The 53,053-nt window shown below is 42.3% G+C and carries 45 protein-coding genes, 1 pseudogene and 1 riboswitch; of the genes and pseudogenes, 27 read left to right on the top strand and 19 right to left on the bottom strand.

The window, feature by feature from the left end:
• Window positions 1–480 (bottom strand): annotated as a pseudogene (locus tag V7K27_RS15955) (hypothetical protein); the annotation flags it as partial.
• A 64-nt stretch (window positions 481–544) separates the two neighbouring features.
• Here V7K27_RS15955 and V7K27_RS15950 point away from each other — a divergent pair.
• The 4 genes from V7K27_RS15950 to V7K27_RS15935 all read left to right on the top strand — a co-directional run bounded on the left by V7K27_RS15950 (window position 545) and on the right by V7K27_RS15935 (window position 3,614).
• Window positions 545–1,117 carry a cell envelope integrity protein TolA gene (locus V7K27_RS15950; protein WP_334948805.1) on the top strand — a complete coding sequence of 191 codons (573 nt, stop codon included), beginning with the start codon at window positions 545–547 and terminating at the stop codon, window positions 1,115–1,117.
• 380 nt (window positions 1,118–1,497) lie between these two features.
• Window positions 1,498–1,779, top strand: a complete 282-nt coding sequence (locus tag V7K27_RS15945) for a hypothetical protein (protein WP_334948803.1) — start codon at window positions 1,498–1,500, stop codon at window positions 1,777–1,779.
• Window positions 1,763–2,524 (top strand): class II aldolase/adducin family protein, encoded by a 762-nt coding sequence (locus tag V7K27_RS15940; protein ID WP_334948802.1) that lies wholly within the window; start codon window positions 1,763–1,765, stop codon window positions 2,522–2,524. The genes V7K27_RS15945 and V7K27_RS15940 overlap by 17 nt, the downstream gene beginning before the upstream one ends.
• A 610-nt stretch (window positions 2,525–3,134) precedes the next feature.
• On the top strand, window positions 3,135–3,614 hold the full coding sequence (locus V7K27_RS15935; RefSeq protein ID WP_334948800.1) for a protein tyrosine phosphatase family protein: 480 nt from the start codon (window positions 3,135–3,137) through the stop codon (window positions 3,612–3,614).
• 119 nt (window positions 3,615–3,733) lie between these two features.
• Here V7K27_RS15935 and V7K27_RS15930 read toward each other — a convergent pair whose 3' ends face one another.
• Window positions 3,734–3,868 carry a hypothetical protein gene (locus V7K27_RS15930; protein ID WP_334948798.1) on the bottom strand — a complete coding sequence of 45 codons (135 nt, stop codon included), beginning with the start codon at window positions 3,866–3,868 and terminating at the stop codon, window positions 3,734–3,736.
• Between the two features lie 126 nt (window positions 3,869–3,994).
• Between V7K27_RS15930 and V7K27_RS15925 the strand changes: the two genes are divergently transcribed.
• From V7K27_RS15925 to V7K27_RS15900, 6 genes are all read left to right on the top strand, one after another.
• A complete protein-coding gene (locus V7K27_RS15925; protein WP_334948796.1) occupies window positions 3,995–4,717 on the top strand; it encodes a hypothetical protein in 723 nt (240 codons plus the stop codon).
• Entirely contained in the window at window positions 4,707–5,180 is a 474-nt protein-coding gene (locus tag V7K27_RS15920; protein ID WP_334948794.1) for a DUF2726 domain-containing protein, read from the top strand. Before V7K27_RS15925 ends, V7K27_RS15920 begins: the two co-directional genes overlap by 11 nt.
• A 106-nt stretch (window positions 5,181–5,286) precedes the next feature.
• Window positions 5,287–5,469 carry a DUF6888 family protein gene (locus tag V7K27_RS15915; RefSeq protein ID WP_334948793.1) on the top strand — a complete coding sequence of 61 codons (183 nt, stop codon included), beginning with the start codon at window positions 5,287–5,289 and terminating at the stop codon, window positions 5,467–5,469.
• Complete coding sequence (locus V7K27_RS15910; protein ID WP_334948791.1) at window positions 5,466–5,681, top strand: DUF6887 family protein; 216 nt, start codon at window positions 5,466–5,468, stop codon at window positions 5,679–5,681. Before V7K27_RS15915 ends, V7K27_RS15910 begins: the two co-directional genes overlap by 4 nt.
• A 75-nt stretch (window positions 5,682–5,756) precedes the next feature.
• Window positions 5,757–5,853, top strand: a riboswitch (TPP riboswitch).
• A 7-nt stretch (window positions 5,854–5,860) separates the two neighbouring features.
• On the top strand, window positions 5,861–7,234 hold the full coding sequence (gene thiC, locus V7K27_RS15905; protein WP_334948789.1) for a phosphomethylpyrimidine synthase: 1,374 nt from the start codon (window positions 5,861–5,863) through the stop codon (window positions 7,232–7,234).
• A gap of 288 nt (window positions 7,235–7,522) precedes the next feature.
• Window positions 7,523–8,305: an ATP-grasp domain-containing protein gene (locus V7K27_RS15900; RefSeq protein WP_334948787.1), complete on the top strand. Its 783-nt coding sequence runs from the start codon at window positions 7,523–7,525 to the stop codon at window positions 8,303–8,305.
• 384 nt (window positions 8,306–8,689) lie between these two features.
• Here the strand turns inward: V7K27_RS15900 and V7K27_RS15895 are convergent, their stop codons facing one another.
• The 3 genes from V7K27_RS15895 to V7K27_RS15885 form a co-directional block, all read right to left on the bottom strand.
• Window positions 8,690–10,678 carry a S8 family serine peptidase gene (locus V7K27_RS15895; protein ID WP_334948785.1) on the bottom strand — a complete coding sequence of 663 codons (1,989 nt, stop codon included), beginning with the start codon at window positions 10,676–10,678 and terminating at the stop codon, window positions 8,690–8,692.
• Between the two features lie 62 nt (window positions 10,679–10,740).
• Window positions 10,741–11,928 (bottom strand): RNA-guided endonuclease InsQ/TnpB family protein, encoded by a 1,188-nt coding sequence (locus V7K27_RS15890; protein ID WP_334948783.1) that lies wholly within the window; start codon window positions 11,926–11,928, stop codon window positions 10,741–10,743.
• 130 nt (window positions 11,929–12,058) lie between these two features.
• Window positions 12,059–12,469 carry a hypothetical protein gene (locus V7K27_RS15885; RefSeq protein WP_334948781.1) on the bottom strand — a complete coding sequence of 137 codons (411 nt, stop codon included), beginning with the start codon at window positions 12,467–12,469 and terminating at the stop codon, window positions 12,059–12,061.
• Window positions 12,470–12,583: 114 nt separating this feature from the next.
• Between V7K27_RS15885 and V7K27_RS15880 the strand changes: the two genes are divergently transcribed.
• On the top strand, window positions 12,584–12,832 hold the full coding sequence (locus tag V7K27_RS15880) for a type II toxin-antitoxin system Phd/YefM family antitoxin (RefSeq protein WP_334948779.1): 249 nt from the start codon (window positions 12,584–12,586) through the stop codon (window positions 12,830–12,832).
• 2 nt (window positions 12,833–12,834) lie between these two features.
• The gene (locus V7K27_RS15875; protein WP_334948777.1) at window positions 12,835–13,032 is read left to right on the top strand and encodes a hypothetical protein; all 198 of its coding nucleotides are present in this window, start codon (window positions 12,835–12,837) and stop codon (window positions 13,030–13,032) included.
• Here V7K27_RS15875 and V7K27_RS15870 read toward each other — a convergent pair.
• A complete protein-coding gene (locus tag V7K27_RS15870; RefSeq protein WP_334948775.1) occupies window positions 13,010–13,339 on the bottom strand; it encodes a tetratricopeptide repeat protein in 330 nt (109 codons plus the stop codon). The genes V7K27_RS15875 and V7K27_RS15870 overlap by 23 nt on opposite strands.
• Complete coding sequence (locus tag V7K27_RS15865; protein WP_334948773.1) at window positions 13,282–13,449, bottom strand: hypothetical protein; 168 nt, start codon at window positions 13,447–13,449, stop codon at window positions 13,282–13,284. The genes V7K27_RS15870 and V7K27_RS15865 overlap by 58 nt, the downstream gene beginning before the upstream one ends.
• Before the next feature lie 701 nt (window positions 13,450–14,150).
• Here V7K27_RS15865 and V7K27_RS15860 point away from each other — a divergent pair.
• Entirely contained in the window at window positions 14,151–14,516 is a 366-nt protein-coding gene (locus V7K27_RS15860) for a hypothetical protein (protein WP_334948771.1), read from the top strand.
• 169 nt (window positions 14,517–14,685) lie between these two features.
• On the opposite strand, the gene V7K27_RS15855 is transcribed toward V7K27_RS15860, so the two are convergent.
• Both V7K27_RS15855 and V7K27_RS15850 read right to left on the bottom strand, forming a co-directional pair.
• The gene (locus V7K27_RS15855; RefSeq protein ID WP_334948769.1) at window positions 14,686–15,831 is read right to left on the bottom strand and encodes an NYN domain-containing protein; all 1,146 of its coding nucleotides are present in this window, start codon (window positions 15,829–15,831) and stop codon (window positions 14,686–14,688) included.
• Between the two features lie 63 nt (window positions 15,832–15,894).
• Complete coding sequence (locus tag V7K27_RS15850) at window positions 15,895–16,767, bottom strand: D-alanyl-D-alanine carboxypeptidase family protein (protein ID WP_334948767.1); 873 nt, start codon at window positions 16,765–16,767, stop codon at window positions 15,895–15,897.
• A gap of 581 nt (window positions 16,768–17,348) precedes the next feature.
• Here V7K27_RS15850 and mnmG point away from each other — a divergent pair.
• Both mnmG and V7K27_RS15840 read left to right on the top strand, forming a co-directional pair.
• Window positions 17,349–19,292, top strand: a complete 1,944-nt coding sequence (mnmG, locus tag V7K27_RS15845; protein WP_334948765.1) for a tRNA uridine-5-carboxymethylaminomethyl(34) synthesis enzyme MnmG — start codon at window positions 17,349–17,351, stop codon at window positions 19,290–19,292.
• Between the two features lie 453 nt (window positions 19,293–19,745).
• On the top strand, window positions 19,746–21,038 hold the full coding sequence (locus V7K27_RS15840) for a hypothetical protein (protein ID WP_334948763.1): 1,293 nt from the start codon (window positions 19,746–19,748) through the stop codon (window positions 21,036–21,038).
• Window positions 21,039–21,099: 61 nt separating this feature from the next.
• Here V7K27_RS15840 and V7K27_RS15835 read toward each other — a convergent pair whose 3' ends face one another.
• The 4 genes from V7K27_RS15835 to V7K27_RS15820 form a co-directional block, all read right to left on the bottom strand.
• Window positions 21,100–21,528, bottom strand: coding sequence for a type II toxin-antitoxin system VapC family toxin (locus tag V7K27_RS15835; protein WP_334948761.1), 429 nt, complete (start codon window positions 21,526–21,528; stop codon window positions 21,100–21,102).
• Window positions 21,525–21,755, bottom strand: coding sequence for a hypothetical protein (locus tag V7K27_RS15830; protein ID WP_334948759.1), 231 nt, complete (start codon window positions 21,753–21,755; stop codon window positions 21,525–21,527). The genes V7K27_RS15835 and V7K27_RS15830 overlap by 4 nt, the downstream gene beginning before the upstream one ends.
• Before the next feature lie 9 nt (window positions 21,756–21,764).
• Window positions 21,765–22,133 carry a hypothetical protein gene (locus V7K27_RS15825; RefSeq protein WP_334948757.1) on the bottom strand — a complete coding sequence of 123 codons (369 nt, stop codon included), beginning with the start codon at window positions 22,131–22,133 and terminating at the stop codon, window positions 21,765–21,767.
• Window positions 22,134–22,329: 196 nt separating this feature from the next.
• On the bottom strand, window positions 22,330–22,557 hold the full coding sequence (locus tag V7K27_RS15820) for a hypothetical protein (RefSeq protein ID WP_334948755.1): 228 nt from the start codon (window positions 22,555–22,557) through the stop codon (window positions 22,330–22,332).
• Between the two features lie 925 nt (window positions 22,558–23,482).
• On the opposite strand from V7K27_RS15820, the gene V7K27_RS15815 reads away from it, so the two are divergent.
• From V7K27_RS15815 to V7K27_RS15800, 4 genes are all read left to right on the top strand, one after another.
• On the top strand, window positions 23,483–26,290 hold the full coding sequence (locus tag V7K27_RS15815; protein ID WP_334948753.1) for a DUF3131 domain-containing protein: 2,808 nt from the start codon (window positions 23,483–23,485) through the stop codon (window positions 26,288–26,290).
• 418 nt (window positions 26,291–26,708) lie between these two features.
• Entirely contained in the window at window positions 26,709–28,679 is a 1,971-nt protein-coding gene (locus V7K27_RS15810; protein WP_334948751.1) for a glycosyltransferase, read from the top strand.
• A gap of 229 nt (window positions 28,680–28,908) precedes the next feature.
• Window positions 28,909–29,682, top strand: a complete 774-nt coding sequence (locus V7K27_RS15805; protein WP_334948749.1) for a hypothetical protein — start codon at window positions 28,909–28,911, stop codon at window positions 29,680–29,682.
• Between the two features lie 143 nt (window positions 29,683–29,825).
• Window positions 29,826–30,152, top strand: coding sequence for an STAS domain-containing protein (locus V7K27_RS15800; protein ID WP_334948747.1), 327 nt, complete (start codon window positions 29,826–29,828; stop codon window positions 30,150–30,152).
• Window positions 30,153–30,194: 42 nt separating this feature from the next.
• Here V7K27_RS15800 and V7K27_RS15795 read toward each other — a convergent pair whose 3' ends face one another.
• Window positions 30,195–31,385: a PP2C family protein-serine/threonine phosphatase gene (locus V7K27_RS15795; RefSeq protein WP_334948745.1), complete on the bottom strand. Its 1,191-nt coding sequence runs from the start codon at window positions 31,383–31,385 to the stop codon at window positions 30,195–30,197.
• Between the two features lie 248 nt (window positions 31,386–31,633).
• Between V7K27_RS15795 and V7K27_RS15790 the strand changes: the two genes are divergently transcribed.
• Window positions 31,634–32,083 (top strand): ATP-binding protein, encoded by a 450-nt coding sequence (locus tag V7K27_RS15790; RefSeq protein WP_334948743.1) that lies wholly within the window; start codon window positions 31,634–31,636, stop codon window positions 32,081–32,083.
• Here the strand turns inward: V7K27_RS15790 and V7K27_RS15785 are convergent.
• Together V7K27_RS15785 and V7K27_RS15780 are read right to left on the bottom strand one after the other, a co-directional pair.
• Window positions 32,080–36,918 (bottom strand): response regulator, encoded by a 4,839-nt coding sequence (locus tag V7K27_RS15785; RefSeq protein ID WP_334948741.1) that lies wholly within the window; start codon window positions 36,916–36,918, stop codon window positions 32,080–32,082. The genes V7K27_RS15790 and V7K27_RS15785 overlap by 4 nt on opposite strands.
• Before the next feature lie 13 nt (window positions 36,919–36,931).
• Complete coding sequence (locus tag V7K27_RS15780; RefSeq protein WP_334948739.1) at window positions 36,932–38,275, bottom strand: cellulose synthase subunit BcsC-related outer membrane protein; 1,344 nt, start codon at window positions 38,273–38,275, stop codon at window positions 36,932–36,934.
• A 514-nt stretch (window positions 38,276–38,789) separates the two neighbouring features.
• Here V7K27_RS15780 and V7K27_RS15775 point away from each other — a divergent pair.
• A complete protein-coding gene (locus V7K27_RS15775) occupies window positions 38,790–39,521 on the top strand; it encodes a hypothetical protein (RefSeq protein WP_334948737.1) in 732 nt (243 codons plus the stop codon).
• A gap of 86 nt (window positions 39,522–39,607) precedes the next feature.
• Here V7K27_RS15775 and purD read toward each other — a convergent pair whose 3' ends face one another.
• Window positions 39,608–40,891, bottom strand: a complete 1,284-nt coding sequence (purD, locus tag V7K27_RS15770) for a phosphoribosylamine--glycine ligase (protein WP_334948735.1) — start codon at window positions 40,889–40,891, stop codon at window positions 39,608–39,610.
• Between the two features lie 590 nt (window positions 40,892–41,481).
• Here purD and V7K27_RS15765 point away from each other — a divergent pair.
• Complete coding sequence (locus tag V7K27_RS15765) at window positions 41,482–42,441, top strand: NAD-dependent epimerase/dehydratase family protein (protein ID WP_334948733.1); 960 nt, start codon at window positions 41,482–41,484, stop codon at window positions 42,439–42,441.
• Window positions 42,442–42,529: 88 nt separating this feature from the next.
• Here the strand turns inward: V7K27_RS15765 and V7K27_RS15760 are convergent, their stop codons facing one another.
• Window positions 42,530–43,042, bottom strand: coding sequence for a hypothetical protein (locus V7K27_RS15760; RefSeq protein WP_334948731.1), 513 nt, complete (start codon window positions 43,040–43,042; stop codon window positions 42,530–42,532).
• A 554-nt stretch (window positions 43,043–43,596) separates the two neighbouring features.
• Here V7K27_RS15760 and smc point away from each other — a divergent pair.
• The 3 genes from smc (at window position 43,597) to V7K27_RS15745 (ending at window position 49,226) form a co-directional block, all read left to right on the top strand.
• Window positions 43,597–47,241 (top strand): chromosome segregation protein SMC, encoded by a 3,645-nt coding sequence (gene smc / locus V7K27_RS15755; protein WP_334948729.1) that lies wholly within the window; start codon window positions 43,597–43,599, stop codon window positions 47,239–47,241.
• A gap of 199 nt (window positions 47,242–47,440) precedes the next feature.
• Window positions 47,441–48,439, top strand: a complete 999-nt coding sequence (locus V7K27_RS15750; RefSeq protein WP_334948727.1) for a PRC-barrel domain-containing protein — start codon at window positions 47,441–47,443, stop codon at window positions 48,437–48,439.
• Window positions 48,440–48,713: 274 nt separating this feature from the next.
• Window positions 48,714–49,226: a hypothetical protein gene (locus tag V7K27_RS15745; RefSeq protein ID WP_334948725.1), complete on the top strand. Its 513-nt coding sequence runs from the start codon at window positions 48,714–48,716 to the stop codon at window positions 49,224–49,226.
• A 716-nt stretch (window positions 49,227–49,942) separates the two neighbouring features.
• On the opposite strand, the gene V7K27_RS15740 is transcribed toward V7K27_RS15745, so the two are convergent.
• A complete protein-coding gene (locus V7K27_RS15740; RefSeq protein WP_334948723.1) occupies window positions 49,943–50,410 on the bottom strand; it encodes a Crp/Fnr family transcriptional regulator in 468 nt (155 codons plus the stop codon).
• A gap of 661 nt (window positions 50,411–51,071) precedes the next feature.
• Here V7K27_RS15740 and V7K27_RS15735 point away from each other — a divergent pair.
• Window positions 51,072–51,746: a cadmium resistance transporter gene (locus V7K27_RS15735; RefSeq protein WP_334948721.1), complete on the top strand. Its 675-nt coding sequence runs from the start codon at window positions 51,072–51,074 to the stop codon at window positions 51,744–51,746.
• 230 nt (window positions 51,747–51,976) lie between these two features.
• The gene (locus V7K27_RS15730; protein WP_334948719.1) at window positions 51,977–52,615 is read left to right on the top strand and encodes a pentapeptide repeat-containing protein; all 639 of its coding nucleotides are present in this window, start codon (window positions 51,977–51,979) and stop codon (window positions 52,613–52,615) included.
• The last annotated feature ends 438 nt before the right edge of the window (window positions 52,616–53,053 follow it).

Genomic DNA, 53,053 nt, shown 5'->3' with positions numbered 1-53,053 from the left:
AACTATACCACCAGCACTTAAACCACAGCCAACAGCGATCGCGCCTGCAATTATACCACCAGCCCTACCGCGAAAAACAGCGATCGCGCCTGCAATTATACCACCAGCCCTACCGCGAAAAACAGCGATCGCGCCTGCAACTATACCACCAGCACTTAAACCACAGCCAACAGCGATCGCGCCTGCAATTATACCACCAGCACTTAAACCAGAACCAACAGCGATCGCGCCTGCAATTATACCACCAGCCCTACCGCGAAAAACAGCGATCGCGCCTGCAACTATACCACCAGCCCTACCGCGAAAAACAGCGATCGCGCCTGCAACTATACCACCAGCCCTACCGCGAAAAACAGCGATCGCGCCTGCAATTATACCACCAGCGCTACCGCGAAAAACAGCGATCGCGCCTGCAATTATACCACCAGCCCTACCGCGAAAAACAGCGATCGCACCTGCAACTATACCACAGGCACCCAAGCCTAAGAAAATTGCAGTAGCGCCTAATACCAGACTACTACCAACTCTACCGCGAAAAACAGCGATGTCTACGACGAGCCCAGCTGCGGCACCTGCAACTATATCACCAGCGCCCAAACCTAAGAAGTTAGGCGGCCAGTCGGGAACTAGATTAAGTGGGCGAACACCGTATATAGCTCAGTCATCTCGGAAAACAGGTGCAGCAAGCTTGCTGGGTGGTACTGTGGGTGTATCTAGTCAAAATTTTAGCGGTGATTATCTGGCAAGCTTACCTAATTCCAACCGCGATCGCCAAGCTACCTCTGGTATTGATGCCAGCAGTCAAAATATAGATATCACCTCTTACTTAAAGCAACTACAGCAACAAGTCAAGCAGCAGTGGCTACCAGAAGTGAGCCAGTCTTCCCGGCGAACGGTGCTTAACTTCACTATTAACCGTTCCGGGCAACTAAGCAATCTCCAGCTCGCCCAAACCTCTGGATTCAGCCTCACTGATCAAGCGGCGCTCAAGGCTATACAGCGAGCTGCACCTTTTGCACCTTTGCCCCCAGGATATATCAGCAACCATATCGATATTCAATTTACATTTAATATCAATGTCTATGGACAGCTAAATTTATCGGGGGATGGTGGCTAACAACAGGTAATATCATGTCCGCATAATTAGTTATGTTAACCACAGTCAATACACCCCACCCCCAGCCACTCCCCGCTCTTCGGGAGGGGAGACAAAGCATAGCTTTGGCGGGGGTGGGGTTCTTCGGGTTTAATAAGCAATTACGAATTACGAATTACGCGTTCGCATAGCGTCTCGTAGAGAAGCGGTACTAGTACTATTGTCAGCAAAGATCAAAAAATTACTATTAGCAAAGTTTGGGGGTTTAAGTCCCCTGCTATCAATTGCCAGCGCGAATTGAAGCCTAATTGAAATCCTCGTCACAAAACTTAATTACGAATTACGAATTACGAATTACGAATTATTTTAATATTAGTCGCCTCCCAAACCGAGGAATATAGATGACGAACTATACTATCTTGGAACCATTGCCAGAAGGCCAATGGTTTATTGAAAGCCAGGAATTACGATCCTTTGTAGCAACAGTGCGTGAAATTAGCGTCCACGCCGTCAAAACCACGTCCCAGAGCGCATCTGTATCCATCTATCTTCTAGGTAATGATACTGGCTGCGTGTTACATCACCAGTTCATAAGAGAATCTCAGAGCGTCAAATGCTTTCGTTCTGGATATTCCAACGCTCCTTGTAAAGAAGAAGAAAAAGAACATGCCCAAGTACGATAGACCACAACCCCCCGTATTCGAGCGAGTTGAAGACGAACGCCTGCACCGTAAGCAACGCCTAGCTGCTGCTTTTCGCCTGTTTGGTAAGTTTGGGTTCAGCGAGGGAATTGCAGGCCACATTACGGCTCGTGATCCGGAGTTTACAGACCATTTCTGGGTCAATCCATTCGGGACATACTTCGGTCATATCCGAGTTTCTGACCTGCTCTTGGTTAACAGAGAAGGTGAGGTGCTTAAAGGCGATGCTCAGGTAAATCGAGCTGCTTTCGCCATCCATTCTCAGATTCATCAAGCTCGACCTGATGTGATCGCGGCGGCTCACGCCCATTCACTTTATGGTAAAGCCTGGTCTAGTTTAGGTCGTCTCCTTGACCCCTTAACTCAAGATTCTTGTGCTTTTTACGAAGACCATGCCCTATTTGACGATTTCACCGGTGTTGTTTTAGAAACTTCTGAAGGTGAGCGACTGGCGCAAGCCTTGGGGTCAAAAAAAGCCATAATATTACGTAATCATAGCATTTTAACTGTGGGACATACAGTAGATGAAGCTGCCTTTTGGTACATTAGTTTAGAGCGATCGTGTCAAGCCCAACTGCTGGCAGAAGCTGCGGGTAGACCTACTACTATCAAACACGAAACAGCCCGTTTAACACAAACTCAAGTGGGGTCACATACAAGTGGGTGGTTCAGCTTTCAGCCACTTTACGACCGGATTGTGCGCGAAGAACCTGATTTGCTGAATTAGTGATTGCTAAGTTGACACTGTTAGGGTCGAGGTGTGCATTACTGCATCACTAATCCCTAGTCTGCATGGTAGCAATTAGGACTTTTTCGCTTGGTCATAAAAACAACGCCAAACTTTTTATTACTAGGACTTACGCACTTTACAAATTAAGTATTATGTGCATATCAAGCTTATTCAGATAAAAGTCTTGCCCTGCCTCGTTCCCAGTCGGAGACTGGGAATGTGATCACTCGGAGGGCTGCTGCCTCCCAGTTTGACAGGATGCAGCAGCCCTCCCACAAGAGCATTACAAGGCAGAGCCTTGTAACGAGAGGTAATTCACATTTGGTTATGTCTGTCAATGCGTAAGTCCTAATTACTTAGCTTGACATCTTTATTCAAATAAAAAATAATTTATTTATTTCTAAACTACGGTAAGTCTATCGGAAATATGTTTATTATGGATAAAGCAACAAAATAACTAACTTCAAAAGGCAAATTTTGAAGTAATCAAGCAATATCGTTTGATATTTAGCTAATTTTGCCGTGTTTATTTGAATATCTTCTCAAAGCTTGCTATCTTAGAGTATTTACCCAGCTGGAAGACACTAGAAAGTCAAAAGGAGTGAATGTGATCAACGCCATACAGATTAACGAAAATTTGACAACCACAGGACAAGTTATACCAAAACAGCTTGAGCAAGCTATCCAAGAAGGTTTTAAGTCGGTTCTGAATCTGCGATCGCCTGATGAATTAGGATTTTCCCAGGATGAGCAAAAAGTAGCGGAAGCTTTGGGGCTGTATTATAAGAATGTTCCACTCAAGGTGGATTTAAAAAATTTGAATGAAGAATTAATTACCAAAATCCTGACGATACTAGAACAAATCCCGAAACCAGCAGTTGTGCATTGTGCAGCCGGGATGCGATCAACTGGAATTGCCCTCTTAAGTATCGCTATCCAGGAAGGATTAACACTAGAGGAAACCTTAGCAAAAGCGAGGAATCTGGGTTTTGGATTCTTTGAACACGCTGGCGTTAGTCCCCGGCTGAAGCAATTATTTGTGGACTACGTTAACAAACACGCGAAAGTAGCTGTACCTACTTGCTGAAATATCTGTACTCAATATCCTGAATTTGAGAAAGCTTTATACGCCAGTTTAGGAGCGCACATTAATAATAGTCGCTATTTCCTGCAAACCGATCGCTATGATGCAGGAAATAGCGACTGTTAATTTTTTGGGTAATTTTCGGATGAGCCAACGTCCAAAGTCAAGGCGATCGCTCCATAGTAACTGGTGGTTAAAAGCTTTTGGCTGAACGGTGTCAGGGGTGCGAGGGGTGCGATCGCCTTTAGTATAACCATCCAGCTATAGGGAGAATAAGCACTTCCCAGAAAATCTAAAAATCTTATCTAAGACTATTGGATTATTGAAGAATAAGCGTTAGACTATTTCCATGAACCTTAGCCAAGGTTTTTGGGAATTAATTCATGTCAAAAATTATATACGATGTCATCCAGCGATTTGAGGTAGAAAACGGCGTTCCCCGTTTGGTTTCAACAAATATCCAGGTGATTGAAGGCGGGGAAGATTTGCTGTCTTTAGCTATTAGTATGCTAGAGAAACTTGGTTTTTATGACAAGTTTGAAGAGAAGCGAACTTCTCAATATATAGGATATCGACTTAAGAATCCTGGAAAAGGAGCTAAACGTTATCAACTTGTTTTAGCTCAAAGACAGGATAATTTATGTATTTCTATTCCTAAGACAATACTAAAACAGCATATTATAAATATAAATATTGCTGATGCAAGGAATGAGGCAATTGATGTAGTTGAAGACCAAACTTGGAAATATTTAAATGGACTTGGTATTAACTCAAAATTTGTCTGGGTTAGACCTGGGATGACTTTTGCTTTTAGACAATTAGTTCAGCACTACAAAATTTCTATAGACAGATTACCTCAGCAATATACTGAAGATGATAATGAAGAATTTAGCTTTTCTTTAATGGATAATATTGATGGGACCCATCAAGGAAATAATTTGTATGAATTTGAAAGCTTCTTGAGAAAATATAAAATGGCCTTGTATCTTTATGAAGATAGACTATTTCCATATACAGGTCAATTCTCTGTAGTTTCTAATGAACTTTTAGAAGAAGTGGTTACATATTTTGTTAAAATTATTATCGAGAAATTCAATGGTTATTAAATCCAAAAGACTGGTTAATTCATACGAAGAAAGGATGCTAGAGTTTTTGCAAACCTGCGTAGATGAAAATTATAAAATTCATACACAGGTTAGCTTATGCCAATTTTGTGAACTAGACAGCAACCTTGATATCGAACTAAGAAAATTTTTCTTTAGCTCCAGTGTAGACGCTCTGATAACTAATTCTGACTATAAGCCTTGTTTAGTAGTGGATTTTCAATCTTCATATCATGATTATCCTGAAACAAGAGAGCGCGATCGCAAAAAAGCAACTTTACTCGCTCTTGCAGCAGTTCCCTTACTTTATTCACGAGTGAAAGATTTTGGATTATTACATCTTTACTCTCAATCTGAAGAAGTAGTATGTAATTTATTTACAGGAAACCGACGAGAAAATGCCCAAGCCCTAATAAGAAAGTATTGCGAACAATCTTTTTCTACTGATGTTCGAGTTACAGCTTGATAAACCCAAGATGTTTGCACGCCAATAGCAAAATTAACAGATTATGGTATCGCTTTGGCTACCATTAAATTACTATAAAATATAGATAAGCTTTTATATCAAAGGAGTGGTTATCCTTCCAACAGCACCACAAGCCCTAAAATGTGTCTACCTGTGTCAATTATTGACAAGTACCTACAAACCAATTTACATGGTGCGTCTGGATGAGCGCACTGGAAAAATATTCATCTTGGCTGGAGAAGATATAGAAGTTCTGATTAGTCGTGATGGCAACTGGGAATATCCATGAGTAAACCAAACTTTGATGCTATGAGCAAGGCAGAATTACGCGCCTACGTCATTGCACACCAAGATGATCAAGAGGCTTTTTACGCATTTGCAGATCGTTTGACGGCAAAACCTCCCTCTGCGACTTACCCCGCATCAATGACTCCAGAGGAAATCCACAAGGCGATATTAGACATTATTCAACAGAAACAGCGTAGGCGCAGCCCGTCGTAGACATCGCCAGACTCCGAAAAAACAGCATAAATTTTTAACACCCTTGCTCGCAACCATAAGCAAGGTGATACACTACATCCATGCTAGGGGTGCCTATATAACCAGGCTGAGATCACACCCTTAACACCTGAGTCTGGGTAATACCAGCGGAGGGAAGCTGTTTATTGAGGAATTATAATATGCGGACAGAATGGGTTGCTAAACGGCGTGGGCAGGGTAATGTATCTCAAATGCACTACGCCCGCCAAGGTGTTATCACCGAAGAAATGCACTACGTCGCCCAACGCGAAAATCTCCCTGCTGATCTCATTCGTGACGAAGTGGCGCGGGGACGAATGATTATTCCGGCTAATATTAATCACACTAATTTAGAGCCGATGGCTATTGGCATCGCCTCCAAATGTAAGGTAAATGCTAATATCGGCGCTTCTCCCAACTCTTCTAATCTTCAGGAAGAAGTTGATAAGCTGAATCTGGCGGTGAAGTATGGTGCTGATACCGTGATGGATTTGTCCACAGGTGGCGGTAACTTGGATGAAATTCGCACCGCCATTATTAAAGCTTCGCCGGTTCCCATTGGTACAGTACCCGTTTACCAAGCTTTAGAAAGTGTCCACGGCACAATCGAGAACCTGACTGCTGATGACTTTCTCCATATCATTGAAAAGCACGCCCAGCAAGGAGTAGACTATCAAACTATCCACGCAGGGATTTTAATTGAGCATTTGCCCTTGGTGAGAAACCGCATCACTGGTATTGTCTCTCGCGGTGGCGGTATTTTGGCGCGGTGGATGCTACATCACCACAAACAAAACCCGCTTTATACCCACTTTCAAGACATTATTGAGATTTTCAAAAAATATGATGTCTCCTTCAGTTTAGGAGATTCCCTGCGTCCTGGCTGCACCCATGATGCCTCAGATGAAGCACAATTAGCTGAATTGAAAACCCTTGGACAGTTAACTCGCAAAGCCTGGGAAGATAATATACAGGTGATGGTGGAAGGGCCTGGACATGTGCCAATGGATCAAATTGAGTTCAACGTCCGTAAGCAGATGGAAGAGTGTTCTGAAGCACCTTTCTATGTTTTGGGGCCATTGGTGACAGATATTGCTCCTGGTTATGACCACATCACTTCAGCCATTGGAGCAGCGATGGCTGGATGGTACGGTACTGCAATGCTGTGTTATGTAACACCCAAAGAACATTTGGGTCTACCAAATGCCGAAGATGTCAGGAATGGGTTGATTGCCTATAAAATAGCAGCTCATGCGGCTGATATTGCCAGACATCGCCCTGGTGCAAGGGATAGAGACGATGAACTTTCTAAGGCGCGTTACAACTTCGATTGGAACCGTCAGTTTGAATTATCACTCGACCCAGAAAGAGCTAAGGAATATCACGATGAAACTTTACCAGCAGATATCTATAAAACTGCTGAGTTTTGTTCGATGTGTGGCCCGAAGTTCTGCCCAATGCAAACTAAGGTTGATGCTGATGCGCTGACAGAATTAGAGAAGTTCTTGGCGAAAGAGGCTGTAACTCAAAGCTAATACCATTTTGGATTTTAGATTTTAGATTTTGGATTGGGAATCGTTACGGATATAACGGTTCTGGCTTGAGTAGGTACTGAACCCCACCCCCAACCCCCTCCCCGCAAGCGAGGAGGGGGCTATGATGTAGCTTGTATGATTAGGAAACGCTATATTCGTCCTAACGCATCTAAAATTCGAGGTGGTGCGTTATGCTACGCGATGATTATCATTATGATTTACTGGTGATTTGATTTTTTTGAAGTCCCATTAGAATTAGTAATTAGCTCTATATTCAATCCAAATATTGTGAGATTTCTTTTTCCTAGTGATTACTTCAATCCTAAGAAAGCGGATGCAGCATACTTGGAGCAAGTTGCTTGTATGCAAAATGCTGGCTTTGCAACTTCCGTTATTTCTTTGGAGTCGCTGGGATCTGATTCATCAAAGATTATCCCAGTCCCTACTCCTGATTCAAAAGTGGTCTATCGGGGTTGGATGCTCTCGCCCGGAGATTATGAGTTATTAGTTAGTGTTGTAGAGAATACAGGGGCAAGTCTCTTAACTTCTAAGGCTGAGTATCTAGCCGCACACTATCTGATAAACTGGTATCCCCTGATTACTGATTTAACTCCAGAGACTAAATTTTATTCCGTCGATGATGATTTAGAGAGTGAATTGAATCGGCTTGGCTGGAATGGATTTTTTATCAAAGATTATGTTAAGTCTCTCAAAACCTCAGTTGGTTCGTTGATTAATAAACCTTCGGAAATCAAAACAGTGGTTGCCCAGATGCAGAAGTTTCGGGGCAGTATTGAGGGAGGTATTTGTGTGCGGCGGATTGAAGATTTTGTGTCTGAAACCGAGAGGCGTTACTTTGTCGTATATGGTAAACCTTTTGCCGCTTTACCAGATGAAGAAATTCCAGAGATTGTTTCTGAGTGTGCCAAGCGGATTAGAAATCAGTTTTTTTCTGTGGATGTAATAGAGCGTAGAGATGGTACTAAGCGGATTGTAGAAATTGGTGATGGCCAGGTATCAGATATTGTTGGATGGACGGCTGAACGTTTTACTCAACTTTGGGTGGTGTGACAGCTAATATCATGTCCGGGCAATTAAGCATAATACCCGGAACCCCACCCCGCCAAAGCTGCGCTTTAGCTCCCCTCCCCGCAGGCGGGGAGGGGTTGGGGGTGGGGTTCTTTTAATTTGGCGGACATGATATTACTTGCGGCACCGCAATCAATACGGTTCGGTTAAGGCAAGAGACGCGATAAATCGCCGTCTCTACAAAGGGCTGATTATTGTAAAGACGGCGATTTATCGCGTCTTTGCGATTAGCGGCGTGTCATCAAAAAACCTTATCCGAACCGTATTGGCACCGCTATGAGGAGCATTTCCAGCCAGAGGCTAAAAAGGAGATTTTAAAATGGTTGTTTAAATAGATGAAAAAGGCTGTAACTAAACTGTATTGGCTTAAAATCCAATTTCAATGATCAAGCTGCGAATCTTTCCTGTATCTGCGTCAGCTTTATCTGCAACTTCCAGAGTCCAGGTTCCTTGGGGAGTTTTACCTTTAAAGGCAGCAAGTTTAAGGGTATTTACCTCGTCATAGGTTGTTTTAATATTATCTGTAGCTCCGCCCTGGCGATCGTGCAGAATGATCGGAAGTACGCCTATTTGCACTGGGGGAAGGAGAGTAACTACAAGATCCCCAATAAAAGTATGCTCGATGTCTACATTAACTTTGATGGATTTCATCAGGCTGGTATTAGCGATCGCTAGCGATAATGTCGATATCTGCAAATCGTTAATCGGAATATCTTGCACTGCTTTGAAAATGCTAATGGGCGAAGTTTGATCTGGATTGGCCAATTCTACAGCTTTGAGAGCATTCATCCGACCGTAACCGTAGAAGGGGCTGCGACCATTTTTATCATATTTACCTCCAGATGGATCAATGCGATCGCTGGAGCGTTTAATAATGTCTCGTACTTCATCCCAACGCAGATTGGGATTTCTGGCAATAATCAAGGCTGCTACACCGGCTGCACCTGGACAAGAACTGGAAGTTCCGCCAAATTCATTTGTGTAGTTACCTGCGGCTTCACCCAGATTCCGATTACCCGAATTATAACCCAGTACACCAGAGCGATCGGTTGTCCAAATTCCAGTGGTTTGAGAACTGTCGCCATTATTACTGGGGAAGGCGCACCACACCGCCTGACCAAAATCACTGTAAGCGCTTCTCGTGCCAAAATCGTTACAAGCTGCCACAGCAATCACCTTTTGGTAGCTGGCGTAGCCATCATTATCCACGCTTTCGTTACCATTGCCAGCCGCGAATAAAATTACACAGCCTTTGCCGTTGCGTCCTTTATTGATGGCAAAATCTATCGCAAGTCGTGTAGAGTCAGGCAGAGGTATTTTCTGGTTGTGTGCAGGATCGTTTGGCTCAAACCAAACCCCATCTGCTGGCCCCCAGCTACAAGAAATGATATCAGCACCATTTTCAGCCGCCCAAATAAAAGCATCCGCTTCATCCTGTGACCCCAGCGCCGAAGCTAAACGAATCGGCATCAGCTTTGCACCCGGCGCCACACCAGATGCCCCAAAATTTCCGTTTGCACAAGCTACTCCGGCACAGCCCGTCCCGTGGTTATCGTCGTTTCCCGGTCTGGGATTGTTAGTTTTACGTGTAACATCACGCGGGGCAACAATTTTTCCAGAAGACCGGAACTCTTCATGCTCAAGATCCATACCGTCGTCGATAATTGCAATAATCGCCCCTGTGCCATCGCTTAACTTCCAAGCTGCCTCAACGTTGGCATGGGCGTTAATTACTTTAGCATTAATTGTTATTTGCTTTAAGTGCCACTGCTGCGAGAAAACCTGACGTTGGCGTGATTCACGCGCTAGTTCAGGATGGCACAGTTCTACTGATTGCTCATTTAGAAGTCTCTCGGCGATGTCAAAGATGGCTATACCAGTATTTGCTGGTGCATTGACAAAGTAAGCATTTTGTGCGTATTCAAGTTGGCGTTTAATTGTTAAGCCGTAACGTCCTAATATCTCTTGGCAGACTGTTGACTCTTCTTCGTTATTGAATTTAACGAAGAGGTTTTCGGTGTAAACTACAGGTTGTCTGGATATTGGATCGACAAGAACACGTCCGGCAAATTGCACTTCCGGCTCTTGGTTGAGAATTTCACGGGCGCGATCGCGCAAAGCCACACCCTGAGTCGGAACTTTTGCTTGGAGAATTTCTACACCCGCTTGCCGAAACCGCGTTGTTAGCTCAAATTGATTGAGGATGCTACGAGCTGTGGGTGACACAGGGGCGGCTTCAAAGGCTCTTCCACCAACAAGAGTACTGCGGTTTTCGGTACGCACTACAAGGTGTTCGTTACTGATCGCAAGTTCATACTGTTGGCCGTTCTGTCCACCATAGCGAATCTGAACCATAATTTAATCTCCTGGGATAGTGACGTACCTACACTGCCTGAATACAGGTCAGTTGCAGCAACTCAAAGACTCCTCATTGAGGACATAATTTGAGCTTTAAGATCGTGCGCCCCACGATTCTTTATGTTTATCGCCGCGTTCAAATCTCTACATAAACTTGTTAGACAACTAGGACAGTTATGCATTCTTTGAGATAGCGGCTTTTTGACCTTTTGACCACAACTAGAACATTCAAGGCTAGTAGCGTTTGGATTTATAGCAACTACTTTCAGCCCAGCGTTTTCGGCTTTGACTGTTAGTATTGAAATAAATTGCCCCCATCCAGCATCATTTATACTTTTAGCTAGCCGTGTTTTAGCGAGTCCTTTAATATTTAGTTTTTCTACTGCGATAACATCATACTTTTTCAGTAGATGATTGGCAGTTTTAAAGTGAAAGTCCTTTCTGGTATCAGCAACTTTTTTGTGTTGTTTGGCGAGACTTTTAATTGCTTTCTTCCGACGGTTTGAGCCTTTTTTTCTACGAGAAACTTTGCGTTGTGCTGATTTTAACTTCCTTTCAGCTTTGCGTAAAAACTTAGGTGCTGAAATACGTTCATTCTCGGAAGTTACGTAAAAATCAATAAGACCCACATCAATTCCAGCAATGTTTTCTGGTTTAAAATCTGGCTTAACCGTCGGTACAGTCTTATCGTCAAGGCTTAATGTGACATAATAGCCATCTGCTTTTTTTGTAACTGATACCGTTTTAATATCGAACCCGTCAGGTATTTGACGATGAACAATTACTTTAACTATACCTATTTTTGACAATGTTATTTTATCGTTTTGAAAATGCTCCCTTTTGAATTGTGGATAGGTGAAAGTCTTGTATTGTCCCTTGGCTTTGAATCTTGGCTTACCACTACGCTTGCCAGTGTTGTCACCTTTGAGCCAACGGTCAAAAGCTATCTCAACTTTTTTGGGTACTTCTTGTAACACTTGAGAGTGAATGCCTTTGTACCAAGTCCTGTCCTTTTTAAGTTGGGTCAGAGTTGCTTGCTGACTAAAACGATTAGGCTTATCTTTTAACTCTGGAATATGACAAACAACAAGTGAACATCTATCAATAGAACAACGATTTTGCTCAAACCATTCAAACCTTTGACCCAGCAGATAATTATATTGATAGCGCAACATATCTAATGTGTTATCGATTATTTTTATTTGCTCTTTTGTAGGTTTTAATCGGTATTGATATGACGTTCTCATATTGTTTTCTTTGTTTCACGACCTATTTGTATAGTAGCATATAGAGGAAACAAAAATGAATATGGGTCATGGAGCGACATAGTAATTAATTCTTCTGGCTACGCCAAAAAACAATCAAACAAGACTTTCATTAAGCTATTTGATCCTGAATGCGTTCTTCTTTCAACTCATCTATAAAGGCATTAACATCAAAGTTTTGTGGTAATTCTGCCTCTACAACTAAAATCCCTTCTTTTCGATAAATGTTTGATTGGTTAAGGGGCAGTACATTGGTTATCTCGGAGTTTTGTTGAGTATCTTCTTCAGTGACTTGCTGACTCAGCGTGTCAATTTTTTCTGCAATAGCTTGCAAAACAAACTGCTCAGTCGAAATTCCCTGACTGCTTACCCATTTTTCAATCTTTTGTTGGAGTTGGGGAGGAAAGTTCATAGACGTAAATACAATTAACACTCCAATTGTAAAAGGCGATCGCCTACGGTAGAGTGAGTTGATCGCGCTGTTGTTGATGAAAAGCGTCACCGAACAGCCCATCGTAGACATCGCTTGACGACAAGCTGCTTGTCTAATAATCAGGTCATCGCCACAAGACTAAAAAATGCGATTATAGCGAGTGTTATCCTAAGAAATATTAGGAATTAACAATTACCTGGGCAAATGACTATCACCGTCAATGTTTCTGAAGTAACTGCCAAGTTTTCTGAATTGCTGAGTCAGGTATTACTTGGGGAAGAAGTCGTGATTGCTGAGAAAGGGATTCCAGTTGCACGCCTAGTCGCTCTCACAGATACAGCTTTACCTCGAATTCCTGGATTGGATAAAGGTAAAGTTATCATCGCACCAGATTTTAACGAGCCTTTACCAGAAGATATCTTAAATGATTTTGACAGTTCTAATCTAGTTTAGCGATGAGAGTTTTACTGGATACCCATGCATTTCTTTGGTGGGTGACAGATGACCCTCAGTTATCTTCCACCAGTCGCAGTATAAGCGATCGCTATGACGGGTTACGCCTACGCATTTATATTGATGAGAGAAAAGCGATCGCTACGACGGGTTACGCCTACGCGCAAAACCAATGTTTTAATTACGAATTAGTCGTTTAAGCGATCGCCACAGCCGGGAAAACGGTAGAATTAATATCGCTCTTAAGATTTGGACTAACTGGACTAACCAACCCATCCAGATGGCACGAGGAGTAGACTGGCGTTGCAGGATTGCTAGATTTTCTCGAATTTTTGCAGTGAAAGGATGATTAACTCCTAAAATGCGATCGCACATTGCCAAGGCTTGGATGTAGAGGGGTTCGGCTTCGCTGTACCGCTCTTGACTTTTGTAGAGTAAAGCTAAATTGTTTAAGCTACTAGCCACATCGGGATGGTCGCCATCAAACAGCCGCCTATACATCTCCAAGGCTTCGTTGTAGAGGGGTTCAGCTTCGCTGTACTTTCGCCAGTTTTTTCTAAGGCTTTAGTGGCAATTATAGAGCCGATCGCGATCGCCGCAGTAGTTAAAGGTTCCATCTGCTACTCTGACTATATATATCGTCTTTACTTATTAACACACAGCTTTAGTTCTAAGCTCATGTACTTTTAAGTTTCGTAGTCTGGCTATGCATTATGGCAATTAAGTTAAAAAATTGAGATTTATCTGAATATTTCCGATTTTAGACCCCCCAACGTCGCTTTTTCAACCTATTGCGTCTTATATCTAAGCTTTGCGTCTTATAATCGTGATTTTTTCCTTAAAATCGTGATTTTTTCCTTAAAATCATGATTTTTTTCTTAAAATCATGATTTTTTTCTTAAAGTCGTGATTTTTTTCTTAAAGTCGTGATTTTTTTCTTAAAGTCACGATTTTTTCTTATTACAGCAGATTTTAAGTTGGCGAAGTACACAAGTCTGAAATAGCTGATTCACCAAGGTTTTACCCCACCCTAACCCTGGCGATTAGAAATCGCGGCTATACAAACGAAGTCCACCTCCGTGGACTAAGAGAAAATCAAAACTTTTTAACCCACGGAGGTGGGTTTCGCCTGTGTAGCCGCGACTTCCAGTCGCCTGGTGCAAGATATAAGGTAGGGTATTCTGACTCCTGAATTCTTTTAGTTAATATTGCTGAGGTAAATATTACACTCGCTACTAGTTTGTGTGGATTCTACTGAACCAAAATCTGGCTTTAATAAGCCAAACTAGCTCTAGAAGACAATCAAAAGAATATATATATGCCTCGTCAAAAACGTACATACCGCGCTCTAGAAAAAGCGGAATTAAGACTTGCTGGACTCAGAGCAATTAATCCTGATATGGATTTTGGAGATACTCGCAACATACAAAACATCACCAAAATTAGTCAGCAATTACGCATCAACATTGATGCTTATAATACTGCTCTATCTGTAATTGACTCTTCTAAAACCAACATGGATGAATTAGAAAAAACTTTAACTGATCTCACTGATAAAATGCTAATTGGAATTGCATTTACTTACGGCACAGATAGCAGTGAATATGAAATGGCGGGTGGTCTTCGCAAAAGCAAACGCACTACTCGCAAAAGCACGGCGACATCCTCAAAGACAACTCCATAATCAACTGACTTTTCACGTTATATAGAAAAGCCACAAAAAACCTAACCCCCTAACCCCCTTCCCTACAAGGGAAGGGGGAAAATTCTTGCAAAACTTAATTACGAATTACGAATTACGTTCGCGTAGCGTGCCGGAGGCTCTATTACGAATTACGAATTATTTAAAGGTGTCAAACTAGGCGGGGGGGTGTGGGGATTTGAATATGAGGAGCAGGTATAGGTATAAAACGATCGCAAACCGACTTAAGAATACGATTAATTTGTCCTTCGTAAGCACATCCAATTACAGTTTTTCCATATTCATGCAGCTTTTTAGCTAAAGCAGCAAATGCACCATCACCTGATACAATTACAAAAACTTGCAGTGTCGGACGATTCTGAGCTAATTCCATGACATCAATAGCTAGTTGCATGTCTGCTGCATTCCGTTTGTGACTATAATCAAAAATTTGAATTGCTTCAATGCCAAGTTCTTGAATCTCATTCTTGAGTAGCCTTAATCGAGAATCACTCCAGTCAGCATAAGCGCATTGGATAGCAATTTTATTAACTAGAGTAGTCTTTTCGAGATTTGTTTGAATTTCTTTCAAAGAAAAATTTAAGTTGGGATTATTTCTACCCATTGTTAAGTTCTCAATATCATAGAAAATAGCTGTGTTAAACTGCTCAGTCTTAGGTGAACCGTTAGCTGTAGTAGTAAACTGCTCTACACAAACCTGACGCTGCTTTAAGTCTTTAAACTCAGCTATTAAAGACGTTATTTCTGTTCTTGATTCAGAATTACCTTTTTTCTGTTCTAATTGTGTAATTACTGTTGTTAAATCATTGATTTGCAACTTTGCTTGTTCTAATTCCTGCTGTAACTTTTCAGTTAATGTATTGATTTGACTCTGGGTTTGGACAGTTTGCTCCCGGAGTTCTGCAATGTTTCTGGAAAAAATTTGCTGGCGTTGCTGGTAAGCAGTTACCAAAGCTTGCTGGACGATATCCCATTCTCTGGGAAAAGCCTCACGGGTACAGACTTGTAAAACTGTTTCATAACCAGCAACTGCAATTTCTAAATTACTTGCAGGGTTCCCTTGCTCAAACCCTTGAATAATGGTACTCAGTTTGACAACGACTCTGGCTATATTAATCGCTTTGGCAGGTTCTTGAGCAAAGCGATCGCTTACCCATTTTCGCAACCTTAAAGCTAAATTATCATTGAGTTTGCTTAAGTTATGTTGCAGAAGTGGATATATTTCCTGATTTTGATAAATTGCTTTTAATAAATCCATCAGGAAAGTTTGTTCCTGGTTAGCAGCTTCGTTTGGCATAGTTAAATCCCTGACAATACATATTTTCGGTTAGTATTCCCAAGTTTTCATGCTATCTAACAATTAAAGTGGGGTAATCCAATAAGTAATGCCTCGGACAATTTTTTTGTTAAAACCAAACAGAAGTAAATTTTCTTTAGATAAACCTACATAAGTCCAATGTGGGACATCATTTTCTACAGTTTGAAACCAACCATTTTCATTCAGAGCTTTTATCTGTTCTTTATTAGATACGCGTAAATCAATTGCTAATCCCCAGAGATGTTGTGAAGTTCCAGGAGGTGCAACCAAACCGAGGATTCTTGTTTCTTGACCCTGTTGAACTTTTGCTAAAATTTTATCATTAGCATATTTGTGCCAAAATCTTAAATTAGTATTGAAAGTGCGAGTACAATCACCAGAGCCATAACCAGATTTTAGCGGGATATGTTGCTGGATTCGCGCTTTATTTAAAGCATCAGCCGCCGATTTTTGTAAATAACAGTCGTTAGTGCCATCAACATGAACCATTGTTAAACTAGATTGAAATTCTTGGGTTTCTTGTTCATTTGCGAAGATATCTTTTAGCGGTAATTTAATTCCGACATCTTGATTTACAAAGACTGCGCCATAGGCACGTAGCAAAATATATTCATAAGTACCCGGCTGGGGAATTGTCGGTAACTTCTTTGCGATCGCAGATAAAAAACGCTGTTGATTATTTAATTCTGGGTTGGGAATGAACGGTTGTAATCTTGTCTCTTGAGAAGGATCTGTACAAGGTAATAAATCAGTACTCAAGCATTGGTTTAATGGTTGAGCAGTTATACTCAATTGGTTGTGGGTAATTTCATTACTAGCTACTAATGTAAAAATCATTAATATAACTATAGTGATGAAAGTTATCTTTCTGATAAGTCTAGTAATATTTCTTTTCTTTCTGATGGTGAGTTTCATTTTTAAATAGTTGACTAATTGATTCAAGAATAAAAATCAATCCGGTTCAGCTTAGGCTAAAATCTTTTGTAAAAGTAGACGTAGGTTGGGTGGAGCGGAGCGCAACCCAACTGATTATCAGGATGTTGGGTTTAAAACCCCGTGCTTCACGCAATGCTTTAAGTTTTGTGGCAATGAGTCTTTATCCCCGTTACAAAACTGTACTTCCGACTTCCGACTTCCGACTTCCGACTTCATTATCAGGATGTTGGGTTACGCAAAGCCTCCACCCAACCTACATTTTTTTTGCAACTAGATATGGTTATATATAACTTTTGCAAGATATCTAATATATATCCGTAATAAATCCATTTCTGTTGATAGCTAACCATCTAAAAAATACCTGTGATAGATAAACCGGAACATTGCCACAATTCTTCAAAAAGATAAGATTTTTTACCTATTACTCAAGTTGAAAAAGGAAACTTGTCTCTAATTGAGTACTAGTAAATTTGATAACTTGATTATCAAAAAGATACCTCCAGGAAACCACTGGAACAGTTAAAATTGAAAAGAACTCTAAGCTTGCCGATCCTGTAAGTATGACCATGCACAATTCTGTTGAATTTCAAGACGCTTTTGATGTCATAGTCGTCGGTGCAGGTCACTCCGGTTGCGAAGCAGCTCTCGCCTCTGCCCGCCTCGGTTGTCGTACCTTGCTATTGACGCTCAATTTAGATAGAATCGCTTGGCAACCTTGCAACCCCGCAGTGGGTGGTCCGGCGAAATCTCAGTTGACTCATGAGGTAGATGCACTCGGCGGCGAAATTGGGAAAGTAGCAGACCGCACTTACTTACAAAAACGTATCCTCAACTCTTCACGAGGTCCGGCTGTTTGGGCATTACGCGCCCAGACGGACAAGCGCGAATACGCAGCAGTGATGAAAAGTATTGTTGAGAACCAAGAAAACTTGACAATCCGCGAAAGTATGACCACAGATTTGGTGCTGGGCGCTAATGGTGAAGTCATCGGCGTTGAAACTTATTTTGGTGTAGGGTTCCAATGTAAAGCAGTTATCTTGACAACTGGCACCTTCTTGGGAGGGAAAATTTGGGTTGGTAACAAATCAATGCCAGCCGGACGCGCTGGGGAATTTGCGGCTGAGGGATTGACACAAACTCTCAATCGCCTAGGGTTTGAAACCGGAAGGCTGAAAACTGGAACTCCCGCACGGGTTGACAAGCGATCGGTAGATTATAGTAAAATGCTGATCCAGCCTGGGGATGAAGATGTACGCTGGTTTAGTTTTGACCCAGATGTGTGGGTAGAACGGGAACAATTGCCTTGCTACATCACGCGCACAACTGCCGAAACCCATCGCCTAATTCGGGAGAATTTGCACCTTTCGCCCGTCTATGGCGGTTGGGTGGAAGCCAAAGGCCCGCGTTATTGTCCCAGTATTGAAGATAAGATTGTGCGCTTTGCTGATAAGGAAAGCCATCAAATTTTTATTGAACCGGAAGGAAGAGATATACCCGAACTATATATTCAAGGGTTTTCTACAGGTTTACCAGAAAATTTGCAATTGCAGATGTTGCGGACTCTCCCCGGCTTAGAAAAATGTGTGATGCTGCGTCCGGCTTATGCTGTGGAGTATGACTACTTACCAGCAACTCAGTGTTATCCCACACTGATGACTAAGAAGATTGCGGGGCTGTTTTGTGCTGGGCAGATTAACGGCACGACAGGTTATGAAGAAGCCGCAGCTCAAGGGCTGGTGGCGGGAATTAACGCGGCTCGATTTGTTCGCTCTCAAGAAATGATTGTGTTTGCCCGTGAGCAAAGTTACATTGGGACGCTACTTGATGACTTGTGTACAAAAGACCTGCGGGAACCTTACCGGATGCTTACCAGTAGGTCTGAGTATCGATTGCTGTTGCGTTCTGATAATGCTGACCAACGGCTGACACCCTTGGGACGGGAAATTGGTTTAATTAGCGATCGCCGTTGGGATCTATTTACCCAAAAACAAGCAAATATTACCACAGAAAAAGAAAGATTGCAAGTTACACGCGTCAAAGAACATGATGAAATTGGCATAGCGATCGCATCTGATAAGCAGCAATTAATTAAAGGTTCTATTACCCTGAATGAATTACTGCGGCGTCCGGGATTCCATTACGTTGACCTGGACAGATTCGGACTGGGAAACCCCAACCTGAACCGCGTTGAGAAAGAAGGCGCAGAAATTGACATTAAATATTCCGGCTATCTCGCTAGACAACAAAATCAGATTGACCAAATTGCCCGTCAAGCGCACCGCCACTTACCTGGGGATTTAGACTACACAACAATTGATACTCTCTCCAAAGAGGCACGGGAAAAGCTAACTCACGTAAAACCACTCACTCTTGGTCAAGCAGCACGTATTGGTGGTGTAAACCCAGCCGATATAAATGCCTTATTATTATATTTAGAATTGGGTAGAAACAAGAGCCAGTCTAAGTTTCCAGCGTTAGCTTTACACAAAGTTGATAAAGACTGAGTATAGTAGTAGGGAAGGAGATTGGTATGATAGATGACATAAATCTTTGTACTGCCATTATCAGCAATCTCCCGATGAAAGTTGAGTTTAATACCAACGTTCAATCAACTCGTCTTAATCGGACGGGGGATTGAATGTTTGATTATTGAAGAAGAATTCAGAATCCAGAATTCAGAATTCAGAATTAAGCAATCTTTCAGTCGGGGATTCAGCGCAAAGTGCGGTCTTGGGGTCTCCCCAAGAGGAGCAACTTTGTAAGAGAGATCCGCCACTGAATTGTTGCACCACCAAATCTACGATTTGGTGGGGGTCTAAAAAGAGGTTATTCATCCGCCAGTCATACAGAATTCATTCTGAATTCTGACTCCTGACTCCTGAATTCTGTTCGATAATCCTAATTTCCAGGCAGTAGGGGCGGCGTTTCTCCGTCCTCGCAACAAAGATAAAACATCTATGTTACAAGAAGCCAGCACCCGTCCTCGTCTCATAGTACCGGAACCATCAGAAGACTTAATCGCCAACGAGCCTTGGTCGATAGAAAACTATGCTGATGGACTAATGGATGAACTCTTTGGCGATATCGACTACATTCTAGATGTTAGTGGTAATCTGCCTTTTCAAACCGTTAGGCGCAGTAGTCAGAACAAATCGCAGTCTGCTGCGGGAGTTTCCCCCCAAGCTCAAAGTCAGTCGCCTCCAGAATACGTGCCTCTGCAAACAGTTACGATACCCACATCAAAGCAAGCAGTACAGTCAGTTGTTCCAGATAACCGCAAGCACTTAAGTACTGTTAAATCAGTTAGTAGAAAGCGTCAAAAAAGTAGTCGGACTTTGGGCAAACTACTGATTGTGGGAACAACTTTAGGCGTGGCGATCGCTGGTACTATCTACCTGATAGAGTCTGGAGTTATATATCTTTTAAATGCCAAATTGCCTGAATCAGTTCTTCTAGTGCCCCAAGTACAGCCACAGTTGCCTGTAAAAACAGAAATTGAGGCAGAGTTAGTTGACTATATGCTGGAAGCGCTAGCAGTTATAGACAAGCAAGAAGGAAAAAGCAATCAAAAACCAGAATTCTCCAATCGGGCAAATAGTAACCAAATAACCCTTGGGAACGAGCGAATAACTGGTAATCTACCAGCATTTTCACCAGCCCCTAACCGTTCTGGAAATTTTGTTGAGCGTATCTACGTCCCCGTTTATCAAGCGCCGTCGCCACTGCGTTACGCGTTCCCGGTTATTCCTGGTAGTCCGACACTTTTACCACAAGTTGCCAATGCCTTAAAGGGATCTCAACCGGATGTTGTAAAAACGGCTCTGAATTCAGTGCAAGAAGCTGCCAAACCTGTAACCGCCAACTTTGCTGCGGCTGTACAAGCCGGATTTCAACGTGTGGCTGGGAAAACTGCACCGATTACCGTGCGGCAAACACCCAAGCCTCTACCAGCATTACCAGTAGTTCCATTACGGGCTGCACTGGCACCAGAGTCAGAACCAACTATTACCCAGGAACAAGTATTTCCGGCAACTGCGATCGCGGATGCTCCTAGTGATACCTTAGAGGGATTGCTAGAATTGGGCAAAAAATCTGCGGCTTTGTTTAAAATTGATGGCGTGACTCGCCGCGTTAATATGGGTGAAAGTATTGGCTCAAGCGGTTGGACACTAGTAGATGTTAGTAATGGCGAAGCTATCATCCGGCGTAATGGCGAAGTGCGATCGATTTACGCGGGGCAGAAATTATGAGAAGGAGTCAGGAGTCAGGAGTCAGAATTCAGGAGTCAGAATTCAGAATTCAGAATTCAGACTACTCGCTATCTTGCGCCCCTAACGGCTGTAACAACTGATGAATTGACAAAACGGGTACGGATGAACTCAAAAAACCTTGCGTATCGCGTGTCAAAATAGCGTCTAACCCTTCAGCAATAGCACAAGCGATTTGAATGGCATCTTCAAAATCAGCTAAACCAGATCCGAACGCTGATTCCAAGACGGCTCGATTAACGGCACAAATTACCATAGCAGTTAGCGTTTCTGAAACTGCTTGGCGTGCTTGCTCAATGCTGCGAGTGTGTCTTCGGGAAATATAAAAAATATCTGTAAGTGTTGTCGCTGTGACATATCCAACGACACGACCAGAATCAATCTCCTGAAACAACAGTTCCGCGTCCTGGAAAAATGGCGATCGCTGCAACAGGAAATCTAGGACAATATTGGTATCAATTAAAACTTTCACTGGAGATACTTGTCCACCCGTCGCTCTTCTAACATTGCAGCCACTTCTTTATCAGTCGGTGCCGGCTGATCTGTTTTTAACAAGCCTCGCATCCGTATAATTGCGCCAGAGCGCTCAGGCTGAGAAATTGGCGTATCTTGCAACGACTCAATGATAGCGCTCACCAGTGCAAGGCGATCGCTCGGTGGTAGTTTGAAGACCTGCTCTTTCAATTCTTCTAGCAACATAGACGGCTCCTATGGTCGAAGGTTTCTACCTAGCTCTTGATACAAAGATTCTGCTACACCTTTATATGCTTTATCGAGGTCATCGCGTTTGACTACTCGAAAAAGAGTAAAAATAACTTGTCCAAAGATTGGATCTTCGTCAACTGCCAAAATCACCCTTAGCTTTTGAGAAACCCGTAGCGTATACAGCGAAGATTCGTAACCATTAATATTTGACAGTAGAGGAAGACGACGCAACTGACGATAAACATCAGCTTTTTGAGTTGGGAAGAGGCTAGCGCGATCGTTAATTTTTTGAATCGCTGTTGCTTTCTCATCTTCGCTTAACTTAGCAAGATCCTTCTCAAAACCTCTTGTTGACTCAATTAGAACATCCACGTTACAAACCGCCAATCTAAATTTAGCTACTTGCTCTCATAATTTAAGCATAACAACAAAATCTCGTTACCCAAATAGCCCAATGTCCAAGGTGTGCATCAACTCATAATCCAAGAATGGCAAAAGATGTAGTAAGCAAAATCACATCTGTTTTGAATTTGAGAGTTTGCAATATTGGTATCAATTAAAACTTTCACTAGAGATACTTGTCCACCGGTCGCTTTTCTAACATTGCAGCCACTTCTTCATCAGTCGGTGCTGGCTGATCTGTTTTTAACAAGCCTCGCATCCGTCTAATTGCGCCAGAGCGCTCAGGCTGAGAAATTGGCGTATCTTGCAACGACTCAATGATAGCGCTCACCAGTGCAAGGCGATCGCTCGGTGATAATTTGAAGACCTGCTCTTTCAATTCTTCTAGCAACATAGACGGCTCCTATGGTCGAAGGTGTCTATCATTTAGTATGAGCGATCGCGCCTTCTATTGATCAGATTTATTGACCCTGCTACAGAGATTGCCTTGGGATCATCACTGACTATTTTGCTACGTCTGCTCCAACGTTTTGTTAGACTACGCTTTGGCGACAATTTCACGATTTCCCAGCCATCCTAAAAGTTCATAAGGTGTACAAAGGATTGGTAGCTCATAATCAAAATCAAGACTGATCTCTGCTGACTTTCCCTGAAATTGAGCATTGGCAATCAGACGTAGACGTAGGTTGGGTGGAGCGGAGCGTAACCCAACTGATTCTCAGGATGTTGGGTTACGCAAAGCCTCCACCCAACCTACAATTTTTTTTGCAACTCACTGATTCTCAGGATGTTGGGTTACGCAAAGCCTCCACCCAACCTACAAGATGAGGATATTTGCCTTAAACATGATTCGTACAGTAAGTAGGTGGGTGGGAAAATTTATAAGTATGTCATTGCGAGTGAAACGGAGTGTAACGAAGCAATCACAAGGACTTTGGCGGTTTTACATTTTGTTACATAGTTAGGTTAATTTGTGCCTACCTACTTAGTGAGAAAACCTATACTCTGAACCCTGGTAGTCGGCTTGACTCATAAGGGACTTCCAAATAAAAAAATATCCAAAAATTTCTTGTGGTGCGGGCCGAAAAGCCCGCTAATCACCAAGGACGGGCAAGATGCCCATCCCACAAGATAGAATAATTTATTTTTTGGAGTTCCCTAAAAAAATCTCTCATAAGTACGCGATTTGATGTTGTTCGCTGGCGCTACTCGACTGAATCGATAAAGCCATTACGAAAAGAATAGACCTGATAAAAGCTTGATTTATGAATTATAACTGTACAGACGGGCTATAACGCTCCTAACTCATTGTTTGCAATATGATATATAAACCCCCTCAACAAAAGCTGTTGAGATGGATTGCATTATTCCTAATTGGAACATTTCTGCAATTGTTGTTCTACATCCCGACGCCAGTTTTATCCCAATCCAATAGCTGTAGCAATATTACAGTTCCCCTGACACCTGAAGAACAAACTTACGCTCGTGGTGCTTGGCAGTATTTTGTCAAAAATTATCAGCCAACAACGGGATTTAGCAATTCTACTGGGGGTTATCCTTCGGGTACACTCTGGGATATGGGGAATTATCTGATGGCATTGAATGCTGCACGCTGGTTGAATCTTACTGACCAAGCAGACTTTGATAATCGCCTGAATAAGTTTTTGACGACTCTCAATAGCCTGAAGTTATTTGAAGATACCTTACCCAATAAAGTCTATAACACAGCCACCGCACAGATGGTTGATTATAATAATAATCCGGTTGAGCGGGGTCTTGGTTGGTCTGCTTTGGATGTCGGGCGAATACTGGCTGCGTTTGATGTGATCCGCACCTGTCATCCTCAATATAATGATTGGCTCAAAGGAATTGTAGCAAAGTGGCAAGTAGCGCGATCGCTCAAAGATGGACAACTTTTTGGCGCTACTGTTCTCCCGGACAAGAAAACGTTACTGGTGCAAGAAGGACGACTCGGCTATGAAGAATACGCCGCTAGGGGTTATCAACTTTGGGGTTTCTCTGCACCCAAAGCTATTTCTTTAGAACCATTTAAGTTAGTCGAAATTAATGGTGTGCAAATTCCCGTTGATACCCGTGACTTTCAAAGCACCAATGCGAATAATTATGTTGTGAGTGAGTCTTATATTCTTGAGGGGATTGAATTTGGCTTGCAAGGTGAGTTAGCTGATTTTGCTGCCAGAGTCTTAGATGTGCAAAAACGGCGTTTTGATACCACAGGCCAGTTAACTGCCGTTACAGAAGATAATATTGACCAAACACCTTATTTTCTTTACAACACCGTCTACGCTAACGGTGCAAGCTGGGCAACAATCACGGATGCCAATAAAGCTTATCCACAGTTTCGCAGCATCAGCACAAAAGCAGCTTTTGGCTGGCGCTATCTTTTTCCAGATAATGCCTATGCCCAAAAAGTTTTTGATGCAGTTAAGGATCTTCGCAGTCCTGATGATAGCGGTTATTATGCTGGTATCTATGAAGAATCAAAACAACCCAATAAAGCTTTAACAGGTAATACTAATGGGTTAATTTTAGAGATTTTATACTATAAAGCTAGGGGAAATCACCCTTTAATTGCTTCCACTTCTGCAAGTGTGTCTAGTGGTAAGCCTAGTGAAAATGCTTCTCCTGCAACACCTGCAAATTCTACTGCTACACCTGCTACACCTCCGATCGCAACCCCTGCAAACACTTCTACTAAAGTCATAGAAGTCACGGTTGCACCGATTCCACCAGTGGATAGTCCTAAATCATCATCTAACCTGAAACTAGATCGACCACTGACGATTATTGAACGGCGTTATGCAGATGCGGCTTGGGGATACTTTCAAGCAAATTATCATTCTAAGAGTGGGCTGATCGACGATCGCAGTGATTTCAAAGGCGCAACCTTCTGGGGATTGGGAGATTATCTCGCAACACTCCATGCAGTGCGATCGCTCGATATAATTACGCCAAAAGAATTTGACGGGCGCACCCGACAGCTTTTAGCAGCTTTAACAAAGTTACCGTTATTTGCTGGTGAATTGCCGAGTCGGGGTTATGATACGCGATCGCTACAACCAATAGATTATGGTGGAAATCCAGCCCCAGAAGGAACCGGTTGGTCAGCTTTAGATTTAGGTAGAATGCTGACAGCGCTTTACAATTTAAAAACCTGTCATCCAGAATACACGGCTGCCGTCGATAAAATTGTGCTGGATTGGTCATACTTGCGTGTGGTGCGTGAAGGTATTCTTTCCAGTGCCACTGTCATCAAAGATCAAGATGGGCGACTTCTTACCCGCGTCAACCCGGAAACCCGCTTGGGTTATGAGGAATATGCAGCTCGTGGTTTTCAATTATGGGGATTTAATGTTGAGCATTCTGCTGTTGGCGGTGAATATCAAACTGCCTTAGTAGAAGGAGTGAAAGTCCCAACTCAACGCCATCGCACAGATACTAACTCCAAAGTTAACCAATATACAGTTAGCAATCCTTTCTTACTCTATGCACTAGAGTTTGGACTAGATCCACAAATGCGATCGCTCTTTGAACCAATTTTTCAGGCGCAAGCTGAACGTTACCGTCGCACCGGAATCTTCACAGCCTCAGCCACCACTTTGATTGATCGTAAACCTTACACTGTTCACAGTACAATTACTGGAGAGGGTGAATCTTGGGTGGCTTTAGGAGATGACGGTAAACTAGTACCAAAAGGGCGATTAGTAAGTACAGCAGTAGCTTTTGCCTATCATGCCTTGCTTCCAGAAAACAAGTACACTCAAGAGTTACTGCAAGGAACGACTGATTTATATAATCCATTAGTTGGATTTTATGAAGGCTTTTATGAAACCACGGGTAAAACGGCAGTTGGTTTCACCAGTAGCACCAACAGTATGATTTTGCAATCTTTGCTATCCGAAGTGACGAATCGACAACCCCTAATTCGTCCGACTACCACCATGAAATCTCCTTGGTGGCAGGCTGTTGCTCAAGGAGATTCTGGGCGAGGTTTACCTAATACTGCTAGACAACGAACCAAGTTAACTTCTGATAGTTCTGGAACTTACTGGGTTTCAGGTAGCGAAAATACTACGTTAGGAAGTGGTACAAAAGTTACAAATTGACATCCCAAATTTTCTTGTGGGATGAGTGTCCGCACCCGTCCCATATTCAGCTACGGTGTATACACAAGTCATCGAATTACCCAAAAATCTTGAAAAACCTCACCCTGGTTCTGCTACGCAAAACCTGTCCCTCTCCTTAGTAAGGAGAGGGAAAACCTTCTCTTGGAGACGCTGTTCGCGTTCGTGGACTAATACAAAATCAAGGATTCTTAACCCAGGTCGGTCGGTAAAGTCTCGTGTAGACGCGGTTTCTAACCGCCCTTTTAACTTCTCTTCCTTCTCTTCCTTCGCGTCCTTCTCTACGAGACGCTACGCGAACGCGTCCTTTGCGGTTTGTTAAAAAAATTGACTTTGACAAAGAGTGCTAACCTTAACCCAAGCGTATTGGAATATAATCTAAAATCCAAAATTGTCTAATATGACTTCAGTTTTTATTAGCGATCATTCCTCAAACTTTTCTGGTAACAGCCGCTCGTTACTCAAAAAAAGAACGCTGTTATTTCGCTACCTGGCAGAAATAAATTTAATTTTTGGGATCTGGTATTTGCAATGGCGCATTACTCATTCCATCAATTTTGATGCGCTCTGGCTCTCGATTCCTTTGCTAATAGCAGAAATTTATAGTTATTTTGGCAGTGTGATGTTTGTAATTGGGTTGTGGCGTCCTTTAGTCCGACAGATTAAGTCTCTCGACCAAATGACCCCACATCTACCCAGTTCGGACTGGCCAACAGTAGATGTGTTTGTAACATGCTACAACGAACCACCAGAAATTGTCGAAGAAACTGCCAAAGCTGCTCTGGCGATGAATTACCCACCAACAAAGTTACGGGTTTATGTGCTAGATGATGGAAACTCGGCTGATATGCGAGCGATGACAGAAAGATTGTGTATTCAGGATTTGCAGTCACCACTACTACAACAAGAAGCGGAGCGGATTGATGCAGAACACTCTTATTTGTTGGAGCGCCTAAAGCAACTAGAAAATCTGACACCTAATACTCAAGCCGCAGAACAATGGCTGCAAACATCATCATCAGAACCAGTTACCGAATTTGTGCAAAGTCTGCGATCGCTTATACTGTGGTTATCTCCGGCTGATCAAAGTATAAGCGATCGCTTAATTACCGAACGCAAAGCCTTAGAAGAAGCTATTAGCAAGAAAGAACTAGAACTAGTTGAACTTGCTCGTTTTCGCTATATTGCTCGTCCGAAACTAGCTGGTGTACCCCACCACGCTAAAGCGGGTAATCTCAATTACGCGATTTTTTCTGGAGAAACTTCAGCAGAGTTTATTCTTACCCTAGATGCTGACCATATTCCCAAACCACAATTTCTCAAGCGAGTTCTGCCTTATTTCTATACCTATAATCTTTTCACAGGTAAATATCAGCAGAATAAAATTGCTTTTGTACAGACACCCCAAGATTTTCATAACATTCCTCCAGGCGATCCGTTTGGGCATCAAGCACATTTATTTTATGGGCCACTCCAACAGGGGAAAGATGGGATGAATGCCGCCTTCTATACGGGCACAAATGCAATCCTGAAGCGTGAAGCATTAGTTAGTGTCGGACTGCAAAATTTTGCTGAGGAATTTGCCAAAGATGAAAAAAGTTTAAATGAATTTGATTTAGTTGGTGGGATATCCAGTAATAGCATTACGGAAGATATGAATACAGCCATGCGTCTACATAGTGCTGGCTGGAAATCTATTTATCACCATGAACTTTTGGCAGAAGGTTTAGCGCCAGAAGACCTGAGTTCTACTCTGAAACAGAGGCTACGCTGGGCACAAGGAACTATTCAAGTCTTACGGAGAGAAAATCCGCTCACAAAACCAGGGCTAACCTTTTGGCAAAGATTGCACTATTTTCAGACGATGTATAGCTATTTCTCTGGTTTTGCGACTCTGGTTTTTATTTCTTGCCCAATCATCTATTTCTTCACAGACATTGTTCCAGTTAGAACCTACGGGACTGATTTCGCTCTACACTTTCTCCCAGCTTTTATTATCAACCGCTTGACTTTTCTCACAGCTGCTTGGGGCATTTCACCTAGAGAACTTTGGCGAACAGAGCAATATGCGATCGCTTTATTTCCCTTATTTATCCAAGCCGTATTAAGTGTGTTTTTTGGGGGCAACGTCAAATTCCAAGTAACACCTAAGCAGCGACAATCTGGAGTCTATCTCCAACTAGTCTGGCCTCAACTAATTATCTTTATCCTCACTATTATCGGAATATTTTGGAGTCTTTACCGCTTTGCAATTGATCATCTAAATAATCCTTTAGTTCACCTAATCAATGGTGCATGGGCTATCTATAACTTGTTACTTTTGTGGGCTATCATCCGTGCATCTGTTTGGCAGCCTCCAAAAGAGACTTAAGAGGATGTTTTAAAAGTCTTTCTAGTTCGCCTGTTAAGAGTACACTTCATCAAGAATTGGACTTTGGACAAAAGGTAAAAAATAGTTTACTTCTTACAAGTAAAAATACTTTAGTATCCCGAAATTTTCCGATAAAATCTATCTAAAACTCACTGAGATATTGTGTAAATTTATACTATACCCATAATTTATTGCTTAAGATAGATTTACACACAATCAATGCAAGAATATGAAAAAATTTCTGGGTGCTTTAATGGTTTCTAGTCTAGTAGGACTAGGAGCCTTTTCTACCGTTAACAAAGCTCAAGCCGCATCTCTAACAATCGATGCTACAGACACTTTTTTGAGAACCTACGCTGACGCAACTTATTATCAAGGTGTGAATACTGTTGCTGGTAACACTAAAGCCATATCTCTAGCAGATTTGGGTTTGAAAGGTGGCGACTCCATCAGCCTGAATACTTCTGGTATATTTAACACGAGTGTTTGGAATCCAGGTCAAAGGAGCGACATGATCGGGGTATTCAGTACCTCAGACCAGCTTCTTGATATATCTTCTGAAAAACGTGTGGTTGATGATGTAGCCCTCAATCAGCAAGACGCCAACCAATATAGCTACACTCAGAACACCTGGACGTCTAATACTTTGTTTGATTCTACCGCCTTGCCAGACTCTACCTTTGACTCTGACAAAAATGCTTATATGTGCAGTGGTGCGAGCTTGAGTGACACTAACAGAACCTGCGGTCAACAAACATTCTTTGATGGTGTTTTTGGTATCTTCGGTGAGACGACACTTACGATTCCCACCACGGCGAAGTTTTTGTTCTTAGCTGTGAATGATATTTTTTATAGTGACAATGCTGGAAAAATGTTGGTAGATATTAACAAAACAGGAACTGTGGATAATCAGGTTTCAGTTCCAGAACCTAATGCTGTTCTTGGTGTGCTGGCAGCGATCGCACTAGCATTGAAAATGAAACGCACTTCCCTAAGCTGCTAAATAGCTACAGTTGACTAAAAACTCCACCCACAAGGGGATGGAGTTTTTTATGCAATTGAGAACCGATGTATGGCGGTTTACATTAGAACAATGCCAAAATAGAAATATATATTTTTCAAGTTAAATAATCGGAAAATAAACCCATGAAGTTGAGTGTAACAGTACTAGAATTATCTGGAATTTTAGATGGTATTAGAGGTAATGAACTACGTCGTGAAGTTAGCAACATTGTGGCCAATGGAGCCGATATTTTGTTGATTGACATGAAAGAAGTAAACTTTATTGATAGCTCTGGTTTAGGTGCTTTAGTATCAGCAATGCAAATAGTCCGAACTGCTAATGGTAAACTTTTTGTCTGTTCGATCAGCGATCAAGTCAGGATGTTGTTTGAACTGACTAAAATGGATAGAATTTTTAAGACCTTTGCTGACCAAGATGAATTCAAGCGCCAAATATGGACAACACAATAAGGTGCAAGACAACAGAAAATTCAATATGCACATTTGACTATACTAACCAAAGTTAATTTTTACCAAAGATAAATCATCATCAAGATTATCTTGAGCATTTAAGGCGAGAATCTTCGCTAATAGTTGATTTAGCTTATATGTATCTTTCTGGCTATATTCGGTTAGTAGGTCAATGAAAGCATCAATACCCCAAATTTTCCCATCTGACTGCTTAATTTCATAAGCACCATCACTAAAGATATATAAAGTGCTGTTTTCTTCGACCTCTAAAACAGCATCCTCAAATTGCACATCAGGTAAAAAGCCAATTGGTAAATCTAAAGAACTTAGCTGTTTAATTTGGATGTTTGTTGTAGAGGTCTTAGATAACAGTAAAGCTGGTGGATGTCCGGCGTTGGCATAAATGAGTTGACGTTTAAGGCGGTGATAAACTCCATACCAGATTGTGAAGTATTTATCACCGTGCTTTGTCATTTGGAAGGCGTGATTTAGGGCTTTGAGGACTTCACTTGGTTGACAAAAGTTAGTATTCGGTAGAGATTGCGATCGCAAAACATTAAGAACAGATACAGATAGGAGGGCTGAACCCACCCCATGTCCTGATACATCCAACAAATAAATCGCCAAATGATCCTCGTCAATCCAATGATGATCGAAGCAATCACCCCCTAACTGTGCTGAAGGAATAAACAGACTTTCTGTAGTTACTGCTCCTACAAGCGGTGAAGGTAGAAGCGATCGCACATAATCAGCTGCCTCAGCCAATTCTGCTTCCAAAATTTGCTTTTGGGTTTGCAAATCCCGATTGAGTGTCTCCAAAGCTTGCTTTTGACTTTGCAAATCCTGATTCAGCTGGTGTAACCTTAATCCTGCTCTTACCCGTGCTTTCAATTCATTCATCTCTATTGGTTTAGAGATAAACTCATCTGCTCCAGCGTCAAGTCCCTTAACTCTATCTTCCTCCTCTCCTGGAGCTGCTCCCCTAGCAGTCAATAGAATAAAAAAAGTAGTTGTCAATTCTGGATCTGCTCTAATTCGACGACAAACTTCTAGCCCATCTAGCTGGGACATCATCCAGTCACAGATAATCAGAGCCGGATGTAATAATTGTGCTTGTGCAATTCCTTCCTCGCCATTCCTAGCGATACTAGTATCATAGCCCTGATTTTGGAGTGTTCTTTTCAGTACTGTTCGCACTATCGGGTCATCATCAATAACCAGAATTTTAAACATAGATTACAGTTTATTAAGTAAAATGATACGTAAATAGTTGCTTTAATTTAACTTATATGCAATTTAGTTTGAAATGTATAGTGAAAATACTCAAATTAAATTAGGACTTACGCAAAACTACACGCGGTAGGGGCAATTCATGAATTGCCCCTACTGGAAAATCGGGGTTTTGGCTATTGTTTGCGTAAGTCCTATAAATAAATTAATTACCGAATATGATCATCTCAAAATATTTTATTGGTTAAGAAGTGAAAAATAAAATTTATCTAAAAGTCAACACAGACCTGACAGCGTTGCCTCAAGTATTATCTTGGTTCGAGCAGATGAATCAACCACCTATTCTTGATAAACAAATTTGGTGGCAATGTCAAACACTTTTGATGGAAGGCTTTACTAACATTGTTGAACATGCTCACAAAAATTTACCTATTGAAACTCCTATTGAGATGGAAGCTGTGCGGTTAGATAAATATATAGAAATTCGCATCTGGTCTCAAGGTAAACCCTTTGACTTACAGCATAAATTGCGGCAAACATCTGAATTTGAGGAGAATGAGCAAGACCGTGGTCGTGGTTTAAAAATCATGTCTGCCATTGCTGACAAGTTGAGTTATGAGCCAACAGTTGATAATCGTTACTGTTTATTTATTAGTAAAGTTATTTATGAAGGGAGTGGGGAGTGGGGAGTTAGGAGTTAGGAGTTAGGAGAGACGCGATTAATCGCGTCTGTACAGGAGTTAGGAGAGACGCGATTAATCGCGTCTGTACAGGAGTTAGGAGAGACGCGATTAATCGCGTCTGTACAGGAGTTAGGAGTCTTGATTAAAAATTCTTGGATGCGTTTAATAAACTCTTCTAATTCTGAGATGAAGTTGGTAGTACCTCGACGTTCTTGGTTACGAGCGAATTTTTCTAATTTTTCTGCCGCCAATTGCATGGTTGTAGCTCCCATATTGGCACTAGCACCTTTAATTTGATGGGCTTGGAGCGCTAGTTCTTGAAAGTCATAAGCTGCGATCGCTATTTTAACTACCTCTAGACGAGGTTCAATATCTTCAACAAATATTTGCAGTAGTTCTAATTCAAATTCTAGGTTGTTTTCTGAGAGTTGATGCAAACGTTCCCAATCAATTGGGAGGTCAACTGAACCTGCATCTGTTGTAGAAACTGTCTGCTCTGTGGCAGCTGTTTCTTTTGCCGTGAATATCACACTTCCCCAACGCTCTAGCGCCGCCGCCAATTTTTCTTTAATTACTGGCTTGCTCAGATAGTCGTCCATTCCGGCATCTAGACACATTTGTTGATCTTCTTTCATGGCATTAGCTGTCATCGCAATTACTACAGGGCGATAACCACTAGCAAAGCTGCTTTCTTGCCAACGATGAATTTCTTTTGTGGTTTCTAAACCGTCAAGAACTGGCATTTGGCAATCCATCAGAATTAAATCGTAGGGAATTTTTTCCAATAACTGCAAAACTTCTTTCCCATTACCAGCGACATCAGCGCTATAACCCAGACTTTGGAGTTGCTTCAAAGCAACTTTCTGATTCACCAGATTATCTTCAGCTAAAATAATTCTAAGTCTGGGCGAGTCAGGAGAATGATAATTCCTGTTGTTTTCGTAATTTTTCCCTAACTCCTGAATTCTGAATTCTGAATTCTGACTCCTGACTCCTGACTCCTGACTTCTGACTTCTGTCTCCTCTTGTTCCGCCTGCGTTCCTAAGATAGTCATGATGGTATCGAGGAGTCGGGACGGCTTCACAGGTTTGACCAAATAAGCCGCAAATCCGATTTTTAGCGCCCGTTGAATTTCATCCCGTTGATTAGTAGAAGTAAGCATAATCAAAGGTAGCCCAGCGATCGCTGAATTTGCCTTAATTTGCTCTCCTAAAGTCATGCCATCTATTTCTGGCATCTGCATATCAATCACAGCAACGTCATAAAGATTTTTTTGCTTGGCGGCTTCCTGAATAACTTTGAGGGCAGTAGTAGCCGAAGCAGCTTGATCCACCAGCATCCCCCAACGGATAGCTTGATGGTGGATGATTTTGCGATTAGTGGCATTATCATCTACTACTAACAAGCGTCGATTCCGCAAAAGTTCGCGTTCGCCCTGAGCGTTGGCTTTGCGATCGCCTTCTGAGGAAATCGGGTAAAGTTGCTTGGCGAGAGTTATTTCAAACCAAAACTTAGATCCTTTCCCCAACCGACTTTCTACGCCAATTTCTCCTCCCATCAAACTTACAAGTTGCTTGCAGATGGCTAATCCCAAACCTGTGCCGCCATATTTGCGGGTGGTGGAAGCATCTACTTGGGTAAATGGCATAAACAGTTTGGATTTGTCTTCAGGGGTAATGCCAAGACCGGTATCTGTAATGGCAAAATAAATGCTGGCTGTAGTAGGGCTTTCCGATCGCAATTCTGCTCGTAGTACTACCTCTCCATTGCTGGTGAACTTGATCGCATTGCTGATCAGGTTCATGAGAATTTGCCGCAGGCGGCCAGCATCGCCTTGTAGCTGGGTGGGGACGTTGCTATAGATCAACGCGGCAATTTCTAATCCTTTATGATGGGCTGAGGGAGCCAATAATTCCAACACCTCTTCCACACAGGTAGATAAATCAAAATCTAGAGTTTCTAGTGCCATTTCTCCAGCCTCAAGTTTGGACAGATCCAAAATTTCGTTGATTAGGGTTAAGAGGGCATCTCCACTAATGCGAATTGTTTCGATAAAATCGCGTTGCTCAGAGTTTAAGGGAGTTTCTAACATTAAGCCTGTCATCCCTAACACAGCATTCATCGGAGTCCGAATTTCATGGCTCATGTTGGCCAAAAAGGCACTTTTGGTTTGAGAAGCTAATTCAGCTTGGTGACGGGCAAGTTCGAGTTCTCGTCGCTGTTGAGTTTCGGCGTTTAACATTTGGGCTTGGGCTAAGGCAATGCCTACTTGGTCAGCTATTTGCCGTAAAAGATGAGTTTCAAAGCTAGACCAGTGGCGGGAACTGCCACACTGATGGACAATCAGCAAACCGCAGAGTTCTTCTTTGACAAGAAGGGGTATGACCAAATGGGACTTGACTCCAAATTCTTGCAATAATTCCATATGGCTTTTTTCGGCTTCAGCTATATCGAATTCAGCAAGCCCCAGATTCCGTTTTTGACGAAACTGCTGTAGATAGTACTGCTGTACGTATTCTGCTTGAAAGTAAGCATCGATGAACTTGTTTTCTTTGATTGCTAGCCACCCAGAAACTACTGCCTCAACCACGGTGGCTTCAGATTCATCTGTCAAAGGTTGATAAATCAAGACTCGATCGCTATGGAGAATTTTTTGTACCTCCGTAACAGTGATTTGGAGAATTTCTTTGATTTGCAAAGACTGACGAATCTTCAGGGTGATTTCAGTAAATAATTGCGATCGCAAGTTTTGGCGCTGGATTTCTTCTTCTGCTTGCTTGCGTTCAATAAACTGCCCTACTTGCTCACCAATAGAATTCATCACTGTTGCCAAATCTGGTTCAGGTTGCTGAATCTGATGGCTAAAGCAAGTGATGACACCGAGAATTTTTTTACCACTACGGATCGGAAAACCGAAAGCTCCGTGCAGTTCTGCTTCGGCAGCGATTTGAAAGCGGATGAAATTCTGATCTTTAACGACATCAGCGATCCAAACAGGTTCACCACTAGCCCAGACACGGCCAGGCAGCCCAATTCCTGGTGCAAAGGTGGTTTGCCGACTTAGGATGTCAAACTCTTGCATCTCAAAGGAGATTTTATACCATGAATTTAGGAAAGTTAGTAGATTTGCTTGCTGATCTACCATCCAGAATTCACTTAAATCCCATCCCAAACTTTCGCAGATTCCTTGCATGATTTGGGGCATGGCTTCGTTGATTGTAGTTGACTCTGCTAAGACGCGTGTTGTAGAATATTCTGCCTTGAGATGTTGTTCAGTTCGTTTGCGTAAGCGAAGCTCGTCGTGGATATCGCTGATGTCAATACCTGTGCCAATAATATATTCAACGTCGCCATTATCGTCTTGCAAGCTAGTGTTAGTCCAAGCAATCAGCCGGCGACTGCCATCCTTAGTTACCCAATAGTTTTCGTATTCATAGGGCGCTTTACCAGATCGCAACTGCTCAAAAACTGCTTTAACCGGACCGATCTCTTCAGGAAGTATAAACAAGTTCCAGAAATGCCTTCCTCTCACCTCATCAAATGAGTAACCAGTGTTTTTTTCACAAGCTTGATTGAAGCGAATAATTTCCCCTTGTGTGTCAAGAACTATTACTAAAGTGCTGGCTGTATCAAGGACTGCTGAGATAAAGTTACGTTCTTTTTTTAATGTCTCCTCTGTTAATTGACGCTGTTTTACCTCACGAGAAATGAAGTAGTAGACTATGGCCAAAATCAGAAAACTTAGACAAATAGCGATCGCAAGTGTCAAAAGAGTATTTTCGGCACTAGTTTTTGTGATTTGTAACTGCTGCTGAAGTTCTTGCCTCTCTTTGTTTTCCATCTCATGAATGATATTGCGGATATCACTCATTAAGTTATCTCCCTGATTTGTATTTATGATCTCCAATGCAGCATCTAATCCGAAATTCTGGCGCAAGTCGATAGTCTTTTTCAGTTCGTTAAGTTTTAGTGCAATCAGAGGTTCAAGGGTGTTGATTTGACTCAGTTGCTTAGGATCATCTGCTGTTAATTTCCTTAGCTCTTTAATTTCGGGAGTAAGTTTGGTAATTGCTATCTGATATGGTTTTAAATACGCATTCTGTTTAGTGAGTATATAACCCCGTTGTCCCGTTTCAGCATCCTTGATATTAGATAGCAATTCTTGCAAGCTGTTGATTGTCACTTGGGTATTGTTCAACTTTTTACTAGTGTCAATCAACACTCCCGTACTCTGATAGAATAACGTGCCAATCAGGACTAAAATTGTCAACGCCAACCCAAACCCTGTGGCAACCTTTTTTAACAATTGTTTGCATCCCTTCTGTGGCTGTTTGGATGTATCACTTACTAATACCAAACTTGCTAAGTTGCGCCGCATTTCTAGTTGCTTGATTACCTGGCGACCTAGCATTTGCAATGCTTTAACTTGTTCTAGAGACAGGTTTCTTGGTACATAGTCAATTACACAAAGTGTTCCTAGTGCATATCCTTCAGGGTTAATCAGTGGCACTCCAGCATAAAACCGAATATTCGGGTCAGAGGTGACTAAGGGGTTTGTAGCAAACCTTTCATCTTTGGTGGCATCAGGCACAATAAAAATTTCCGGTTGCATAATCGCATGAGCGCAGAATGCCTGATATCGGGGTATTTCTAGGGCTTCCATTCCAACCTTTGACTTAAACCACTGGCGATCGCTATCAACTAAACTGATTAAAGCAATGGGAGTTTCACAAATATATGAGGCTAAACGGGTGAAGTCGTCAAAGACAGCTTCCGAACGAGTATTAAGGATCTTGTACTGCAAAAGAGATTCGATTCGTTGTATTTCGTTATCAGGTAATGGTGTTTTCATTATTTACTGGCTCTTAAAATTTGACCCGCAACTGTCCTGTCAAAGCATTACCACTGTAGGCACTTCCCCCTGTATCTTGATTGCGGACATTGCTAAAGCTATAGCCCAAGTCTGCTTCTATATTGGGCGACAGCTTTACCGTACAGCGCGTTTGATAGGTATTGGCGTTGTCAAATTGTCCTTTAAGTCGCTGTTGTCCTAAGTTGGCAGCAAGGCGACAGCGTAAGAAATTAGCAATATCTCCCTCCCAAGCGACCTCAGCGTTGTAAACTAGAAAATCTGGTGGAGAAAAATAGCCACTTGTGCGTTCTAAATTGCGATCGTAACTCAAAGTAAATAAGTTAGCTCCCAGAGAAAACTGTCCAAACTTGCGCTCTAACCTACTAAAAGACTGCACCTCGGAATTACCATCGTTGTAACTACCCAAACGCAATGACGATAACAAGCTGGTGTCACGGTCAATCTGCCAATATAAATCAGGCCCAAATCGCCAAGCAGTAATTTGATTACCTAAAGTTCGGGCATTGAATTTATAAGGCCCTTGTTCTAAATTACCTGATAGTATTACTGCCGATAGCAATTTACCTGATGGCGAAACTTGCGGCGAAATAGAAGCCTCAACCCTAGCCTTGAGATTGATAGCTGTGGGTAAACGATTAAACACATCAACTCCGACTGCTGTTTGCAGAGTCAGTTGCTCAATTTTTCCTTGCCATCCAACTTGTAATGGGAAATTGGTAATTGATTCAACACCGGGTTGCTCAAAGAAGTTAAAACCTGTCTTGAAAAATATTTTATTGCCATTACTCAATCGAAACTGAACCGTTGGTTCAAGGAAAAAATTAGTTTGGTCAAAGTTCTTTATGTCATAGCGATAATCTGTATAAATACTTTCCAAAACTGCATCCGGCGTTTGTGGTTGGGTGGAAGTTGTTGGTGAGCTAGAATTCTGCGGTGGTTTGGGTAACACTGGCGGTAATCGCAGTGAAGGATTGAAGTTTTCGGGTGCCGCCATCAAAATAGGTGTAGGATTTATTTTGATGACTCCCTGCGTCCATTCTGAAGGTGATTTCCAGGTCTGATGTGCTTGGGCAGCTTGTAACTTAGCTTCTGATAATGTCCAAATACCGACGCTACAGATTACTCCTAATTGAATCTGTAGACATCCCAAAGTCAACTCAGTGTACAAACTAGATCGAGAACTATCTGCCATCGGTCGATACTGTAGTTGTAAATAAAAAACTTGCTGCCAAAAAATTTTCTGACTGCTAGCTGATATATTCGGCTTGGGATTATGATGCCCAAAATAAACGCTTGTTAAGACATGGCAAAAATCTCGTTTCCAGCCAGAGGCCATAGGTGTCAACTTAAGCCAAAACCCTTTTAAAACCTCGTTTCCAGTCTCTGGCTGGAAATGCTGCTCGTTGCGGCTCTGCCGCAAGTCTTGAGGCGGAGCCTCTCGGAATGCATTAAGAGTCGGAGACTGGGAACGAGATAATCTCTAAAAGCTGCTTATAGACTGGCTTTCACGTTAAGTTGACACGCATGAGCATTGCTGTGCCCCTACCGCGTGGTCTATTTACCTGAAAATAGCTGTAATTACGAATTACGAATTATTTAAGTTGTCACCAATAAGCCTTATCAAGCAGGTTTTTAGGACTTGTGTGTACACCGTAGCCGTTTTGGGGAGAGGAATGGAAGCGGTTTTTGTAGTATACTTTACGACTTTTCAAACATCCTCTTAACAATTCTGTTCAAAATCTAGGGTTTTCCGTAGTGAAAGTTCTATAACAGTTTGCTCATATTATTTCCCTACATGAGATAATTTCCTATTAAGTATTTAACATAAAGAAAATTAGCTCAATCTTCGTATGCAGCAACTATCAATCCATAGTGTGGAGTTACCAATTCATATTAGTGCTAAAACAATTGCTCGACGTTTAAGTGTGACAGTTATGTGCCTCACCTTAGCAGGCGTGTTAAGTGGCTATTTCTGGCTCTCGAAGTTTCCCTTCCCAGCTACCAAATGGTTTTACGAACTATTTAGCCTAGATGGAGAATTCAATATTCCTGCCTGGTATTCCGTATTCTCTCTATTATTTTGTTCGGGATTACTTAAAGTAATTACCGCTATTAAGACGCAAGATCGCTATTTTTCTTACTGGAAAACCCTATCTTGGATATTTTTCTATTTGAGTTTGGATGAAGCATTTAGCTTTCACGAGATTTTGATTATTCCGTCAGTGCGACAATCGCTTCATCTCAATCCGATATTTTTCCAAACCTGGGTTATCCCTGGTGCTATTTTAGTGGGAGTTTTTGCATTTAAATATCTCAAATTTTTGCTCCATCTCCCTCAAAAGAGTCGGTATTTATTTCTGATTGCCGCAGTTGTTTATGTGGGTGGAGCCTTAGGTATGGAAATGGTGGGTGGAGTTTTGAGAGTAGATTTTGGGCGACGCACCCTAATAACGTTAATTGGCATTATTGCTGAAGAGTTTTTGGAAATGGTCGGAATTGTGATTTTTATTTATGCGCTGCTAGCTTACCTTAGCAGCTTGAAAGAAAGCATTCAACTGAAAATCTATATATCTGAAAAGTGATATGAAGTCTACGCTTTCCTAACAGGGTTAGCGCATTTGGATGCAGAGCGATAAAATCTTGTAATTCGCCGTTAGCAAAGCTCCCTCTACTTCCCACTCATCACTCTATGCCCAATATCTCTCCGGTAATATATCCCTTCAAACTGAATATATTTGATCGCTGCGTAGGCTTGGGCGATCGCTTGCTCAAAATTTTCTCCGATTCCAGTCACATTTAATACTCGACCCCCATCTGTCACTAGTTCTTGTTGCTGGTTCAACTTCGTACCTGCATGAAATACAGTCGCTCCTGTTGCCTCTGCCTCGCCAATGCCAGTAATCACCTGACCTTTCTCATAAACTCCTGGATAACCGCCGGAAGCTGCAACGACGGTGGCAGATGCTCCCCCTTTCCAAGCAATGGGCGGCAATTCACTTAATCGCTGTTGTACACAAGCCAGAAGCAATTCTTCAAGAGGTGTTTCTAACAGTGGCAAAATCACCTGAGTTTCTGGATCGCCAAAACGACAATTAAATTCCAAAACTTTTAAATCGCCATCGGGTGCAATCATTAATCCAGCATACAACACACCTCGGTAGTCAATGCCTTTAGCTCGTAAGGTGGCGATCGCTCTTTCTAATACTTCTGTTTGAATACGTGCCATCAAAGAAGGCGTAGCAATCGGTGCTGGGCTATATGCTCCCATCCCGCCAGTATTTTCCCCCGCATCGCCGTCACCAATCCGCTTATGATCTTGAGCTGGCAGCAAAGGTCGAATTGTTAACCCATCCGTCAACGCTAAAACTGACACCTCTTGTCCAATTAAACATTCTTCAATAACGACAAATTCACCAGCACTGCCAAACTGTCCCTGAAAAATTGCATCAACGGCATGTTCTGCCTGTTCAACTGTTTCAGCTACCGTTACACCCTTACCAGCCGCCAAGCCATCAGCTTTGACAACAATTGGCGCTCCCTGAGATTTGACGTAAGATTTTGCTGCTGCTGCCTCAGTAAATACCGCAGCCCGTGCCGTCGGAATCCCTGCTTCTTGCATCAGAGCTTTTGCCCAAGCTTTACTCGCTTCAATTTGCGCTCCGGCTCTGATTGGGCCAAATACCATCAGTCCTTTGTTTTGGAGGTAATCTGTGATTCCCCTCGCCAAGGGGACTTCTGGCCCAACTATTACTAGAGTTATGCCATGTTCTAGAGCATATCGGCTCATGCCCTCAAAATCATCTACTGCTAGGGGCAAGTTCTGGCAACGTTCCATACTTGCTGTACCCCCATTCCCCGGTACACAGATAACTTGCTCAATTTGCTTAGATTGCAACAGTTTCCATGCTAGAGCGTGTTCGCGCCCCCCATTACCTACAACTAAAACTTTCACTGATTTCCTCGTGCGTCCCTTGCGAAACGAGAATGCCGTATTCGGCTCTCGCGGATCAATTTTTTCATTAATTCTCACATACGTTATGTGGAAAAGCCACGAAAAACCTAACCCCCTAACCCCCTTCCCTACCAGGGAACGGGGAAAATTCAAAGTCTCTCTCCTTTTAGGAGAAGCCACGAAAAACCTAACCCCCTAACCCCCTTCCCTACGTTCGCGTAGCGGCACGAAGTGCGGGAAGGGGGAAAATTCAAAGTCTCTCTCCTTAAAGGAAGAGAGACTTTGAAGTGAGGTTTTCCAGATAGCGTGAAAAGTCAGAGATGCTGATCTGTTTTAACTATTGAACTTCAACTGTTTTTCTTCTTGAAACTAAACTTTATTAATTAGTGAATTTATAATTTTTATTGTTAGCAATTACTGAATACATTTAGTAACTTATTTTAAATATAAATATATTAGTTGAATTATCTGTTATCTGGAAAACCGACAATAATGAATTTAAAAAAATCCTCAATTAGTAACGAATTATTGATTATAATTATTAACTTGTGAATATTAGAGATTAATCAGGATATAAAGAAATAGGCAACATGGCTAAAATTATCGTTACTGGAGCCGCCGGATTTATTGGTTCTCATCTTGCAGAAACATTGGTGCAACAAGGAGAAGAAGTGATTGGAATTGATGAATTCAATGATTACTACGATCCGATGTTAAAGCGTAAGAATATTATACACTTGCATCGTTCACCTGGCTTTAGATTAATTGAAGGAGATATTCAGTTTTTAGATTGGCAGAAACTCCTAAAAGATGTTGATATAGTTTACCATCAAGCGGCACAAGCAGGCGTTAGAGCAAGTTGGGGTAAAGCTTTTCGAGGTTACACAGAACGAAATGTTAATGCTACACAAGTTTTGCTAGAAGCAGCCAAAGATGCTAAACATCTGAAAAGGCTAGTATTTGCCTCTTCGTCGAGTGTATATGGTGATGCAGAAACATTACCTACCCACGAGGGAATTTGTCCTCAACCAGTTTCTCCTTACGGGATTACGAAGCTAGCAGCAGAATTTTTGTGTGAACTGTATTACAAAAACTTTGGCGTACCTTGTGTTACATTGCGCTATTTCACAGTTTATGGCCCCAAACAGCGCCCAGATATGGCATTTCATAAGTTTTTTAAATCGATTTTGCAGGATGAAGCGATTCCTATTTACGGCGATGGCCAGCAAACGCGGGAGTTTACCTTTGTTAGTGATATTATCGCTGCTAATTTAGCCGCCGCGATCGCACCCCAAGCAGTGGGAGAAATCTTTAACATCGGTGGTGGTAGCAGGGTAGTTTTAGCAGAAGTCTTGGATAGGATTGAAGAAATCGTCGGGAAATCAATCAAAAGAAACCACATAGAAAAGGCGATGGGAGACGCCCGCCACACTGCTGCTGATGTATCTAAAGCACAGAAAATTCTAGGATATCAGCCGCAAGTCTCCTTGAGAGAGGGTTTGACAGAGGAATGGAAGTGGGTAAAATCTTTGTATTCCCTATCCTCCTAATTTTCCTCATCCCCCTTACAAGAAACGCCTATGGGAAAAGTCAAGGTTCGTGTGCAAAACGGCGATCGCAAGAAAACCAGCCTTTTTATTATGAGGTATGTTGTTTTTCCAAAGCTCTGATTACATCTAGCCTCGTATCATCAGATATCCAGTCAACAGAATTGGGGTAGAGTTCTAAGATTTTGTTTTTGATAACAGTTAGACTAATTTCCAATTCTTTGCTTTTCAATGTTCTGGCGATACTATTCGCTTTACTTTTAATTTCTTCCTTTGACAATAGCTTGCTTGCCTGAGCAAAAACTACATCCTGGGATGTGGTTTCAGAAGCGATGGCACTTTCCAGCAATGCCTCATCCTCAATTTGTGCAATGGTAGGGGCAAGGGAATCTAGCCTAAGTTTCAATATGTCTATTTCAGCCTTCAGAGAATTTTTAATCTCGTTCATCGCATCCGCAAGGTACGCGGTTTTATTGTCTACTAATTCCTGAAATCTCTCATCATTGTTTACAGTGTTTACAGTACTGTTTACATCTATCCCTAGCGCGTCCAGCAAGACCCTTTTGGCGGTGGCGTTGAGTGAATCATCATCTACCGATTGCACACGCTCTAAAGCCTCTACAGCACTATAGGACTCCTATTTGATTTTTGAAAAAACTCAGTACACCCCGAAAAGGCTTCTTCCCCACTCCCCACTCCCCACTCCCTACTCCCTGCCTACGCAAATAAGTTCAATAATCAAAGCGGATTACTATATCATCAAGCCTGATTGAGAATATTCTACTGTCCATTCATGTGCATTGATGGAAGCGTGAGCGGTGTCAGGGAGAAAGATGAATGAATTTTACTATCCTGGGGTGTGCCGGCCAGCGCGATCGTGATTTTTTGATGTTTTATCCCAAAAAGTGATGTGAGTTTGTAAATAGAGGTATGTTTAAATTTAGTTGGACTAATAGTCCAACTAAATTTAAACATAGAAATAATAAGATATAACTCTTCCCTACCCTCTAAAAAGTGAGCATTTTTTGAGCCTTCATGCTGAGTAGTAGTTTATACCTTTTATTGACTCTGGGATGCTGAAATTAGCTCATTTGAGCATTGTGTGAGCATTTGTGGGAGAGTAAAGGCTGCAAAGGTTGATATTGTGCGGTTTTGCCTATGGTGCATATCAAGCGCGTGGAACTTACGAACTTCAAATCCTTCGGTGGCACTACCTCAGTCCCTTTGCTACCGGGGTGTACTGTCATATCTGGGCCAAATGGTTCCGGTAAATCTAATATTCTCGATGCACTACTATTTTGCCTGGGACTCTCCAGTTCTAAGGGAATGCGAGCCGATCGCCTCCCAGATTTGGTAAATAATACTCAAAAGGCTAAAGGACGGGCTTCTATTGAGGCTAGCGTCACGGTGACATTTGATTTGTCGGATGAAATCTCACACAAAGACACAAAGACACAAAGGGAGGAAGCAGAGGAAGATCAGGAGAATTCCCACTCCCCACTCAGTACAGACGCGATTAATCGCGTCTCTACCCACTCCCCAACTGAATGGAGTGTCACTAGACGGCTGCGAGTCACTCACCAAGGGACTTACACATCGAATTACTATATCAATGGTGAAGCTTGTACGCTGACAGAATTGCATGAGCAACTAAGTAACTTGCGGGTTTATCCTGAAGGCTATAACGTGGTGCTGCAAGGGGATGTCACCAGCATCATCTCGATGAATACGCGGGAACGTCGGGAAATTATTGATGAATTGGCGGGGGTGGCGGCGTTCGATCGCAAAATTGTCCAAGCCAAATCAACTTTAGATGAGGTGAAGGAAAAGGAAGATAGCTGTCGGATTATCGAGACGGAATTAACTGCACAGCGCGATCGCCTTTCCCAAGATCGGGCTAAAGCTGAGAAATATCAAAAACTCCGCACGGAATTTCTAGCTAAACAATCCTGGGAAGCTGTTTTATCATGGCGATCGCTACAAGCACAACAAGAAAAGTTAGTTAACGAAATTCAAACTGGCGATCGCAATTCTAGTGAACTCACTACCCAACTCACAAACCTAAATTCCGAAATCGTTCAAAAAACTGCTGAACTAGAACAACTCAATGCCCACGTCAAAGCATTGGGAGAAGAGGAACTTTTGGCGGTACAATCTACCCTCGCCACCCAAGAAGCAGAACGTAAACAACTCCAGCGTCAGCTAACGGAATTAGAAACAGCCTCCCAAGAAACAGCCAAACGTCTAGCTCAAACTCAACAAGAAATTCAAAAACACCGTCTTTCCCTAGAAGAAATTGCCGAAACACACATTGTAGAGACGCGATTCATCGCGTCTTCCCAACACCAAAGAAATGAAGCCCACCAAGCCTTAGAAACCTCCCGCGAAGCAGCAGCAGAAATCGCCTCAGCTTCCGAAGCGTGGGTACAGCAACAAACAGCATTCAACCGTCAAATTGAAGCTTTGCTGCAAACTCTGGAACCGCAACGCACCGAACAAGCACAACTCAGGGAACGCGATCGCCAGTTACAGCAGCTGATCCAAGAGCAAACCCAGTTAATTGAACGTGACGAACCCCTTTTAGCAGAAAAACAAGCTGAGTGTAATCAAGTTGAAACGGAATTTAACGCCTCTAGCGAACCCATCCAAAATTTAGCTCAAAATCTTTCAGCTACAGAACAAGAATTAATAATCCAACAGGAAACCCAAAAACGGTTACTTTCTGAACAACGGGAAAAACAACGCCAGTTGGATAAAATAGAGGCGCAAGCGCAGGCACAGCAAGAAGTCCAAGGAACCCAAGCTAGTAAAGTCATTTTACAATCGGGAATGCCTGGACTTTGTGGCTTAGTTGTGCAGTTGGGAAGGGTGGAACCTCGCCATCAGCTAGCTTTAGAAATGGCTGCTGGTGGACGTTTAGGACATATTGTGGTAGAAGATGATGGAATCGCCGCAGCCGGGATTGAACTGCTCAAACAGAAACGTGCAGGGAGGGCGACTTTCTTACCACTGAATAAAATTCACGCTCCCAAATTTACTCAAGATGCAACGCTACGTTTTGCCAACGGTTTCATCAACTATGCCGTTAACTTAGTCGATTGCGATCGCCGCTACAAAGATGTATTCAGCTATGTTTTCGGTAACACAGTAGTATTTGCCAACCTTGAAGCGGCGCGGAAAAACTTAGGATTGTATCGCATCGTCACCTTAGACGGGGAACTTCTGGAAACTAGCGGTGCGATGACTGGTGGTAGTAATACTCAGCGTTCGGCATTGCGGTTTGGGAATGCGGAAGCGGCGGAATCTGATGAAGCGATCGCTTTCAGAAGTCGCTTGGTGGATATTGAGCGGGTTTTAGAGCGTTGTACTGAAGCGATCGCAACTTTATCAACCAGAACCAAACAACTCACCCAAGAACTCACAGAAGCGCGTCAAGCGCGGCGCGAACAGCAGTTGCAAAGGGAACAGTTGCAGAAAGATATTAAGAGTTTAACAGGGCAATTAGAGGGGACGCGATCGCAACTTTCCCAAAACAGCCAAAAGTTAGCCATTGCTCAATCTCGATTGGAAATTTTAGAGCGGGAATTACCGGGACAAGAAAATCAGTTGCAACAATTGCGACACGCTTTAGCCGAGTTGGAAGCATCTCAAACCCCCAGCGAATGGCAACAAATCCAGGCGACAATTAAAATTCAAGAGCAACAATTGCAACAACGCGAAACAGCATTACGCGAAGCTGAACAAAGATTAAAAAATTTAGAAAATCAGCAACAACGTTTGCAAGAAAAAATCCAAGAAGCAGAAACGCGAATCACCGAATACGAAACCCAACAAACCTCTTGTAGAGACGCGATTCATCGCGTCTCCACCCAAATCACAACGATAGACGATCAAATCACCCAAACCCGCGCCAACCTAAGCCTTCTGGAACAAAATTTAGGAGAAGAAAAACAAAAACGCGACGCCACAGAACAGGAAGTGCGATCGCATCTTTTGCGCCAACAACAATTGCAATGGGAAATCCAAAAACTCCAAGAAACCCAACAGAAGCGGCGGGAGGAACTAGCTGCATTGCAAAGTCAGTTGCGGGATGTGGGAGCAGAATTGCCGAATCCGTTGCCGGAAGTTCCAGATCAGGTAGACTTGGAAGAATTGCAGAAAGAATTGCGATCGCTTACCAAACGCTTACAGGCAATGGAACCTGTGAATATGCTGGCGTTGGAAGAATACGAACGCACTCAAAACCGCCTCCAGGAACTCACGCAAAAATTGCAAACCTTAGAAGGGGAACGCACCGAATTACTTTTGCGGATTGAGAATTTTACCACATTGCGGCAACTTGCCTTTAAAGAAGCTTTCGATGCTGTCAACGAAAACTTTCAATCGATTTTTGCCATTCTTTCCGACGGCGACGGCTATTTACAACTCGAAAATCCCGAAGATCCCTTTAGCAGTGGACTGAATTTAGTCGCGCACCCCAAAGGTAAACCCGTACAGCGCCTAGCTTCCATGTCTGGGGGAGAAAAATCACTCACCGCCTTGAGCTTTATCTTTGCCCTCCAACGCTATCGCCCATCGCCATTTTACGCCTTTGACGAAGTAGATATGTTTTTAGATGGGGCAAACGTAGAACGATTAGCTAGAATGATTAAACAACAGTCACAGCAAGCGCAATTTATAGTTGTGAGTTTGCGTCGTCCGATGATAGAATCAGCCGAACGCACAATTGGCGTTACTCAAGCACGAGGAGCTTACACTCAAGTTTTGGGGATTAAGTTACAATCATCCAATACATCTGCTTGAGTTTTTGTTAATAATAGTGTATAGATAAACCACGTAATGTGTGACTTTCTCTCAAACCTAACCCCGAACCCCTTCCTTAAAAAGGTTGGGCAGCAAAAATCAAAGCCTCTCTCCCTGTGGGGGAGAGGTTTGGAGAGGGGTGACAAGAATAAGTCGCACATCGCGTTAAACCGGATTCGAGATCAGGACTCGGTATAGAATGACCTCTGAACAGATAATTAGGCGTTCCGACATATTAAATACCCAGGTGATTACCCGCGACAACGGCAAGCGGCTAGGCATCATCAGTCAAGTCTGGGTAGATATTGATCAACGAGAGGTTGTGGCTCTTGGTTTGCGAGACAGCCTGATCTCTATTTCGGGCATACCGCGCTATATGTACCTCAACAACATCAACCAGATTGGTGATGTCATCCTGGTTGATAACGAAGATGTAATTGAAGATATCGAAGTTGAATCTCTCAGTAATCTGATTAACTGGGAAGTAATTACAGAAACAGGTGAAGTATTAGGCAAAGTTCGGGGCTTCAAGTTCAACGCCGAAACCGGGAAGCTTAACTCTATAGTCATTGCTTCTTTAGGATTGCCCCAAATTCCCGATCAAATTTTGAGTACTTACGAGTTCTCAGTGGATGAAATTGTCAGCACTGGCCCCAATAGATTGATTGTGTTTGAGGGAGCCGAAGAAAGAGTAAACCAGTTGACAGCCGGTTTACTAGAGCGCCTGGGTATCGGCAAAGCGCCGTGGGAGCGCGATGCAGAAGAAGAATACGGCTATACTCCACCGCGTACAATTGCACCACCCAATCAACTGCCAACTGGAGTGCCATTGCAGCCACCCAAGCAGAGAGTTCGCGCCCCCGAACCCGTAGCGCGGGAAGAGGAATGGAATGAAGATTATGTGGAAGAAGAAAGGCCACAGCGTCAGGTAATGAAGGCGCAGCAGTATGAATCTATTCAATACGAAGAAGATGAGGAAGAAGATAACTGGAGCGAGGCAACGGGCAGCGACAGGTATCAACAACCCCAGCAACCGCTAAAGTATGAAGCAAAGCCCTATAGTAAGCCTTATGCTGATGATTACGATGATTATGACGATGTAGAGGGCGATGCTTGGGAAGATGCACCGAAGCCGGTGAATATTCCCAAGAAAGTCAAGGAAAGACAGCCAGAATACGAAGAAGAAGGCGGATATTAATTAATTCGTAATTCGTAATTTAAGCCAAAAATTACGAATTGTTTCTCACATAAGTTCAGCCCTCTCTTTGCAAGCAAGGAGGGGGCTAATTTTTTGGGTTTATAAAAATTTATGTGTGTATAACTACACTTTTAAGTATATGCTTAGTAGCAGGATACTAGGGTGGTAAAACAGTGCTTCATGTTTTCATTTCAAAAAACTTCTGATGATGTTCTTTTACCGCAGAATATTAGTATTTTGGAGATTTCTAGTGTAACAAAAGGACTTAAGGCTAATGAAGATAAAACAGTTTATTGCATCTACTTTAACTTTGTTTACTACAACAGTGTTATGTTTTCCACTAGTACAGTCTACTGTAGCTCAAGCTCAGACAACTAGTACTGCTCCTGCTCTTTTAGTATCTAAAGTGACAGACTATCTTTTACCAGAAGACTTTAGGGTATATGTTAGCGCCCAAGGGGGTGTTGTCAACTGGCCAGCGCCTGGATATATAGAGAAAATTTTGCCCACCGTTAACAAGTACACATTGCAAGATGGTGGTTATATTGCTTGTTATTCTCACAATCAAGAAGGAAGTATTTATTCTGTTGGTGGTGGAATTTATGTAATGGGTCAAATCCGATTACAAGGTGGATATATTGGGCGGATATTTCAACCCAAAGGTTATGAAGGTAAAGATATTAGTGCTGCTCAAGAATTCAAAACTCTTTGCAATCAGACATTTCCTGCTGCACGCTCTGGAGGTTGGGCTGGTGGTGATACTGGCGGTTGGTTTGGAATCCAGTAATATACAAGCGATTTGAGTAGTACCAGCGTTCTTGAAGAAGAATTCAGCTATTCTGAATTCAGGAGCGGAGCCGGAGACAAACGACAAGCTCCGGTCCCAATCTTTCAGTCGGGGATTGGGACCGCGCAGGAATTGAAGACCACCAAATCTACGATTTGGTGGGGGTATTAAACCCGGTTATTCATCCGCCAGTCATACAGAATACCTAACATGAATTCTGACTCCTGACTCCTGAATTCTGTTTGATAATTCCATTCATGTAGGGCAAGTAAACTTTGAAGACTGATCTACTTTTACTGCTGATACCAAAACTTGGTAAAGTTATTAAGATTCTCCAACAGAGGAAATCTGCTCTGAGGAATTTTTATGAAGTTAAATGTACATTTACGATACAGCACTTATGTCCTCAAACTAGTTACAATCGCTCTGGTAGTGGCGATCGCTTTTATAGTCACACCCTTGGTTAAACCTGTTTGTACCCAGTAATGCAGTTAACAGTTTTGTTGGTGAAGTCGCTGCCACGTTAACGCTACGCTTGTAAACGAAACTGTACTTAGTACACGTCACCGTAAAAGGGGTTCGCAAATATTCAGACTTGATGTTGGGTAACACTAAAGTTTTACTCAACCTACGAATAATTAAATTCCATACCCTTTTTGTGGTGTTCTGTACTTAGTAGTGTTTTGGAAGCTGCACAAGAACCAAACCACTATTTCTCACTCTCTGCTAAAACCCCCCGGATTTGTTCGTGGCGAATTCGTTACACTCATATCGTCATTCAACCTGCGAATCAGACGGGATAACTCACGAATGATATTCACCGCAATTTCGGGAGTTTCTTCGATCGCATCATAAAGTTGCTCTTGTGTCAGTTCTAAAAATTCACAAGGTTCCAGAGTCGTTGCGGTGGCGGAACGAGGTTGAGTATCAAATACTGCCATCTCACCAAAGTATTTTCCCTGTTCCACCTCTGCAAGTTGTTTATTTCCAATGTGAACTTTAACTCGACCTGACACCACAATATAGAGCGATCGCCCTTCTTCTCCTTGTCGAAAAATCGTGTAATTAGCCGGAAATGACAATTCGTTCATTACTGAAGTCAGCCGCACAATAAAATCATCCCGCAATTCCTTAAAAATCGGGACTCGCCGGACAAATAATAAACGGTCAACACTGGTTAGCATAATTACAAGTTAAACATAAAACATTACTGTAAATTTTAAAACTCAAGCCAGGGCGCGATTAGTCATATTAACCGATGTTGAACGCTAGTAGGCAAAAATATCGGAAAATTTACCGACAGAGAACTACTTAGCATCTCTTCAATAGGAGCGATGCCTACGGCGGTAAACTACGCACAGAAGTTTCTCAAACAATAGCTCAGTATTAGGTATTCTCTCGTTCCCAGGCGGAGCATGGTAATGGTTGATTAGAAACTCTTTTTCCAGTCAGGCATTGAGTCAGAGTCTCAATGAATGCATTCCCATGCGGAGCATAGGAACGAGGAAACGAGGAAAAACTAAGAAAACACATGGTCAAGTTGTCAATCAGTTTTGTTTATCCTTTTAAAAAATAAGAGTATTTGCTCTTATTTGCTTGCAGGCCATAATATTAACTTCATGAGCTCCCAAGGTACCTTGCTGCGAAAAAAATCACCAATTTGATTAGAGGCGTAGTTTACCGCCGTAGGCATCGCCTCTAAAAACTGGGGAATTGGCTAATGACTAGCGAACCTCGATCGGTTCTCGTTAGGTAAAACAGTCAGAAAATCTCCTTCTCTGCCCTGACATTGAGAAGCCGAGAAGAACTAGGACAAACAGCATTGAATTATTGTGAGCAACAATTATGACTTGGCTAATTAGTACATTAATTATTGGAATCTCTGCCGCTTTTGCAACCACCTTTGACGACAATTTATATTTGACAGCTTTCTTCGGAAAAGTCAATCGCAGCTTTCGTCCTAAGCATATTGTGATCGGTGAATTTCTGGGATTCACTGCCTTAGTGTTTGCTAGTCTCCCTGGTTTCTTCGGCGGTCTGATTATTCCAACCACCTGGATTGGTTTGCTAGGTTTGCTTCCCGTCGCCATTGGTATCAGTAATCTCATCAGTCGAGAACAACAGGAAGAGACAGTGCAAGCTGTGTCAGTTGATTTAACCTCTCCTACCCAATCTGGACGCCAGAAGAAATCACTATTAGCAACCATCCGCGATCCGCAAACTCACCGCGTTTCCGCAGTCACCGTTGCCAATGGAGGAAACAACATTGGAATTTATGTACCGTTGTTTGCCAGTAGCAATCTTCCAAGTTTAGGTGTAATTCTGTGTGTTTGCTATTTGACTGTTGGGGTGTGGTGCTTACTCTCTTATTACCTGACTCGTAATCCTCTGATGGCTCCGGTTTTAACTCGCTATGGTCGGAAAATCTTCCCGTTTGTCTTAATTTACTTGGGACTCTCTATCTTAATTAAAAGTGAAACATATCGACTTTTACCTAGTCTGGCAATGCTTTCCAATTAGGTCTGAGGCGATGTCTACGACGGGCTGTTCGGTGACGCACCTGCTCGGAAAACTCAACATTCTTGATGGGTGCTATCCAAAAAGATTTTTTAATCACTTGAATTTATCAATTTGAATCAAAATAATATTTGCTCTTATCAATCAATTTATCTAAAGTGAGAGTAAAGCACATTATTGATGGCTTCTATAAAAGCAAACCCACCACTACGAATCATCCTAGGAAGAAACTAATGAATCAATCAAATTCCAAAAAATTAACTCAGTGGATTGTCACAGCAGTATTTCTGGTACTTGTAGCAGGAATTTCTCTGTTTGACCAACCCAGCGTTAGAGCTCAAACACTAACACCATCCATACCTACAGAATCTGAACTAGCTCCAGAAATATCTCCAGATACATCACCAATGGAGTCTTTAGCAGCACCAGCAATATCTCCGGTTGTATCTCCAATAGTGTCTGTAGCAGAAAACGTGAGATATTTACTACAAACCAATGAATGTGTCGGCTGTAACCTGACTGGAGCAATGCTCAAGGACGCAAACCTGCAAGCGGCAAACTTGGAGGGTGCTAACTTACAAGATGCAGACTTAGAAAGGGCTAACTTACAGGAAACAAACTTACAAGGGGCTAACTTTCAAGGAGCAGATTTAGGCAAGGTCAACCTTTTGGGAGCAAACCTGTTGGGAGCAAACCTATTTGATGCAGACCTAGAGAAAGCCAACCTGATGGGAGCAAACCTGCAAACAGCTAACCTACAGGGCGCAGACTTGGAAAAGACAAATCTCACAAATGCAAACATCCAGGGGGTTAACCTGATGGGCGTTGATTTAGAAGATGCGATCAGACCGGAAGGATTCGCTATTCAGTAATTAAACTGAAGTTCTCGGTGCAAATTTAATAAAAAATTTCAATTGCCTGATTCAGTAATGAATACAGGCTTTATTTTTTAAAACGTGAGTTCGACAGGATTTTTTCTACTGATAGGATACCGTTACGTGGGCTTTTTTACTTTTCAGACATCCTCTAAAGATGCTTCAACCTAATAGTGAACTAAATGTATTTGTTTACAGATGGAATGGTGTTCACTATATGCATGACTTTAACGCTCCTAGAAAAACTAGTGGTCTGTCAAACCCATTTTGACGGTTGGAGAGACGCGATAAATCGCCGTCTCAACAGAAAATTTATTCGTCAATTATTTCTTGACAGACTACTAGTAGTCTATGTCATTAGTTTTGATGGGTTCTGTCCTATCGTTTTATAATAACGATGTGTCGGCATATCGGGACACGAGTCTCCGTGCGATC

It is taken from the genome of Nostoc sp. (assembly GCF_036919575.1).
Classification (GTDB): domain Bacteria; phylum Cyanobacteriota; class Cyanobacteriia; order Cyanobacteriales; family Nostocaceae; genus Nostoc.
Note: the sequence above shows the minus strand (reverse complement) of the source record. Positions and strands in the feature narration are given on the sequence as shown.

Coding starts and splice junctions, on each gene's coding strand:
- V7K27_RS15950 (WP_334948805.1), top strand. CDS start 545: ATGTCTACGACGAGCCCAGCTGCGGCACCTGCAACTATATCACCAGCG.
- V7K27_RS15945 (WP_334948803.1), top strand. CDS start 1,498: ATGACGAACTATACTATCTTGGAACCATTGCCAGAAGGCCAATGGTTT.
- V7K27_RS15940 (WP_334948802.1), top strand. CDS start 1,763: ATGCCCAAGTACGATAGACCACAACCCCCCGTATTCGAGCGAGTTGAA.
- V7K27_RS15930 (WP_334948798.1), bottom strand. CDS start 3,868: ATGGTTATACTAAAGGCGATCGCACCCCTCGCACCCCTGACACCGTTC.
- V7K27_RS15925 (WP_334948796.1), top strand. CDS start 3,995: ATGTCAAAAATTATATACGATGTCATCCAGCGATTTGAGGTAGAAAAC.
- V7K27_RS15920 (WP_334948794.1), top strand. CDS start 4,707: ATGGTTATTAAATCCAAAAGACTGGTTAATTCATACGAAGAAAGGATG.
- V7K27_RS15910 (WP_334948791.1), top strand. CDS start 5,466: ATGAGTAAACCAAACTTTGATGCTATGAGCAAGGCAGAATTACGCGCC.
- thiC (WP_334948789.1), top strand. CDS start 5,861: ATGCGGACAGAATGGGTTGCTAAACGGCGTGGGCAGGGTAATGTATCT.
- V7K27_RS15895 (WP_334948785.1), bottom strand. CDS start 10,678: ATGGTTCAGATTCGCTATGGTGGACAGAACGGCCAACAGTATGAACTT.
- V7K27_RS15890 (WP_334948783.1), bottom strand. CDS start 11,928: ATGAGAACGTCATATCAATACCGATTAAAACCTACAAAAGAGCAAATA.
- V7K27_RS15885 (WP_334948781.1), bottom strand. CDS start 12,469: ATGTCTACGATGGGCTGTTCGGTGACGCTTTTCATCAACAACAGCGCG.
- V7K27_RS15880 (WP_334948779.1), top strand. CDS start 12,584: ATGACTATCACCGTCAATGTTTCTGAAGTAACTGCCAAGTTTTCTGAA.
- V7K27_RS15875 (WP_334948777.1), top strand. CDS start 12,835: ATGAGAGTTTTACTGGATACCCATGCATTTCTTTGGTGGGTGACAGAT.
- V7K27_RS15865 (WP_334948773.1), bottom strand. CDS start 13,449: ATGGAACCTTTAACTACTGCGGCGATCGCGATCGGCTCTATAATTGCC.
- V7K27_RS15860 (WP_334948771.1), top strand. CDS start 14,151: ATGCCTCGTCAAAAACGTACATACCGCGCTCTAGAAAAAGCGGAATTA.
- V7K27_RS15855 (WP_334948769.1), bottom strand. CDS start 15,831: ATGCCAAACGAAGCTGCTAACCAGGAACAAACTTTCCTGATGGATTTA.
- V7K27_RS15850 (WP_334948767.1), bottom strand. CDS start 16,767: ATGAAACTCACCATCAGAAAGAAAAGAAATATTACTAGACTTATCAGA.
- mnmG (WP_334948765.1), top strand. CDS start 17,349: ATGACCATGCACAATTCTGTTGAATTTCAAGACGCTTTTGATGTCATA.
- V7K27_RS15840 (WP_334948763.1), top strand. CDS start 19,746: ATGTTACAAGAAGCCAGCACCCGTCCTCGTCTCATAGTACCGGAACCA.
- V7K27_RS15830 (WP_334948759.1), bottom strand. CDS start 21,755: ATGTTGCTAGAAGAATTGAAAGAGCAGGTCTTCAAACTACCACCGAGC.
- V7K27_RS15820 (WP_334948755.1), bottom strand. CDS start 22,557: ATGTTGCTAGAAGAATTGAAAGAGCAGGTCTTCAAATTATCACCGAGC.
- V7K27_RS15815 (WP_334948753.1), top strand. CDS start 23,483: ATGATATATAAACCCCCTCAACAAAAGCTGTTGAGATGGATTGCATTA.
- V7K27_RS15810 (WP_334948751.1), top strand. CDS start 26,709: ATGACTTCAGTTTTTATTAGCGATCATTCCTCAAACTTTTCTGGTAAC.
- V7K27_RS15805 (WP_334948749.1), top strand. CDS start 28,909: ATGAAAAAATTTCTGGGTGCTTTAATGGTTTCTAGTCTAGTAGGACTA.
- V7K27_RS15800 (WP_334948747.1), top strand. CDS start 29,826: ATGAAGTTGAGTGTAACAGTACTAGAATTATCTGGAATTTTAGATGGT.
- V7K27_RS15795 (WP_334948745.1), bottom strand. CDS start 31,385: ATGTTTAAAATTCTGGTTATTGATGATGACCCGATAGTGCGAACAGTA.
- V7K27_RS15785 (WP_334948741.1), bottom strand. CDS start 36,918: ATGAAAACACCATTACCTGATAACGAAATACAACGAATCGAATCTCTT.
- V7K27_RS15780 (WP_334948739.1), bottom strand. CDS start 38,275: ATGGCCTCTGGCTGGAAACGAGATTTTTGCCATGTCTTAACAAGCGTT.
- V7K27_RS15775 (WP_334948737.1), top strand. CDS start 38,790: ATGCAGCAACTATCAATCCATAGTGTGGAGTTACCAATTCATATTAGT.
- V7K27_RS15765 (WP_334948733.1), top strand. CDS start 41,482: ATGGCTAAAATTATCGTTACTGGAGCCGCCGGATTTATTGGTTCTCAT.
- smc (WP_334948729.1), top strand. CDS start 43,597: ATGGTGCATATCAAGCGCGTGGAACTTACGAACTTCAAATCCTTCGGT.
- V7K27_RS15750 (WP_334948727.1), top strand. CDS start 47,441: ATGACCTCTGAACAGATAATTAGGCGTTCCGACATATTAAATACCCAG.
- V7K27_RS15745 (WP_334948725.1), top strand. CDS start 48,714: ATGAAGATAAAACAGTTTATTGCATCTACTTTAACTTTGTTTACTACA.
- V7K27_RS15740 (WP_334948723.1), bottom strand. CDS start 50,410: ATGCTAACCAGTGTTGACCGTTTATTATTTGTCCGGCGAGTCCCGATT.
- V7K27_RS15735 (WP_334948721.1), top strand. CDS start 51,072: ATGACTTGGCTAATTAGTACATTAATTATTGGAATCTCTGCCGCTTTT.
- V7K27_RS15730 (WP_334948719.1), top strand. CDS start 51,977: ATGAATCAATCAAATTCCAAAAAATTAACTCAGTGGATTGTCACAGCA.